General features: G+C 70.9%; 53 protein-coding genes (1 of these 53 only partly in view). 22 read left to right on the plus strand and 31 right to left on the minus strand.

The features are described 5' to 3' along the window. Positions 1 to 324: 324 nt before the first annotated feature. Positions 325 to 1,245: a VOC family protein gene (locus tag AB0N06_RS06600; protein ID WP_366133588.1), complete on the minus strand. Its 921-nt coding sequence runs from the start codon at positions 1,243 to 1,245 to the stop codon at positions 325 to 327. A gap of 299 nt (positions 1,246 to 1,544) precedes the next feature. Here AB0N06_RS06600 and AB0N06_RS06605 point away from each other — a divergent pair, with 299 nt between their 5' ends. Beyond that, entirely contained in the window at positions 1,545 to 2,192 is a 648-nt protein-coding gene (locus AB0N06_RS06605; RefSeq protein WP_366133589.1) for a TetR family transcriptional regulator, read from the plus strand. Between the two features lie 148 nt (positions 2,193 to 2,340). On the opposite strand, the gene AB0N06_RS06610 is transcribed toward AB0N06_RS06605, so the two are convergent. Both AB0N06_RS06610 and AB0N06_RS06615 read right to left on the minus strand, forming a co-directional pair. Further along, positions 2,341 to 2,841 carry a nitroreductase family deazaflavin-dependent oxidoreductase gene (locus AB0N06_RS06610; RefSeq protein ID WP_366133590.1) on the minus strand — a complete coding sequence of 167 codons (501 nt, stop codon included), beginning with the start codon at positions 2,839 to 2,841 and terminating at the stop codon, positions 2,341 to 2,343. Further along, on the minus strand, positions 2,841 to 4,049 hold the full coding sequence (locus AB0N06_RS06615) for an acyl-CoA dehydrogenase family protein (protein ID WP_366133591.1): 1,209 nt from the start codon (positions 4,047 to 4,049) through the stop codon (positions 2,841 to 2,843). Before AB0N06_RS06615 ends, AB0N06_RS06610 begins: the two co-directional genes overlap by 1 nt. A 162-nt stretch (positions 4,050 to 4,211) precedes the next feature. On the opposite strand from AB0N06_RS06615, the gene AB0N06_RS06620 reads away from it, so the two are divergent. The 6 genes from AB0N06_RS06620 to AB0N06_RS06645 all read left to right on the plus strand — a co-directional run bounded on the left by AB0N06_RS06620 (position 4,212) and on the right by AB0N06_RS06645 (position 8,826). After that, entirely contained in the window at positions 4,212 to 5,393 is a 1,182-nt protein-coding gene (locus AB0N06_RS06620) for an acetyl-CoA acetyltransferase (protein WP_366133592.1), read from the plus strand. A 56-nt stretch (positions 5,394 to 5,449) separates the two neighbouring features. Further along, the gene (locus tag AB0N06_RS06625) at positions 5,450 to 6,127 is read left to right on the plus strand and encodes a pyridoxal 5'-phosphate synthase (protein ID WP_366133593.1); all 678 of its coding nucleotides are present in this window, start codon (positions 5,450 to 5,452) and stop codon (positions 6,125 to 6,127) included. A gap of 66 nt (positions 6,128 to 6,193) precedes the next feature. Next, positions 6,194 to 7,105 (plus strand): zinc metalloprotease HtpX, encoded by a 912-nt coding sequence (gene htpX / locus AB0N06_RS06630; protein WP_366133594.1) that lies wholly within the window; start codon positions 6,194 to 6,196, stop codon positions 7,103 to 7,105. Between the two features lie 10 nt (positions 7,106 to 7,115). Further along, complete coding sequence (locus tag AB0N06_RS06635) at positions 7,116 to 7,700, plus strand: hypothetical protein (RefSeq protein WP_366133595.1); 585 nt, start codon at positions 7,116 to 7,118, stop codon at positions 7,698 to 7,700. A gap of 105 nt (positions 7,701 to 7,805) precedes the next feature. Next, a complete protein-coding gene (locus tag AB0N06_RS06640) occupies positions 7,806 to 8,213 on the plus strand; it encodes a hypothetical protein (protein WP_366133597.1) in 408 nt (135 codons plus the stop codon). 22 nt (positions 8,214 to 8,235) lie between these two features. Beyond that, a complete protein-coding gene (locus AB0N06_RS06645) occupies positions 8,236 to 8,826 on the plus strand; it encodes a DUF1707 domain-containing protein (protein ID WP_366133598.1) in 591 nt (196 codons plus the stop codon). Here the strand turns inward: AB0N06_RS06645 and AB0N06_RS06650 are convergent. Together AB0N06_RS06650 and AB0N06_RS06655 are read right to left on the minus strand one after the other, a co-directional pair. Then, positions 8,823 to 9,254, minus strand: coding sequence for a Zn-ribbon domain-containing OB-fold protein (locus AB0N06_RS06650; RefSeq protein WP_366133599.1), 432 nt, complete (start codon positions 9,252 to 9,254; stop codon positions 8,823 to 8,825). The two genes, AB0N06_RS06645 and AB0N06_RS06650, sit on opposite strands and share 4 nt — an antisense overlap. Next, positions 9,251 to 9,703, minus strand: coding sequence for a DoxX family membrane protein (locus AB0N06_RS06655; RefSeq protein ID WP_366133600.1), 453 nt, complete (start codon positions 9,701 to 9,703; stop codon positions 9,251 to 9,253). The genes AB0N06_RS06650 and AB0N06_RS06655 overlap by 4 nt, the downstream gene beginning before the upstream one ends. A 657-nt stretch (positions 9,704 to 10,360) precedes the next feature. Between AB0N06_RS06655 and AB0N06_RS06660 the strand changes: the two genes are divergently transcribed. Both AB0N06_RS06660 and AB0N06_RS06665 read left to right on the plus strand, forming a co-directional pair. After that, positions 10,361 to 12,589: an acetate--CoA ligase family protein gene (locus tag AB0N06_RS06660; RefSeq protein ID WP_366133601.1), complete on the plus strand. Its 2,229-nt coding sequence runs from the start codon at positions 10,361 to 10,363 to the stop codon at positions 12,587 to 12,589. A gap of 31 nt (positions 12,590 to 12,620) precedes the next feature. After that, positions 12,621 to 13,451 (plus strand): enoyl-CoA hydratase-related protein, encoded by an 831-nt coding sequence (locus tag AB0N06_RS06665; protein WP_366133602.1) that lies wholly within the window; start codon positions 12,621 to 12,623, stop codon positions 13,449 to 13,451. A gap of 135 nt (positions 13,452 to 13,586) precedes the next feature. On the opposite strand, the gene AB0N06_RS06670 is transcribed toward AB0N06_RS06665, so the two are convergent. Then, positions 13,587 to 14,459, minus strand: a complete 873-nt coding sequence (locus AB0N06_RS06670) for a hypothetical protein (RefSeq protein WP_366133603.1) — start codon at positions 14,457 to 14,459, stop codon at positions 13,587 to 13,589. A 9-nt stretch (positions 14,460 to 14,468) separates the two neighbouring features. Continuing rightward, positions 14,469 to 15,464, minus strand: a complete 996-nt coding sequence (locus tag AB0N06_RS06675) for a helix-turn-helix domain-containing protein (protein ID WP_366133604.1) — start codon at positions 15,462 to 15,464, stop codon at positions 14,469 to 14,471. A gap of 486 nt (positions 15,465 to 15,950) precedes the next feature. On the opposite strand from AB0N06_RS06675, the gene AB0N06_RS06680 reads away from it, so the two are divergent. Then, the gene (locus AB0N06_RS06680; protein WP_366133703.1) at positions 15,951 to 16,565 is read left to right on the plus strand and encodes a flavin reductase family protein; all 615 of its coding nucleotides are present in this window, start codon (positions 15,951 to 15,953) and stop codon (positions 16,563 to 16,565) included. 68 nt (positions 16,566 to 16,633) lie between these two features. Here AB0N06_RS06680 and AB0N06_RS06685 read toward each other — a convergent pair whose 3' ends face one another. After that, entirely contained in the window at positions 16,634 to 17,974 is a 1,341-nt protein-coding gene (locus tag AB0N06_RS06685) for an MFS transporter (RefSeq protein WP_366133605.1), read from the minus strand. A gap of 179 nt (positions 17,975 to 18,153) precedes the next feature. Beyond that, a complete protein-coding gene (locus AB0N06_RS06690) occupies positions 18,154 to 19,371 on the minus strand; it encodes an MFS transporter (RefSeq protein WP_366133704.1) in 1,218 nt (405 codons plus the stop codon). A 165-nt stretch (positions 19,372 to 19,536) separates the two neighbouring features. Between AB0N06_RS06690 and AB0N06_RS06695 the strand changes: the two genes are divergently transcribed. Further along, entirely contained in the window at positions 19,537 to 20,526 is a 990-nt protein-coding gene (locus tag AB0N06_RS06695; RefSeq protein ID WP_366133606.1) for a helix-turn-helix domain-containing protein, read from the plus strand. Positions 20,527 to 20,587: 61 nt separating this feature from the next. Here the strand turns inward: AB0N06_RS06695 and AB0N06_RS06700 are convergent, their stop codons facing one another. The 3 genes from AB0N06_RS06700 to AB0N06_RS06710 all read right to left on the minus strand — a co-directional run bounded on the left by AB0N06_RS06700 (position 20,588) and on the right by AB0N06_RS06710 (position 23,811). Then, positions 20,588 to 21,637 carry a Zn-dependent alcohol dehydrogenase gene (locus AB0N06_RS06700; RefSeq protein ID WP_366133607.1) on the minus strand — a complete coding sequence of 350 codons (1,050 nt, stop codon included), beginning with the start codon at positions 21,635 to 21,637 and terminating at the stop codon, positions 20,588 to 20,590. Next, complete coding sequence (locus tag AB0N06_RS06705) at positions 21,634 to 22,785, minus strand: acyl-CoA dehydrogenase family protein (RefSeq protein ID WP_366133608.1); 1,152 nt, start codon at positions 22,783 to 22,785, stop codon at positions 21,634 to 21,636. Before AB0N06_RS06705 ends, AB0N06_RS06700 begins: the two co-directional genes overlap by 4 nt. A gap of 111 nt (positions 22,786 to 22,896) precedes the next feature. Continuing rightward, complete coding sequence (locus AB0N06_RS06710; RefSeq protein WP_366133609.1) at positions 22,897 to 23,811, minus strand: SDR family oxidoreductase; 915 nt, start codon at positions 23,809 to 23,811, stop codon at positions 22,897 to 22,899. Between the two features lie 101 nt (positions 23,812 to 23,912). On the opposite strand from AB0N06_RS06710, the gene AB0N06_RS06715 reads away from it, so the two are divergent. After that, on the plus strand, positions 23,913 to 24,839 hold the full coding sequence (locus AB0N06_RS06715) for a cyclase family protein (protein WP_366133610.1): 927 nt from the start codon (positions 23,913 to 23,915) through the stop codon (positions 24,837 to 24,839). Between the two features lie 38 nt (positions 24,840 to 24,877). On the opposite strand, the gene AB0N06_RS06720 is transcribed toward AB0N06_RS06715, so the two are convergent. The 4 genes from AB0N06_RS06720 to AB0N06_RS06735 all read right to left on the minus strand — a co-directional run bounded on the left by AB0N06_RS06720 (position 24,878) and on the right by AB0N06_RS06735 (position 29,160). Continuing rightward, positions 24,878 to 25,384 (minus strand): ATP-binding protein, encoded by a 507-nt coding sequence (locus AB0N06_RS06720; protein ID WP_366133611.1) that lies wholly within the window; start codon positions 25,382 to 25,384, stop codon positions 24,878 to 24,880. Positions 25,385 to 25,818: 434 nt separating this feature from the next. Beyond that, a complete protein-coding gene (locus AB0N06_RS06725; protein ID WP_366133612.1) occupies positions 25,819 to 26,793 on the minus strand; it encodes an acyl-CoA dehydrogenase family protein in 975 nt (324 codons plus the stop codon). Between the two features lie 7 nt (positions 26,794 to 26,800). Further along, on the minus strand, positions 26,801 to 27,955 hold the full coding sequence (locus AB0N06_RS06730) for an acyl-CoA dehydrogenase (RefSeq protein ID WP_366133613.1): 1,155 nt from the start codon (positions 27,953 to 27,955) through the stop codon (positions 26,801 to 26,803). After that, positions 27,955 to 29,160, minus strand: coding sequence for an amidohydrolase family protein (locus AB0N06_RS06735; RefSeq protein ID WP_366133614.1), 1,206 nt, complete (start codon positions 29,158 to 29,160; stop codon positions 27,955 to 27,957). Before AB0N06_RS06735 ends, AB0N06_RS06730 begins: the two co-directional genes overlap by 1 nt. 156 nt (positions 29,161 to 29,316) lie before the next feature. On the opposite strand from AB0N06_RS06735, the gene AB0N06_RS06740 reads away from it, so the two are divergent. Next, positions 29,317 to 30,855 carry an AMP-binding protein gene (locus AB0N06_RS06740; RefSeq protein WP_366133615.1) on the plus strand — a complete coding sequence of 513 codons (1,539 nt, stop codon included), beginning with the start codon at positions 29,317 to 29,319 and terminating at the stop codon, positions 30,853 to 30,855. Between the two features lie 154 nt (positions 30,856 to 31,009). On the opposite strand, the gene AB0N06_RS06745 is transcribed toward AB0N06_RS06740, so the two are convergent. Both AB0N06_RS06745 and AB0N06_RS06750 read right to left on the minus strand, forming a co-directional pair. Further along, positions 31,010 to 31,531 (minus strand): EF-hand domain-containing protein, encoded by a 522-nt coding sequence (locus AB0N06_RS06745; RefSeq protein WP_366133616.1) that lies wholly within the window; start codon positions 31,529 to 31,531, stop codon positions 31,010 to 31,012. Between the two features lie 92 nt (positions 31,532 to 31,623). After that, on the minus strand, positions 31,624 to 31,998 hold the full coding sequence (locus AB0N06_RS06750) for an STAS domain-containing protein (protein WP_358856783.1): 375 nt from the start codon (positions 31,996 to 31,998) through the stop codon (positions 31,624 to 31,626). Between the two features lie 280 nt (positions 31,999 to 32,278). Between AB0N06_RS06750 and AB0N06_RS06755 the strand changes: the two genes are divergently transcribed. Together AB0N06_RS06755 and AB0N06_RS06760 are read left to right on the plus strand one after the other, a co-directional pair. After that, complete coding sequence (locus AB0N06_RS06755) at positions 32,279 to 32,887, plus strand: sigma-70 family RNA polymerase sigma factor (RefSeq protein WP_366133617.1); 609 nt, start codon at positions 32,279 to 32,281, stop codon at positions 32,885 to 32,887. A gap of 35 nt (positions 32,888 to 32,922) precedes the next feature. After that, the gene (locus AB0N06_RS06760; RefSeq protein WP_366133705.1) at positions 32,923 to 34,209 is read left to right on the plus strand and encodes a zf-HC2 domain-containing protein; all 1,287 of its coding nucleotides are present in this window, start codon (positions 32,923 to 32,925) and stop codon (positions 34,207 to 34,209) included. An 87-nt stretch (positions 34,210 to 34,296) separates the two neighbouring features. Here AB0N06_RS06760 and purU read toward each other — a convergent pair whose 3' ends face one another. After that, positions 34,297 to 35,175 carry a formyltetrahydrofolate deformylase gene (purU, locus tag AB0N06_RS06765; RefSeq protein WP_366133618.1) on the minus strand — a complete coding sequence of 293 codons (879 nt, stop codon included), beginning with the start codon at positions 35,173 to 35,175 and terminating at the stop codon, positions 34,297 to 34,299. A 28-nt stretch (positions 35,176 to 35,203) separates the two neighbouring features. Next, positions 35,204 to 35,650 carry a hypothetical protein gene (locus AB0N06_RS06770; RefSeq protein WP_366133706.1) on the minus strand — a complete coding sequence of 149 codons (447 nt, stop codon included), beginning with the start codon at positions 35,648 to 35,650 and terminating at the stop codon, positions 35,204 to 35,206. A gap of 174 nt (positions 35,651 to 35,824) precedes the next feature. Here AB0N06_RS06770 and AB0N06_RS06775 point away from each other — a divergent pair, with 174 nt between their 5' ends. Beyond that, positions 35,825 to 37,108 carry an ABC transporter substrate-binding protein gene (locus AB0N06_RS06775; RefSeq protein ID WP_366133707.1) on the plus strand — a complete coding sequence of 428 codons (1,284 nt, stop codon included), beginning with the start codon at positions 35,825 to 35,827 and terminating at the stop codon, positions 37,106 to 37,108. Positions 37,109 to 37,400: 292 nt separating this feature from the next. Here AB0N06_RS06775 and AB0N06_RS06780 read toward each other — a convergent pair whose 3' ends face one another. Both AB0N06_RS06780 and AB0N06_RS06785 read right to left on the minus strand, forming a co-directional pair. Beyond that, a complete protein-coding gene (locus AB0N06_RS06780; protein ID WP_366133619.1) occupies positions 37,401 to 38,774 on the minus strand; it encodes a hypothetical protein in 1,374 nt (457 codons plus the stop codon). A gap of 170 nt (positions 38,775 to 38,944) precedes the next feature. After that, positions 38,945 to 40,327 carry a transcriptional regulator gene (locus AB0N06_RS06785; protein WP_366133620.1) on the minus strand — a complete coding sequence of 461 codons (1,383 nt, stop codon included), beginning with the start codon at positions 40,325 to 40,327 and terminating at the stop codon, positions 38,945 to 38,947. Positions 40,328 to 40,638: 311 nt separating this feature from the next. On the opposite strand from AB0N06_RS06785, the gene AB0N06_RS06790 reads away from it, so the two are divergent. From AB0N06_RS06790 to AB0N06_RS06800, 3 genes are all read left to right on the plus strand, one after another. Continuing rightward, the gene (locus AB0N06_RS06790) at positions 40,639 to 41,325 is read left to right on the plus strand and encodes a bifunctional DNA primase/polymerase (protein ID WP_366133621.1); all 687 of its coding nucleotides are present in this window, start codon (positions 40,639 to 40,641) and stop codon (positions 41,323 to 41,325) included. 76 nt (positions 41,326 to 41,401) lie between these two features. Next, on the plus strand, positions 41,402 to 42,193 hold the full coding sequence (locus tag AB0N06_RS06795; protein ID WP_366133708.1) for an ABC transporter ATP-binding protein: 792 nt from the start codon (positions 41,402 to 41,404) through the stop codon (positions 42,191 to 42,193). After that, positions 42,190 to 43,836, plus strand: a complete 1,647-nt coding sequence (locus AB0N06_RS06800) for a transporter (RefSeq protein WP_366133622.1) — start codon at positions 42,190 to 42,192, stop codon at positions 43,834 to 43,836. The genes AB0N06_RS06795 and AB0N06_RS06800 overlap by 4 nt, the downstream gene beginning before the upstream one ends. A gap of 24 nt (positions 43,837 to 43,860) precedes the next feature. Here the strand turns inward: AB0N06_RS06800 and AB0N06_RS06805 are convergent, their stop codons facing one another. Continuing rightward, positions 43,861 to 44,754, minus strand: a complete 894-nt coding sequence (locus tag AB0N06_RS06805) for an alpha/beta hydrolase (RefSeq protein WP_366133623.1) — start codon at positions 44,752 to 44,754, stop codon at positions 43,861 to 43,863. Positions 44,755 to 45,420: 666 nt separating this feature from the next. Beyond that, positions 45,421 to 46,113, minus strand: coding sequence for a metal-dependent transcriptional regulator (locus tag AB0N06_RS06810; RefSeq protein WP_366133624.1), 693 nt, complete (start codon positions 46,111 to 46,113; stop codon positions 45,421 to 45,423). 202 nt (positions 46,114 to 46,315) lie between these two features. Between AB0N06_RS06810 and AB0N06_RS06815 the strand changes: the two genes are divergently transcribed. Continuing rightward, on the plus strand, positions 46,316 to 47,071 hold the full coding sequence (locus tag AB0N06_RS06815; protein ID WP_366133625.1) for an SIS domain-containing protein: 756 nt from the start codon (positions 46,316 to 46,318) through the stop codon (positions 47,069 to 47,071). 71 nt (positions 47,072 to 47,142) lie between these two features. On the opposite strand, the gene AB0N06_RS06820 is transcribed toward AB0N06_RS06815, so the two are convergent. Further along, positions 47,143 to 48,489 carry a PAS domain-containing protein gene (locus AB0N06_RS06820; RefSeq protein ID WP_366133626.1) on the minus strand — a complete coding sequence of 449 codons (1,347 nt, stop codon included), beginning with the start codon at positions 48,487 to 48,489 and terminating at the stop codon, positions 47,143 to 47,145. 365 nt (positions 48,490 to 48,854) lie between these two features. Further along, on the minus strand, positions 48,855 to 49,481 hold the full coding sequence (pdxH, locus tag AB0N06_RS06825) for a pyridoxamine 5'-phosphate oxidase (protein WP_366133709.1): 627 nt from the start codon (positions 49,479 to 49,481) through the stop codon (positions 48,855 to 48,857). A gap of 223 nt (positions 49,482 to 49,704) precedes the next feature. Here pdxH and AB0N06_RS06830 point away from each other — a divergent pair, with 223 nt between their 5' ends. Further along, a complete protein-coding gene (locus tag AB0N06_RS06830) occupies positions 49,705 to 50,814 on the plus strand; it encodes a citrate synthase 2 (RefSeq protein ID WP_366133710.1) in 1,110 nt (369 codons plus the stop codon). Between the two features lie 36 nt (positions 50,815 to 50,850). Here AB0N06_RS06830 and AB0N06_RS06835 read toward each other — a convergent pair whose 3' ends face one another. From AB0N06_RS06835 to AB0N06_RS06845, 3 genes are all read right to left on the minus strand, one after another. Next, the gene (locus tag AB0N06_RS06835; RefSeq protein ID WP_366133627.1) at positions 50,851 to 51,435 is read right to left on the minus strand and encodes a hypothetical protein; all 585 of its coding nucleotides are present in this window, start codon (positions 51,433 to 51,435) and stop codon (positions 50,851 to 50,853) included. 13 nt (positions 51,436 to 51,448) lie between these two features. Then, positions 51,449 to 52,033 carry a TetR/AcrR family transcriptional regulator gene (locus AB0N06_RS06840; protein WP_366133628.1) on the minus strand — a complete coding sequence of 195 codons (585 nt, stop codon included), beginning with the start codon at positions 52,031 to 52,033 and terminating at the stop codon, positions 51,449 to 51,451. An 84-nt stretch (positions 52,034 to 52,117) separates the two neighbouring features. Beyond that, a complete protein-coding gene (locus tag AB0N06_RS06845) occupies positions 52,118 to 52,276 on the minus strand; it encodes an Arc family DNA-binding protein (RefSeq protein WP_366133629.1) in 159 nt (52 codons plus the stop codon). A 32-nt stretch (positions 52,277 to 52,308) separates the two neighbouring features. Between AB0N06_RS06845 and AB0N06_RS06850 the strand changes: the two genes are divergently transcribed. Further along, positions 52,309 to 53,508, plus strand: a complete 1,200-nt coding sequence (locus tag AB0N06_RS06850) for a transposase (protein ID WP_366133711.1) — start codon at positions 52,309 to 52,311, stop codon at positions 53,506 to 53,508. 34 nt (positions 53,509 to 53,542) lie between these two features. Here the strand turns inward: AB0N06_RS06850 and AB0N06_RS06855 are convergent, their stop codons facing one another. Next, positions 53,543 to 54,280 (minus strand): enoyl-CoA hydratase family protein, encoded by a 738-nt coding sequence (locus AB0N06_RS06855; RefSeq protein WP_366133630.1) that lies wholly within the window; start codon positions 54,278 to 54,280, stop codon positions 53,543 to 53,545. 79 nt (positions 54,281 to 54,359) lie between these two features. After that, on the minus strand, positions 54,360 to 55,455 hold the 3' portion of the coding sequence (locus AB0N06_RS06860) for an acyl-CoA dehydrogenase family protein (protein ID WP_366133631.1). 101 nt of this gene lie beyond the right edge of the window; the window shows 1,096 of its 1,197 coding nt (coding positions 102–1,197); its start codon lies off the right edge, out of view — the gene reads right to left on this strand; its stop codon occupies positions 54,360 to 54,362.

Consider the following 55,455-nt stretch of genomic DNA (forward strand, 5'->3'; position numbering starts at 1 on the left):
GCTCCGTACGTACGGTCTTGATCGCCACCCGTCGGCCGGACGCCGAGCGGGCGAGATAGACCAGCCCCATGCCGCCGGCCCCGAGCCGTCCCAGCACCTCGAACGGACCGATCCGCCTCGGGTCGTGCTGCGTCAGCTGCTCCACCACTTGCCTGCCACCTCCCCGTACGGACCTCAGGAACAGAAGTCCGCGAAAAACCCCGCCCTGTGCAGCGTCTCACCACTGGGCACCACCCGGCGGTGCGCTCCCTGATTGTTCCTGGCTGAGGCGATGGTTGCGAACCCGGGGGCGGATCGGGGTGTCACATGTCACTCTGTCCTCTTTCAGGACACCGGGGGCTGAAGTACGGCGAACTCGGCACCCTGATCGTCGTGCAGGACCGCCATCCGCCCGTACGGGATGTCGAAGGGCGGCGCGGAGACCCGGCCGCCGAGCCCGACCGCCGTCTCGGCGGCGGCGTCGCAGTCCGCGACGGCGAAGTAGATGAGGAAATAGCTGGGCATCTCGGCCGGGAACGCGTCGGTGATCACGCTGCGTCCGCCGATCGCGGTGTCGGGTCCGGGTTCGGTGCCTTCGGGGGACCACATGCGGAAGTCGACGCCGGACTCGGAGGCGCCCGCACCGCCGGACCCGGACTCGGCGGATCCGGAATCGGCGGCGCCCCCGTCGCCGGTGTCCCCATCACCGGCGTCCCCCGCGCCGGTGTCCCCGTCGCCGGTGCCCGGCTCGCCGTGATCGGTGCCGGACTCGCCGAGATCGGTTCCGAGGAAGCCGAAGACCTTCTCGTAGAAGGCGTCGACGCGGTCCTTCTGCCGGGTGTAGACCTCGGTCCAGCAGAAGGATCCGGGCTCGTTCCGCTTCTCGAACCCGCTGCGGTCACCGGCCTGCCAGAGCCCGAAGACCGCACCGCCCGGGTCGGCGGCCTGCGCGAGCACGCCCGAGCGGCCGACCCGGACGGGCTCGGTGATGACCTGGCCGCCCTCCTGCCGGATCAGGGCGACGGTCGCGACGATGTCGTCGGTGGCGAAGTAGACGCCCCAGGCGGTCGGCATCCGGCCGTCCTGCTTGGCGGCGAGTGCGGCGACGAGCTTGCCCTCACTGAGAGCCTCGGCGTACGCGCCCCCGGCGGCGTCCCCGGCCCGGAAGGTCCACCCGAAGAGCCCGCCGTAGAAACGCTTGCCCGCTTCGAGATCGGGGAGCTGCGCGTCCACCCAGCACGGCGCGGAGCGCGGGAATGGGGCCATGGGTCCGGATCCTTCCATCGACGTGACGCTCGTCACACCCAAAGTAGCCGCGCGCCGCGTGTACCGCGCAGCGAATGCCCCTTATCGAACGAAGATTCGATATCGGAGTTCCTTGGCCGCCGCGTCACGGAAAGTTATCCACCGATGTTGTCCACAGGCTGTTGATAACACTGTTCAGGCTGTGGATCGCATCCGCCGAAATCCGGCCACTTCTCCCACGCCACCCCACCGCACCTGCGGAACTCCCCATTTGCAGTCGGCCGAATCGCGCTCCGATCACCCCTCGGTAAGCTGACGGCATGACAGGACAAGTGCGCACCGTCGACGGCCGCGTGGCCGGTCGACGCGGACAGGCGACGCGGCAGAAGCTGCTCGACTGCCTCAGCGAGATGCTCAGCTCCTCGCCTTACCGGGACGTCAAAGTCATCGACGTCGCCCGCAGGGCGGGGACTTCACCCGCAACCTTCTACCAGTACTTCCCCGACGTCGAGGGAGCCGTCCTCGAGATCGCCGAAGAAATGGCCAAGGAGGGCGCCGCGTTGACCGAATTGGTCGCCGGCCGCTCCTGGGTCGGCAAGGCGGGCTGGCAGACCTCCGAAGAGCTCGTCGAGGGGTTCCTCGACTTCTGGCGACGCCATGACGCGATCCTGCGCGTGGTCGACCTGGGGGCAGCCGAGGGCGACAAGCGGTTCTACAAGATCCGCATGAAGATCCTGAACTCGGTCACCAACTCCCTCACCGATTCGGTGAAGGAGCTCCAGGCCAAGGGCAAGGTCGACAAGGACGTCAGTCCGGCCGCGATGGCGGGCTCGCTCGTCGCGATGCTGGCGGCGGTCGCCTCGCACCAGAAGGGTTTCCAGACCTGGGGCGTCAAGCAGGCGGAACTCAAGCCGAACCTCGCACTGTTGGTGCATCTGGGCATCACCGGCAAGAAACCGACGAGATAGCGCCGGACGCACCTTTCTTTCCGGCTTCTTGCCTCGCTTCTTCCTGCACTGGGCTTCGCACGGCAATCCCGGGCTGCCCACGTCCTGTCTCACCGATGGCGGACCACCCGATGTGGTCCGCCATCGGCGTATCCGGGCGGCCTCCGGGTCACGGACTGTCGCGCCGCTCCAGCCGGAAGAGCCGGATCTCCCGCTCCACCCGCGCCTGATATGTGGCGTACGGGGGCCAGAACGTCAGCGCCGCCCGCCACACCTCCGCCCGCTCCGCGCCCTCCAGCAGCCGGGCACGCACGGCGATGTCGTGCCCCTTCCAGTTGATGACGGCGTCGTCCGGATGGGCCAACAGGTTGGCGGTCCACGCAGGATGACCCGGACGGCCGAAGTTGCTGCCGATCAGAATCCAACTGTCGCATCCGTCGTCCTCGGAGCGGCGCTCCGGCATGCAGGCCAGTGGAGTGGTGCGCGGCTGTCCGCTCTTCGCCCCGCGCGCCGTCAGGATCATCCCCGGTAGCATCCGGGCGCTGAGCAGCACCTTGCCGCGGGTGAGCCGGTGGACGGTGCGGTCCATGGCGGGCACGAGGTGCGGGGCGATCCTGGCGAAGGTACGGGTCGAGGACACCCTCTGGATCAGCCGGACTCCGGGCGCCATCAGACGGCCACCTCCTCGCGCGGTTTCCGGTCGCCGGGCGTGAACAGACCGGCCTGTTCGGCGGCGTGGTCGCGCAGCCGGTGGACCGGGCCGAAGAGCAACTCGTCGGCGGCGGCCCGTTTGAAGTAGAGATGCGCCTCGTGTTCCCAGGTGAAGCCGATGCCGCCGTGCAGCTGGACGGCCTCGGCGGTGGTGATCCGCAGCGCTTCCAGCGCCTGGGCGAGCGCGAGCCCTCCGGCCGCCGGGTCCCAGGCCGCGTAGTACGCCGCGGACCTGGCCGCCTGCACCCGTACGTACAGGTCGGCGAGCCGGTGCTGCACCGCCTGGAAGGAGCCGATGGCGCGGCCGAACTGCTCGCGCGCCTTGACGTATTCGATGGTCCGGTCGAGTGCGCTCGCCGCGGCTCCGACCGCCTCCGCCGCCAGTACGGCAGCGGTCGTGCGCCCGACGGCGGCGAGTGCTCCGGCCGGCCCCGACACATCCACCGTGTCGTCCGCGCCGAGCAGTTCGGCAGTGGTCTCACGGAGTTCGACACGGGCCACCGGCCGGGTCTCGTCGAGCGAGGTCTGCCGGGTGCGGGCGAGCCCGGTCGCCGTGTCGGAGCGGACGAGGAAGAGAAGAGTCCGGCTGCGCGGGAAGCCACCCGTGTGGGCGGCGACCAGCAGAAGTCCGGCGCTGTGCCCGTCGAGGACCTGGGCGGCTTCCCCGTACAGCCGCCACCCCTCCGGGCCGGGCGTGGCCTGTACGCCGCCGGACCGGCCGCCGCCCGCCCAGGCGCCGCCGCTGGTGTCGCCGATCAGGCCGAGGGCGGTGGCCGGTGAGCCACCGGGGACGGCGAGGGTCGCGGTCAGCTCGCCCGCGGCGATGCGCGGCAGCAGGGCGGTGCGCTGGGCGTCGGTGCCGACGGCGGCGATCAGCGGTGCGGCGAGCGCAGCGGTGGCGAGCAGCGGGGACGGCAGCAGGGCACGGCCGGCCTCCTCGCAGGCGACGGCGAGTTCGGCGGGGCCGCAGCCGGCTCCTCCGTACTCCTCCGCGAGCGTGAGGCCAGGCAGTCCGAGGTCCTGGGCGAGCTGCCGCCACAGGGTCTCGTCGTATCCGTGCGCGGTCCGTACGGCGCTCCTGACCTCGGCGGGTCCGCAGCGTTTGGCCAGCAGTTCGCGCAGGGTGCGGCGGATCTCGTCCTGCTCCGCGGTGAAGGCGGCGTCCATCGTCGGGCTCCTTCCCCTCAGAGGCCGTCGGCCCCTGATCTGACGGGCCGTCATGCTAGGGGCGATGGCGCCAGAAACCCAGACTCGCGCACACCTCCGCTCCCGGACCCGGTCCGCCCGCATACCGGTCCGTGCCGCCATATCTGATGTACCGTCAGATTCATGCCTTCCTCACCCTCCTCTCCCCCACGCAAGGTCGCTGTCGTCGGCATATCCCTCGCGGACTGCGGACGCGTCGACGGCCCGACTCCGTACACCCTCAACGCCCAGGCCGCCCGCCGGGCACTCGCCGACTCGGGCCTGGACCGCTCGGTCGTCGACGGTTTCGCCTCCGCCGGACTCGGCACGCTCGCCCCCGTCGAGGTCGCCGAGTATCTGGGGCTGAAACCCACCTGGGTGGACTCCACCGCGGTCGGCGGTGCGACCTGGGAGGTGATGGCCGCCCACGCCGCCGACGCGATCGCGGCAGGCCGCGCGAACGCCGTGCTCCTGGTGTACGGATCGACGGCCCGCGCCGACATCAGAGCGGGGCGCCGCACGTCGAACCTGTCGTTCGGTTCACGCGGCCCGCTCCAGTTCGAGGTGGCGTACGGGCACTCGCTGATCGCCAAGTACGCCATGGCTGCCCGCCGCCATATGCACGCGTACGGGACGACGCTGGAGCAGCTCGCCGAGGTGGCAGTCCAGGCGCGAGCGAACGCGGCGGCCAACCCGGACGCGATGTTCCGGGACCCGATCACGGTGGACGACGTGCTGTCCGGCCCGATGATCGCGGACCCGTTCACCAAGCTGCACTGCTGCATCCGCAGCGACGGCGGGTGCGCGGTGCTGCTGGCCGCGGAGGAGTACGTGCCGGATACAGCGAAGGCTCCGGTGTGGATCCTCGGCACGGGTGAGCACGTCTCCCACTCCACGATGGCGGAGTGGGACGACTTCACGGTCTCCCCGGCGGCCGTGTCGGGCCGCCTGGCGTTCGAACGCGCCGGGGTACGGCCGGCGGACATCGACCTGGCCGAGATCTATGACGCGTTCACCTATATGACGCTGGTGACGCTGGAGGACCTCGGCTTCTGCGCGAAGGGCGAGGGCGGCGCCTTCCTCGAGAAGGGCCGCACGGGCCTGACCGGTGAACTCCCGGTCAACACCGACGGCGGCGGCCTCTCCGCCTGCCACCCCGGCATGCGCGGGCTGTTCCTGCTGGTGGAGGCGGTACGGCAACTGCGCGGGGAGGCGGGAGACCGTCAGGTCCGGAAGGCGGACGGACGGCTGCCGGAGCTGGCGGTGGCCTCGGGGACGGGCGGCTGGTTCTGCTCGTCGGGGACGGTGGTGCTGGGGCGGGGGTGAGGGGGGTGCGAGGGGGAGGCAACGGGGCACTCCGGGTCCTGATGTCCAATGGCCGCATGACGGATGCATCGACCTCTGCCCAGCGCACCTTCCGGGACCTCCTGCACGCCCAGCGCGTCTGGGACGTGGACCTCCCCGCCTTCGACCCGGCCGCCGCGCCCCGCACCCCGCTCCCCCTCTTCCACGCCTGGTTCGCCGAGGCGGTGGCCGCCGGGCAGACCGAGCCGCACACCATGACGCTGGCCACGGTCGACGCCGAGGGCCACCCCGACGTACGGACGCTGATGCTGCACGACGCGGACGACCGAGGCTGGCACTTCGCCACCCACGCCACCAGCGCAAAGGGCCGCCAGCTCGCCGCGCGTCCGCATGCGGCGCTCGGTTTCTACTGGCCCGCGCAGGGCCGACAGGTACGGGTACGGGGTCCGGTCACCGCCTGCACCCCGGCCGAGAGCCGGGCCGATCTGCACGTCCGCTCGACCGGGGCGCTGGCCTCGGCACTGGTGGGGCGGCAGAGCGAGGTGCTCGGCTCGTACGAGGAGCTGAACCGCGCCTCGGACGCCGCATGGGAGCGGGCGCTGGCAGAGCCACAGGCGGACGTGGCGAGCTGGACGCGGTACGTGGTCGAGCCGCACGAGGTCGAGTTCTTCCAGGGCGATGTGCGGCGACGGCACGTCCGGCTCCGCTACCGCCGGGACGGCGGCAGCTGGACCCGGGAACTGCTCTGGCCGTGAGCCGGAAAACCGATTTCGACCAGAAAGGGGCACTATGGAAAGCAGGTGAGTTGCTGGAGGCATTCCATGACACAAGCCCGTTCCCGTTACGCCGCCGACCGCGGTCTGACCACGCGCATGGTCACCACGATGTTCCTGATCGGACTGCTGTACGTGGTCCTGGTGGGCGTGCTCCTCGCGGTGCTGCGGGGCGCCTGGCCGATCATCCTGATCCTCGTGGGTGGCCTGTTCATCGCGCAGTTCTGGTTCAGCGACCGCATCGCCGCCTTCAGCATGGGCGCCCGCGAGGTCACCCCCGAGGAAGCACCCGAGCTGCACGGCACCATCGACCGGATCTGCGCCCTGGCCGACATGCCGAAACCCCGGGTGGCCATCGCCCAGAGCGACGTACCGAACGCCTTCGCCACCGGCCGCGGCGAGAAGACCGCCCTCGTCTGCGCCACCACCGGACTCCTGCGCAGACTGCAACCCGAGGAGCTGGAGGGCGTCCTCGCCCACGAGATGTCCCATGTCGCGCACCGGGACGTCGCCGTCATGACGATCGCCTCGTTCCTCGGCGTCATGGCCGGCGTGATCACTCGCGTCGCCCTCTGGGGCGGCTTCTCCCGCAGCAGCCGCACCAGCGACCCCGTCGGCATCGCGATCCTGCTGGTCCCGCTGATCAGCGCCGTCGTGTACTGCCTGAGCTTCCTGCTCACCCGGCTGCTCTCGCGCTACCGCGAACTCTCCGCCGACCGCGCCGCCGCCCTCCTCACCGGCCGCCCCTCCGCGCTCGCCTCGGCGCTCACCAAGGTCAGCGGGCAGATGGCCCGGATCCCGACGGAGGACCTGCGGAAGGCGGAGCCGTACAACGCCTTCTACTTCGTCCCGGCGTTCTCCTCCGAGGAAAGCCTCAGCCGGCTGCTCTCCTCCCACCCGACCCTCGAACAGCGCCTCGACCAGCTGGCCCGCATCTCCGCCGAACTCGCCCGCCCGTAAGGAGTCCGCAGTGGGTCTGCTCGACACGATCCTGGGACGCAGCAAACCGGTGCGCCCCGACCTCGACCAGCTCTTCGCCGTACCGTCCGCCGCGCTCACGCTCCAGGCGGGCGCGGGCTTCATCCCCACCGGTCTGGGCTCGGTCTGCTTCGCCGGCGTGGAGGGCGGCACCTTCGCCCGTATCCAGCAGGACGTACAGGAACTGCTCGACTCGGACACGGACCGGGGCGGGATCCCGGTGGAGTACAGCCACGATTCGTACGGCTATACCTGGCTGCTCGCCCGCCAGTCCCCCGACGACGTGGCCGCCCTGGTCAACGACCTGCACGCGGTCAACACCCTGCTCCAGGACGGCGGCTTCGGCCCGCAACTGCTCTGTTCACTGATCGGCTTCCGGAACGCCGAAGGGCGCTCGCTGGCCCTGGTCTACCTCTACAAACGCGGCACGTTCTATCCGTTCGCCCCGGTGCCGGGCGGCGCCGAGAGACGCGACAGCCCCCTGGAGCTGCAGGTCAGGGCGACACTGGGCGACGACTTGCGGGTCGAGCAGGATCTCTCCCGGTGGTTCCCGGTCTGGGGCGCGCCCGGCCTGTGACAATCCGGCGGTGTGCGCCCGCTCCGGCTCTCACACTCACGACATTGCCGAATGTGGACCGTGTCTCTCTGGTCACGCTACGCAGTCGGCGGGATCCTCGTATCCATGACGAGCAAGAAACTCCCCGAATGGGTACCGCCCGCGGGGCTCCAACTTCACCTGACCGGGGTCCACTTCGACGCCATCCGGGTACGCGGCGTACGCGGCGAGGCCGTCCTGCACCACCTCGCCACGCTCACGGACGGCGAACCGGGTCCGGTGGTCCGGGAGGTCGCGGGCGGGCGGTGGACGTACTTCCTGATCCCGCCCGGGGTGAGCAAGGAGTACGACTGGCCGCCCGGGGCGACTTGTCTCGGCCCGTCGGCGCGGGATCTGTACGTGGGGATCCCCGCGGCGCACGGCAACACATATCCGCTGAGCTGGCGGTGCGGGGCGCCGGAGGAGGGGCAGTTCGTGGACGCGGAGCTGCTGCACGGGGTGGTGGTCGCGCAATTGGTACGGGAGAACTGGTGATCCGTTCCGTATCATCAGGTTCATGACTCCTGAGCGCCCCAATTCCGTCAGTCGGCTTCGTGCCTCCGACGCCGATCGCGAAGCGGTGGTGGAGCAGCTCCAGGAGGCGGCGGCCGAAGGCCGCATCGATCTCGACGAGTTGGATACGCGCCTGGGCCAGGCGCTCGCCGCCAAGACCTTCGCCGAGCTGGAACCCCTCACTGCCGATCTGGCGCCCGCGCCGCAGAACGCGACGGAGCCACTGGTCATCGAGGGCGGCATCCACGGCCTGGCACGGACCGGACGGTGGAAGGTGCCCGCACGCATCGACGCGAAGGGGGGCATGGGCGGCGCCAAGCTCGACTTCACGCAGACCGAGACCCGACTGCGCGAGATCGAGCTGGAGGTCAACGGCCAGATGGGCGGGGTCGTCGTCGTCGTACCCAGGGGGTGGGCGGCCCATATCGACGACGTCCGTCCCGGCATGGGCGGCTTCAAGGACCGGACCCGGGGCGAGAGGCTCCCGGGCACACCGCTGCTCCGCCTCAGCGGCACGGGCGGCATGGGCGGAGTGGTCGTCCGCCACCCCAACATCTGGGAACGGTGGAAGCTGCGCCGCGGCAAGCGGCGCTAAGACCGACCGGCACCGGCTTCCGGCCGGAAGACCGGGACCGCCTCGCACCCCTCCTCCTGCCGGAAGGCGACGCGCAATTCCATGCCGATCGCGAGGGCCGACTCCTCGCAGTCGACGATCTCCGTCATCATGCGCGGCCCCTCGGCGAGGTCGACGACGGCCGCCGTGTACGGGACGCGGGAACCGAACGGCGGCAGGTCGTTGCGGTGGACGACGGACCAGGTGTAGAGCGTGGCGCGACCGCTCGCCCGCTCCCAGTCGACGTCCTCGCTCCAGCACGTGGGGCAGAACTCGCGCGGATAGTGGTGGGCGGCGCCGCAGGCACGGCACCGTCGCAGCAGCAAGCGCCCCTCGGCGGCGGCGTCCCAGTAGGGGCGGGTGAAGTCGTCCGGCTCGGGCAGGTCGAAGCGGGGGGTGGCGGCGGTCATCCGAAAAGTCCGATCGCGTGGTCGAGGGACCAGACCTGCCAGGACATGGCGAAGAGGGCGACCAGCGAGATCAGCGCCATCATCGCGTTCTGCCCCTGCTCGGCCCAGTCGTGAATCATCAGCACCAGATAGAGGAGATTGAGGAGCAGCCCGCCGACGAGCGCGACCGGGGTCAGGAAGCCGACGATCAGCCCGAGACCGAGGGCGAGTTCCGCGTACACGACGAGGTAGGCCATCGCCTTGGGGCGGGGCGCGACGACCTTCTCGAAGCCGCTCCTGACCGCCGGCCACGTGTGCTTGCCCGCGACGTCCGCCGCCCAGGCGATGCCCGTACCGCGTTCGAACCAGCCCTTCTTGTCCTTGTGCCGCCAGCTCTCCAGCCACCACAGCCCGAGCCCTGTTCGAAGGACGGCGAGCCACTCGGCTCCGCCGAGCCAGATCGTCCGCATCAGGATCCCTCCCGCTCACCGAATCTGACGGTACGTCAGTTCACCTGATTCGGCACTGGCGCGCAAGAGGTGCGCCCTGGACGCGAAGAAGATCGCCAAGCGGCCGGCGAAGCGGACCGGCTGACCCCGGGGCCGTGATCCGGGACCTCGCGTCCCGGAGGCCGGCATGCCCGGCGCTCCCCCGCCTCCTTGTCGCGGATACCGCCGAGGGATCCTGCCCTGCCCCCGGGCGATGGCGAACAGCCGGCTTCCGTCCGGCGCCCAGCTCAGCCCCTGAGCGGCGATGATGTCGCCGCCGGGCGTGGACGCGACGTAGGTGTAGGTGCGGAACGGCTGCGTCGCACCGGGCTTGAAGACGACGAGTCGGGCCGCGCGACACCCGCACATCGTCGGGTGAAGACGACGTGAAGGGCGCGGCCACACGCGCAGCGTATGTCATGACTGCGGCAAGTGGGGAGGGTTTTCGGGCCGGAGCCGGGGATCACCGGCGCTGGAGGCCTGTCCAGGCCGGGCGGCGCCGGCCCGGCAGGCCTGTCCAGCCTTTGCCTGCACACCCATTCCTGACGGAGCGTCAGTTCAGTAACCTGACAGAGTGTCAGCTTATGGCTGACCGGGTACAGGCACCCCGACGGACTTCTGGCAGGAGTGGGCGGAACGATGCTTGGATCGACTCACGGCACCCTCACCACACACTTCCGCGCCCGGGTGGTGGCCTGCGGCGAAGAGCCGCACGCCGCCGTCCACAGCATGGCGGTCGCCGCCGCGGAAGGCGATCTCGATGTCAGCGGCCGCCCGCTGCACGCTCCCGTGCCGGATCTGGACCGGTTCTTCCGGCCCGAGTCCGTGGCAGTCGTCGGGGCGTCCGACGCCGAGGGCCGGCCCAACACCGGCATCACCCGGCAGCTCGTCGCCTGGGCCGAGCGGGTCGGGGCGCGGCTGCATCCGGTCCATCCCACGCGGGAGTCCGTGTTCGGCCGGCCCTGCTCCCGTTCCGTCGCGGACCTGCCGGAGCAGGTCGATCTGGCGGTGCTGCTGGTCGGCGACCCGCTTCCGGTGATCGAGGAACTCGGGCAGGCCAAGGTGAAGTTCGCGGTCGCCTTCGCCTCCGGGTTCGCCGAGACCGGCGAGGAGGGCGCCGCCGCCCAGGCGCGGCTGGCGGCCGCGGTGGAACGGTCCGGGCTGCGGCTGCTCGGGCCGAACACCAACCTCAACGCCTTCGAGAGGTTCCGGGACGACCTCGACGGGCCGGCGATCGCCCTGATCACCCAGTCCGGCCACCAAGGCCGACCCGTGTACACCCTCCAGGAGCTGGGCGTGCGGCTCTCGCACTGGGCGCCCACGGGCAACGAGGCCGATCTGGAGACCGCCGACTTCATCTCGTACTTCTCGCAGCGTCCCGAGGTCGGGGCCATCGCCTGTTACGTCGAGGGGCTCAAGGACGGCCGCTCCTTTCTGCTCGCCGCCGACCGGGCGGCGCGGGCCAGGGTGCCGGTTGTGGCGGTCAAGGTGGGGCGTACGGAGACGGGGGCCAGGATGGCCGCGTCACACACCGGAAAGCTGACCGGCGCCGACCAGGTGGTGGACGCGGCGATGCGGCAGTTCGGCGTGATCCGGGTGGACGGGCTCGACGAACTCCAGGACACCGCGGCCCTGCTGGCCCGCGCGCGGAAACCGCAGGCCGACGGGGTCGTCGTGTATTCGATCTCGGGCGGCACGGGCGCGCACTTCTCGGACCTGGCGACCGGGGCGGGGCTGAGGCTCCCCACCCTGTCCGAGGAGAAGCAGCGCGAGCTGCACGAGTGGATTCCCGGCTATCTGAACGTGGCGAACCCCGTCGACAACGGCGGGCACCCGGTCGGCGACTGGCGCGGCCGGAAGATCATCGACGCGATCCTCGCCGACCCGGACGTCGGGGTGCTCATCTGTCCGATCACCGGCCCGTTCCCCCCGATGAGCGACAAACTCGCGCAGGACCTGGTGGACGCGGCGGAGACCACGGACAAGCTCGTGTGCGTGGTGTGGGGCTCGCCGGTCGGCACGGAGGACGCGTACCGCACGACGCTGCTCGGCTCGTCGCGCGTCGCCACCTTCCGCACCTTCGGCAACTGCATCACCGCCGTGAAGGCCTACCTGGACCACCACCGGTTCGCCGCCTCCTACCACTCGCCCTTCGACGAGGCGCCGCGCACCCCGTCGCCCTCGTTCCGCAAGGCGCAGGCCCTGATGCGCCCGGGCCACCAGCTGAGCGAGCACGCGGCGAAGCAGCTGCTGCGGGCGTACGGCATCCGTGTCCCGCGCGAGCAACTGGTCACCAGTGCGGCCGCGTCCGTCCGGGCCGCGGGTCTGGTCGGCTACCCGGTCGTGATGAAGGCGTCGGGCGCGCATCTCGCCCACAAGACGGAGCTCGGCCTGGTCAAGGTCGGGCTCACCTCCGCGAGCCAGGTCCGCGACGCATACCGCGAACTGACCGACATCGCCCGCTACGAGGGCATCGAGCTGGACGGCATCCTGGTCTGCCAGATGATCGAGCGGGGCGTCGAAATGATGGTCGGCGTCACGCACGACGCCCTGTTCGGACCGACGGTCACGGTCGGGCTCGGCGGCGTGCTCGTGGAGGTGCTGCACGACGCTGCGGTGCGGGTGCCGCCGTTCGGCGAGGACCAGGTGCGGGCGATGCTCGGCGAACTGCGCGGCCGGGCCCTGCTGGAGGGTGTACGCGGCGGACCGCCGGTGGACGTCGACGCGCTCATCGAGGTCGTGCTGCGGGTGCAGCGGATGGCGCTGGAACTGGGCGACGACCTCGCCGAGCTGGACATCAACCCGCTGACGGTGCTGGGGCGCGGGCAGGGCGCGGTGGCGCTGGACGCGCTGGCCGTCTGCCGCTGACCGCCCACGCCACCGACCCAGGAGCTGCCTCATGCCGTCCTCCCCCGAAGACACCACCGGGTCCACCGACCCGCTCGACTCATGGGTACTCCACGCCACTGACAACGCCGTCTCGTGGATCACGCTGAACCGCCCCGAGGCGATGAACGCGGTCACCTGGGACCAGCGGGAACGCGTCATCGCGCTCCTCGCCGAAGCCTCCGCGGACCCGACGGTCCGGGCCGTCGTTCTCACCGCCACCGGCCGCGGTTTCTGCGCGGGCGCCGACCTGCGCGGCGCCCCATCGACGGGCGACCGGGTGCCCGGCGATGTGGCCCGTACGATCCGGCTCGGCGCGCAGCGCCTGATCGCCGCCGTCCTGGACTGCGAGAAACCGGTCATCGCGGCCGTCAACGGCACGGCGGCCGGCATCGGCGCCCACCTCGCCTTCGCCTGCGACCTCGTGCTGGCCGCCGAGTCGGCGAAGTTCATCGAGGTCTTCGTACGCCGCGGCCTCGTACCCGACGGCGGCGGCGCGTATCTGCTGCCGCGCCTGATCGGCCCGCAGCGCGCCAAGGAGCTGATGTTCTTCGGCGACGCGCTCCCGGCGAGGGAGGTGGAGCGTCTGGGCCTGGTCAACCGGGTGGTCCCGGACGAGGAGTTGACGGCGACGGCCCGCGTGTGGGCCCAGCGGCTGGCGGACGGGCCGACCCGTGCGATCGCCCTCACCAAGCAGCTGGTGAACGCCTCCCTGGATTCCGACCGGGCGACGGCGTTCACGGCCGAAGCGATGGCCCAGGAGATCAATATGACGACGCAGGACGCCAACGAGGGCGTGGCGAGCTTCGTGGAGCGACGCGCTCCGAAGTACCGCGGGATGTGAGGGCTCCGGAGGCGCTCACGTCATCCAGGGAGTGGGGCTGTCCAGGGTCCGCACCCCCACAAGGATCTTCCAGCACTGTGCGGCCGGAACTCGCCGGTTGGCATGGGCCATCGGCGGGTCTCGGCCGCAGTCTGCCTACTTCTCGGCGAAGACGTCCTCGACGGACGTGGCAGTGGGGGCGCGCAGGAGCCACCGGCTCAGGGTGTCGACATCGACGCAGCCCGTGATGCGCTCGCGCGCCTCCTCGGGCACGTCGACGCCGGCCTGAGCGAGGAGGAGCAGGATGCCCCGCGCGATGCCTTCTGCACGGCCCTCGTCCCGGATCTCTTCCGAGAGAGGTGACTTGTAAAAGGAAAGGTCCACGGCCACCAGGTTCCTCCACTGTTGTGCGGCCGGGCGGTTGCCCAGGCCCTGTGCGGTGAGTTCGACGATGGGGTCGGCAATGGTTTCCGGTACGTCCCGCAGAGCGGTCGACAGCGTTTTCAGTATGACACCGATGTCCGGATCGCCTGCGTGTGTGATCGCCGCCAGCGTGGCCAGTGCCAGGTCCTTGCGAGCCTCGGCCACATCCTTGATCACCGGCATGTTGTGCGGGCCCGCGACCAGGGCTTGCAGGGTGAGCACGGGCGACTGTGGGTGGCCGACGAGGAACGGGCGTGCGGCCCATTCGGCGGTGGCTCGGTCCTGGCAGACGACCAGCAGCATGGGCGGCAGCTTGTACTTCGCCTGTAAGTAGGACAGGTAGTACATCCAGCTCGCCGGTTTATCCGGGTCCTTCTTGCCCTGGGCCTCGATCGCGAGGAGGTACGACTGGTCGTCCTCCATGTCGATGCGCAGCAGGGTGTCGACACGGCGTTCGAGGGGCCTGTTCTCAGTGAGATCGGTGGGCATGACGGTCGCTGAGGCGGGTGGGCCAATCTCGACCCCCAATACCTCGGAGACGCGGGAGAACAGTCCCGGGTACTCCTGAAAGATGCGGTGCATCGCCTCGTGGGACGAGCTGACCATGTGGATTTCCTAGAGTTGTTGAGCGGTCGGATGGGAGTTGTCGGTCCGGCAGCCGGAGCACTCTCCTGGCTCCGCCGCGCGGAATGCCCGGTCGCAGCCGTCGCAGTTCTGCAGCGGGAGCAGCCGGGGCGGGGAATCGGCCGGGGCCCGGAACGGGGGTGGCGGCGGAAGCCGGGCGGTGAGCCGGTGGGCGAGGAAACCAGCGGGGCGGCACACCCCTTCGGGCGGGAGGTCGCTGGTCAGGGCGTGCTGAACAGCGGCGGGGCCGACCTCGCGCTCCAGCCATGCGGCAACCCCCGGGGCCAGGACGTCCACGTCCTGCGCGGAGAGCAGCAGCCGCGGGTCCTGACGGTGCAGCCCGGCAAGCAGGTCGGCGGCTGTCCGGAGGAGAGACGGGGCGGGAAAGGCCGGCTGCGGTACGAGGAGGGGCGTGGACCGGCTGTGTGGGGCGCGCTCGCGGCGTGCTGCGGGGACAGGCTCGCGGCGTGGTGCGAGCACAGTGCGGGCCGGATACCTGAGCGGACGTATGACGTCTGCTTCGGACTCCGGACGGGGTCGGGTGGACGCGGGCGGAGGGTCCGTACGCCGCGTGCGCGGCGGACAGTCGCGCCCCAGTGAGGCCTCCGTACGCCGACGGTCGGCAGGCTGGTTGCAGGAGACGGTGCGGGTGACGATCCGGCCGTTAGGGAGGCGCGTGCGGGTGCGTCGCAGGTAGCCGTGGGCTTCGAGTTCGCGTAACGCGGCGGCGATCCGGGCCTCGCTCTCCGGAAAGCGGGCGGCGAGGTCCTTGATGCCGATCCCGGCTCCGGCGGGCAGCGACTGGATGTGTGCGGCGAGCCCGATCGCGGTGAGGGAGAGCTCACGGTGCTGGGTGAGGTGGTTGCCCACGACCGTGAAACGGGTGGTGTGCCGGGAGTTGTCGTGCACGACACCGGACGGCGGCGTGGCGTCTCCGTGTACGCGGGACGGGGCGCGCGAGGGCGCGCTAATCTGCTGGGTATCCATCGGGAAGCGGCTTTTCCTCGGTGGTCAGGCCCTCGATCGGGATGCCAGTCCCGGCCGGGGGCCGTTGCATGTCTGGGGTTGTTCGTCGCGGCGAGCATATGCCAGCCAACCGGCACGAATAGCAGCGAAGTTGGCCAACCTCACCCATGTGGGTGACGGGAGGCAGGTGGGGTTGGGGAGGGTCATTTCCCACGTTCTTCAAAGCTTTTGATGTCGCGCGAAGCCGCGTCACGGACCACCGGATCGCGGGTATCCGCGACCCGGTGGCGGCGGTCACGGTACGAGGTCGAGTTCGGCCCAGACGGCCTTACAGGGGAAGGGTCCAGGACTATTCACCGTCGCGCCTCACGCATGGACGGACTTCGCCACGTACGCCGCCGGAAGCTGACCCTCAAGCCTTCACCGCCCGACGGGCGGGTTCGGGCCCCGCCCTTCCTATCTGACGTATCGTCAGTTTCAATGGGAAGCGTGATGGGACACGCAGGCATGGCCGCCACCGCCGTCCGGTACCTCAGGTCCGTCGGCGCCGACACCACCGCAGCGCCGACACCGGTCGATCCACTGCCGCGCCCGGATCTGCGGGCCGTCGCCGACAACGAGCGACTTCCCATCGACGCGTCCGAATTCCGCCGCGTACTAGGTCACTTCGCGAGCGGGGTCACCGTCGTCACCGCGCACGACCCGGACGACACCGATGGACCGGCGGGCTTCGCCTGCCAGTCGTTCGCCTCGCTCTCCCTGGACCCGCCGCTGGTCACGTTCATGGTCGCCCGTACGTCGACGACCTGGCCCCGCATCGCCCGCGCCGGGGCCTTCTGCGTCAACATCCTGGGCGCGGACCAGGGCGCGCTGTGCCGGAGCTTCGCGGTCAGCGGTGCCGACAAGTTCGCGGGGGTGCCGTACGAGGCGGCTCCCGCGACAGGCTCACCGCTGCTGGACTCCGTACCGGCCTGGATCGACTGCCGCATCCAGGCCGTCCACACGGGGGGCGACCATCTGATCGTCGTCGGCCGGGTGGAGGCGCTGGGGGCGGCGGACGGAAGTGATCCGCTGCTGTTCCACCGGGGGGCCTTCGGACGGTTCGGGCCGCTCACCGGATGAGCGTGCGCCGGGGCCTGAGACCGGTCGGGCACCGTGCGCCCTTCGGTGCCCGACCGCGTCCGGCACCGTCAGCCGACTCCGCCGGCGGCGCCTGAAGGCTCAGGCTCCCGGACCCGCCGGATCACCAGCGCCATCAGCGCCGCCGTCGCGCACAGCGCCCCCGACGTGTACCAGACCATGTCGTACGAGCCGAACACGTCGCGTGCCACACCGCCGAGGAACGCCACCAGCGCCGCGCCGACCTGGTGGGAGGCGAGGACCCAGCCGAAGACGATCGCGCTGTCCTCGCCGTACTGCTCGCGGCAGAGCGCGAGCGTCGGCGGGACGGTGGCCACCCAGTCCAGGCCGTAGAACACGATGAAGAAGACCATCGGCGGGTGTACGGCCGGTGCCATCAGCATCGGCAGGAAGAGCAGCGAGACGCCGCGCAAGGCGTAGTAGACGGCGAGGAGTCGGCGGGCGTCGAAGCGGTCGGTGAGCCAGCCGGAGAAGACCGTGCCGATGATGTCGAAGACGCCGATGACGGCGAGCAGCGAGGCGGCCGCGGTGATGGGCATGCCGTGGTCGTGGGCCGACGGCACGAAGTGCGTGCGGATCAGGCCGTTGGTCGAGGCGCCGCAGATCGCGAACGTGCCCGCGAGCAGCCAGAACGGTCCGGTGCGGGCGGCGTCGACCAGGACGCGTACGGTACGGGCCGCCGCGCCCCGGGTCGGTGCCGGCTTCTCGACGTACGCACCGCCGTAGGGGGCCAGGCCCGCATCGGCCGGGTGGTCACGCATCAGGAGCCAGACGAACGGGACGACGACGAGCGCGGCCAGCGCGACGGTGACCGATGCCGGGCGCCAGCCGTGCTCGTCGACGATCCATGCGCACAGCGGCAGGAAGATCAGCTGGCCGGAGGCGCCGGCCGCGGTGAGGATGCCGGTGACCAGGCCGCGTCTGGCGACGAACCAGCGGTTGGTGACCGTGGCCGAGAAGGCCAGCGCCATCGAGCCGGTGCCGAGGCCGACGAGCAGCCCCCAATAGATCATCAGCTGCCAGGAGGCCGTCATCCAGACACTGGCGAACGCCCCCGCCGCGACCGTGGACAGGGCCACGACGACGACCCGGCGGATGCCGAACCGGTCCATCAGCGCGGCGGCGAACGGCGCGGTCAGTCCGTACAGCGCCATGTCGATCGAGACGGCCAGCCCGATCTCCCCGCGCGACCAGCCGAACTCCGTGTGCAGCGGGTCGATGAGGAGGCCGGGCAGGGAGTTGAACGCGGCGCCGCCGATGATCGTCACGAACGTGACGACGGCGACGATCCAGGCGCGGTGGATGCGAAGGCGGGAGCGCCCGCGGGACGGTGTGCGGGCGTCCGGGCGGTCCTCGTCCCGGACGGCTGCGCTATCGGTTGTCTGGGTCACGTCACCCAGCATCCGGCCCCGGGGAGTGCTCTCACGAGTGGCCGGAAGGACATGGTTCGCAGGGATCGGGCCATGGAGGGAGGCGTACGATCATCCGTCGGCCGGGGCGTACGCGCACCCGGCCGGATGAGGCGGACGAACCGATCGAACCGGAGGAGCTCCCATTTTGTGAGCTCCTCTTACCCGATCCGCTCCAGGCGGCGGATCGGGCGGGCCACCAGCAGCACGCCCACCACCAGTGCGTTGATCACCGCTCCGGCCAGCAGCACCTCGGAGGCGCCCACCGCGTCCGCGACCGGTCCCGCCAGCGCCCGGCCCGCGGCCAGCATCAGCAGGGAGCCCGCCACGTCGTAGGCGTGCAGCCGGTTCAGGGCCTCCGGCGGGACGTGTGTCTGGACCGTCGTCGACCACATCACCAGCCAGAACGCGAACACCCCACCCTCCACGAACTGCCCGACCGCCAGCGCCGACACCGGCAGCCCGAGCCCCAGCACCACCAGGTTCACGCACACCCCGGTCAGCGCGATCGCGCCCGCCGCGAGCGGGCGGCGCGGTCTCAGCCGCAGGGCCAGCAGTCCGCCGACCACGCTGCCCGCGCCGTTGACCGCCATCATCACGCCGTACGTCCCCGAGCCGTGCGCCTCGGTGACCTCGACCGCGGTCAGCGGGAGCATCGGGCCGATCACGGTGAATCCGTACACCGTCCAGATCGCGATCACTCCCCACAGCCAGCTGCGGGCCTTGAACTCCCGCCATCCGTCGACCAGTTCGGAGACAAACGTGCCGCGCTGCACCGTGTCGGACGGCATCGGGGCGAGCCGCATCAGGAAGAGGCAGCCCCCGGAGACCGCGAACGTCGCCGCGTTCGCCGCGTACACCGCCCCGGCGCTTGCGAGTCCGACCAGAAGTCCCGCGAAGGCCGGGCCCGCCATCGTCATCAGCGCCTCGGAGACCCGGAGCACCGCGTTGCCGCGCTGCACGTCCAGCGACACCCGGGGTACGGTCGACGCGACGCCCGGCTGGAAGAGCGCGGCACCGACGCCGGCCACCGCGCTCAGTGCGTACACCGCCCACAGCGGCGGGTTGCCGGTCGCGAAGGAGATGGCGAGCACGGATGCCCCGACCAGCCGCAGCGCATCGGCGATGATCATCATTCGACGCGGGGTGAAACGATCCGCCAGCACGCCACCGAAGAGCACGAAGAGCGCCAGCGGGCCCATCCAGGCAGCCAGCGCGAAGCCGACGGATGCGTGCGGGCGACCCGCTCCCAGCAGACCCGCGGTGAGGGCCACCGGGATCATGCCGTCGCCGAAGAGTGCGGCGGTCCGGGCGATGAAGAAGAGCCGGAAGTTGCGGTTCCACAGCTCGCTTCCCGGTCGTTCGCCGTCCCGGCGCATGTCCAGGGACGGCAGGGCGGGCGATGAATCCAAGGGGGGCGACTGCGAGGGTGCGTTCGCGCGGACCGTGCCGGGAATGCACTCGTGCTCTGCTGACTTTTCCTTCACGTCGGTGAGATGTATCAGCTCATGGTCTATACCACTAGGGGGGAAGGGAGCCTTGCGGTGAAACACAGAGTCGTCGTCCTCGCCCTCGACGGGCTGCTCCCGTTCGAACTGGGCATCCCTCAAAGGATCTTCGGCCTGGCACGCAGTTCCGAGCCGCATGACAAGGGCCGGAAACTGTACGAAGTCGTTACCTGTTCCGTCCGCCCACCGGGACCGGTCACCACCGACGCGGACTTCACGATCACGGTCGAGCGCGGCCCCGAAGCACTGGCCACCGCCGACACGGTCGTCATCCCCGCCTCGTACGAACTCGGCCCCCTCCACGAAGAGGGTCGGCTGACGGACGAGCTCGCCGCGGCGTTCGCGTACATCAGGCCGGGCACCCGGCTCGTCTCGATCTGCACCGGCAGTTACGTCCTCGCCGCCGCCGGATTCCTCGACGGGCGCCCCGCCACCACGCACTGGTCCCACGCCGACCACTTCCAGCGGCTGTTCCCGCAGATACAGGTCGACCCCGACGTCCTGTTCATCGACGACGGGGACGTCCTCACATCCGCCGGGGTCGCCGCCGGCATCGACCTGTGTCTGCACATCGTGCGCCGCGACCACGGCACGGCCGTCGCCAACGACGTCGCCCGCCGCACGGTCGTGCCACCGCACCGCGACGGCGGGCAGGCCCAGTACATCCAGCGCCCCGTCCCCGAGGCACAGTTCGCGACCACGACCGGTGCGCGGGCCTGGGCGCTCGGGCGTCTTGACCGGCCGATCCTGTTGCGCGACATGGCGGAGCAGGAGTCGATGAGCGTACGGACGTTCACGCGCCGGTTCCGTGAGGAGGTCGGGATCAGCCCCGGACAGTGGCTGACCCAGCAGCGGGTGGAGCGGGCGCGGGGGCTGCTGGAGTCCACGGACCTGTCGATCGACCAGGTGGCGCGCGAGGCGGGGTTCGGCACGGCGACGTCACTGCGACAGCACATCCAGGCGGCGCTGGGGGTGTCGCCGACGGTGTACCGGCGGACGTTCCGGGCGACGGCCGGGGGCCGGTGAGGGCGGGAAAGCGCCGGCCCCAGCGCCTTTCGGAACCGAAGGGCGGGCCCCCCAATGCCCCCTAGAAGATCAACACCCCGCGCGCCACCCTTCCGTGGTGCGCGTCGTCCGCCGCCTTCGCGAAGTCCTCCACCGGGTACGTCTCCGTGACCAGTTCGTCGAGCATGAGGCGGCCGGACCGGTACAGCTCCGCGTAGAGCGCGATGTCGCGCTGCGGGCGCGAGGAGCCGTACCGGCAGCCGAGGATCGACTTGTCCAGGTACATCGACGAGACCAGGAACGACGCCTCCGCCGTCGCCCCCGGGACGCCCAGCAGGATCGCCTGGCCGTGCCGGTCCAGCAGGTCGATCGCCTGCCGGATCAGTTCCGTACGGCCCACGCACTCGAAGGCGTGGTCGGCGCCGGTGGGCAGGATCTCGCGTACGCCCTCCGTCGACGTCAGGAAGTGCGTCGCACCGAACTGCCGTGCCACCGCCTCCTTCTTCGGGTTGGTGTCCACCGCGACGATCGTCAGCGCGCCGGCGATCCGGGCGCCCTGGATCACATTGAGCCCGATGCCACCGGTGCCGATCACGACGACCGTGTCGCCCCGGTCGACCTTCGCCCGGTTGAGTACGGCTCCGACGCCCGTCACCACGCCGCAGCCCATCAGGGCCGCGGAGGCCGGCGGGATGTCCGCCGGGATCTTCACCGCCTGCACGGCCTTGACCAGGGTCCGTTCGGCGAACGCGGAGTTGGACGCGAACTGGTACAGCGGTGTGCCGCCCCGGGAGAACGGCTGCCCCGGCATCCCGATCGCCTTGCGGCACATCGTCGGCCGGCCCCGGTCGCACTGAGCGCACGCGCCACAACTGGCCAGGGTGGAGAGCGCGACGTGGTCGCCGGGCACGACATGGACGACGCCCGCGCCGACCGCCTCCACCACGCCCGCGCCCTCGTGCCCGAGAACCACCGGCAGGGGGAACGGGATGGTTCCGTCGACGACCGACAGATCGCTGTGGCACAGGCCTGCGGCGGCCACCGCGACCAGCACCTCGCCCGGGCCCGGGTCGCGTATCTCCAGGTCGTCGACGACCTCGGTCCGCTTGCCGTCGAAGACGACGCCTCTCATCTCGGCTCCCTCGGTAGGCCGAGCACCCGCTCGGCGATGATGTTCCGCTGGATCTCGTCCGAGCCGCCGTAGATGGTGTCGGACCGGGTGAACAGGAACAGGCGCTGTGCTTCGTCGAGTTCGTACGGGTTGGTGGGCGACCAGTCGTCCGGACCCACGGCTCCGGCGGCGCCCCTGATCTCCACGGCGAGTTCGCCGAGACGTCGGTGCCAGCCGCCCCAGAGCAGCTTGGCGACGCTGGGGGCGCCCGCGTCGCGCGAATTGCCCAGGGTGCGCAGGGCGTTCCAGCGCATGGTCTTCAGCTCCGCCCACTGACGCACGAGCCGCTCGCGCAGTACGGGGTCGGTGATCGCGCCGCTGTCGACGGCGGCGCGGATGACGCGGTCCAGTTCGGCGGCGAAGCCGATCTGCTGGACGAGGGTGGAGACACCGCGCTCCAGGGCGAGGAGGCCCATGGCGACGGTCCAGCCGTTGCCCTCGCCGCCGACGAGCTCCTCGGCGAGCGCGCCGTCGAAGAAGACCTCGTTGAACTCGCTCGTGCCGGACATCTGGCGGATCGGCCGCACCTCGATACGGCCCGGCTGGTCCATCGGCACGAGCAGGAACGAAAGTCCGTGGTGGCGCTGTGAGCCGGGGGTGGTGCGGGCGAGGACGAAGCACCAGTCGGCGTCCCGTGCGAGCGAGGTCCAGATCTTCTGGCCGCTGACGGTGTGGCGGCCGGTGCCGTCGGGTTCGGCGGTGGTGCGTATGCCGGCGAGGTCGGAGCCCGCGCCGGGTTCGCTGTAGCCCTGGCACCAGAGCTCTTCGCCGCGGGCGATGGCGGGGAGGAAACGATGCTGCTGTGCGTCGGTGCCGTACGCGAGGAGGGTGGGGGCGAGGAGGTTCTCGCCGATGTGGCCGACGCGGGCGGGGGCGTTGACGCGGGCGTACTCCTCGGCCCAGACAACCTGCTGGGTGAGGGTGGCGTGCCGGTTTCCGTAGTCGGCCGCCCCGCTGTCCCAGCCGAGGCCGATCCAGCCGCCGCGGCCCAGCTCGCGCTCCCAGGCGCGGCCGCCCTCGGCGGCGCAGGGCTGTGTGAGGTGCGCCTGCAGCCAGGACCGGACCTCCTGGCGGAAGGCGTCGTCCGTTGCCTCGAACGCGAAGTCCACGTCCACTCCTCGGGGTCGGGCGGAAATCCAGCCGCTCCGGCGATTAAGACCGACCGGCAATTGGGGGGCGGCGTCACGGGGCGGAGCCCCGGTGGGAGGTCACGCGTTGGGTCACGCGTTGGGCCGCGCCTTCGCCGCCGCGGCGGCCGCCATCGCCTCCAGCTGCGCCAGCATCGGCATCGGGTCCACCCCCACCGTCCCCGGCAGGAAGTCGGCGATTCTCTCCGGGGTCCAGGCCCCCTCCGCGTATCCCGCCCGCAGCTCCCTCGGCTGGGCCCAGACAGCGATCTTGGGGCCCGCGATCGTGTACACCTGGCCGGTGATCTTCTCTTCGCGGGCCCGCTCGCTGAGCAGGTAGACGACGAGTGCGGCAACGTCCTCCGGCTCGCCGATCTCCTTCAGCTCCATCGGGACGTTCGCGGACATCCGGGTCCGGGCCACCGGGGCGACCGCGTTCGCCGTGACGCCGTACTTGTGCAGGCCGAGCGCCGCGCTGCGGACCAGCGAGATGATGCCGCCCTTCGCGGCGCTGTAGTTCGCCTGGGCGACGCTGCCCTGGTGGTTGCCGCTGGTGAAGCCGATCAGCGTGCCGCCCCCCTCCTGCTTCCGCATCACCGCCGAGGCCGCGCGGAAGACGGTGAAGGTGCCCTTGAGATGGGTGGCGACAACCGGGTCCCACTCCTCCTCGGTCATGTTGAACAGCATCCGCTCGCGGAGGATCCCGGCCACACACACGACCCCGTCGATCCGCCCGAACCGCGCCAGCGCCGTGTCCACGACGCGCCGGCCACCCTCCATCGTGGAGATGTCGTCGGCGACCGCGACCGCCTCGCCGCCCGCGGCCTCGATCTCCTTGACGACGGACTCGGCTATCGCACTGGTCGGCTCGGCGCCCTCGACGGAGACGCCGTAGTCGTTGACGACGACCCTGGCTCCCTGGGCCGCCGCCGCGATCGCGACGGCCCGTCCGATGCCGCGGCCGGCACCGGTCACGGCCACCACCTTGCCTGCCAAGAAGTTCCCCATGCCCGGCCCCTTCCCGCGGTTTCTGACGGACCGTTAGATTTTATGGGCAGTCGGCTCCGTCAGCACAAGACCCGGCGCCCCACCGATTCGAGGAGGACCTCATGTCCCTGCCCGCCGAGTTCCACGAGATCGCCAAGCGCGTGAACAACTGGGGGCGCTGGGGCGCGGACGACGAGATCGGGACGCTCAACCTGATCACCGACGCGGTGGTACGGGACGCGGCGGCCACCGTCCGCACGGGACAGCGGATCCCTCTCGCGCTCCCGCTCCAGCAGGACGGTGTGCAGAGCGGACTGATTCCGGGGCGGGTCAACCCACTGCACGCCATGGTCCAGATCAACCAGGAGCTCTTCGGCCCCGGCACGGTCGCGACCAGCGACGACATCGTGACGCTCGGCCTGCAGGCGGCCACCCACTGGGACGCGCTCACGCACGCCTCGCACTCGGGAAGGATCTACAACGGCCGTCCCGCCGCCACCGTCACCGCGCACGGCGGCGCCGAGTTCAGCGGAATCGACAAGCCCCCGCACCTCGTCTCGCGCGGCGTCCTGCTGGACGTGGCACGCGCCCACGGCGTCGACCGGTTGCCCGGCGACCACGCCGTCACCCCGGAAGACCTCGACGCGGCGGAGGAGTTCGCCGGGATCCGGGTCCGGGCCGGGGACATCGTGCTCGTACGCACCGGGCAGGTCCAGGTGTATCTGGCCGGCGACAAGCACGCGTACGCCTATCCGTCACCCGGCCTGTCGATCCGGACGCCCGAGTGGTTCCGTGCCCGTGATGTCGCCGCGGTCGCCAATGACACGCTGACCTTCGAGATCTTCCCGGCGGAGATCGAGGACCTGTGGCTGGGCGTGCACGCGCTCGATCTGGTCGAGATGGGCATGCTGCAGGGCCAGAACTGGAACCTGGAGACGCTGTCCACAGCCTGTGCGGAGGAGAAGCGCTATGGCTTCCTGCTCTCCGCGATGCCGGAACCGTTCGTCGGCGCCACCGGCACGCCGGTCGCCCCGGTCGCCGTTCTCTGACCGGCCACGGCCAGGAACGTTCCAGCGCATTCCGGCTTCTACGCGTGATGTGTGACGGCGCGCGACGGTTCGTACGGGCCGGTGCTCTGGGCGCCGATGCCCGGACCGTGCGCACCCGCCCGCATCTGCACCACCGGCGCGCCCCGGTCCACCTCGCACCAGATCCGCTTTCCGGCGCCCTCCGGCTGCCAGCCCCAGCGGTCGGCGAGGCCGTCGACCAGCTCCAGGCCGCGGCCGCCGGTGTCCTCACCCTGCGCGTGCCGCTGCTGCGGCGGGCGGCAGCTGGTGTCGGCCACCTCGACCCGTACGGTCCCGGCCGCCCCGGCCGCTCCCGTCGCGCCGAACAGCATGCGCAGCACGGCCGGACAGCCGGTGTGGACGACCGCGTTGGTGACCAGCTCCGAGATCAGCAGGATGAGCGTCTCGGCCAGCGGCTCGTCGTCTCTTATCCCGGAGCCGACCAGGCTCGACCGCGCCCATCTACGGGCCCGCCCGACCTCCGCGGGATCCGGACCGACCTCCAGCTGAACCTGAAGCACCTGCACCGCTCACACCATCCGAACCGGCGGACACATCGCCTCGCGCCTCCTCAGGGTCACGGAACGTGATTCCCTTGCGAGACAGCATGGTTGACGTACAGTCACCGCAACAAGCGCTTCGGGCATATTCCAGCGCGAAGGAGTACGCGTGGTGCATACTGTGCGACGCACGTCGCGGGGAGTCGAACAGCACCGCACCGAAGCCGCGCGGAACACTCCCCGGGCAGGCCCGGAACTTCTGCGTGGAACGCGAGCAGGGCACCTCGTCCGGGCCGGAGTCGCCGCACGGGCAACACCCGGACCGCCCGGTTCCAGAACCACTCGCATCCCACGGAGCGTACCCGAGCAGAGGGCAACTGCGGCCCGTGACGAGTCACGCAAAGGACACAAGCCGGTATCGGCGCTTATCGACTGCACCGGGTAACTCCGCAGCGTGAACCTCAGGAGTCTCCCCCGTCACATGCGTGCACTCCACACAGGTCTGCCGCCAAGTCCTCCTCGGCCTCTGCCGCCGTCAGCCACTGACCGGCCCGCAGCCACGCCCGCTTGAGATGCAGATGAACGTCCGCCTCCCAGGTGAAGCCCATGCCGCCGTGCACCTGGAGGCAGTCCCGTGCGTTGCGGACGGCCGCCTCGTCGGCGAGCAGCTTGGCGCCCGCGATCTCGGCCGGGTCCGCGGTCACCGCTGCCGCGTACACCGCCGCACGGGCCACCTCGGCGCGCACCAGCATCTGGGCGCACAGGTGCTTGACCGCCTGGAAGGCGCCGATCGGCGATCCGAACTGCTCGCGCTCACGGGCGTGCCGGACGGCCATCTCGGTGGTCCGGGCGGCGCTGCCGAGCTGCTCGGCAGCGGTCAGCAGGGCACCTTCGAGCCGGAACGGCGCCGCACCGGGCATCGGGGACCCGTCCCCGATGCCCGCCGTCACGCGGTGCAGGGGCGTGAGCGGGTCGAGTGACCGTACGGGACGCGCCGTCCGTACGAACTCCCGCACGTCATCCCCCTCCAGGACCCGCGGCACCCCTCCCCCCAGGGCGATCAGCGCGTCCGCCGCTTCCAGATGAGCCACCGGCCGCCCCTCGTCCAGCACCGCGATCACCGCCCCGCCGTCCGCCGCCCCCTTCACCGCCCCCGCGGCGAGATGCGTGGCCACCAGCGGTCCGGGCAGCAGCACCCGCCCCGCCTCCTCGAACAGGAGCACGGACTCGGGCAGCCCGAGCCCCACGCCGCCGTCCGCCTCGGGCAGCCGCAGCGCGAAGAACCCGGCCGCGCCCAGCTCCCCCCATACCCCGCGGTCGACGGCCACGCCCGTGTCGAGCGCTGCCCGCATCCGGTCCCTGCCGAAGCGGCCGGCGAGCAGCTCCCGTATCCCTGCCCGCAGGACCCGCTGGTCGTCCGAAAGCTGGAAGTCCACAATCCGCTCAGCGCCCCTTCGGCAGGCCGAGGATCCGCTCGGCGACGATGTTCCGCTGGATCTGCGAGGTGCCCGCGGCGATCGTGTACGAGAGCGAGGTCAGCCGGTCCAGGACCCATTCCCGGTCCAGATCGGCCCCGTCCGCGCCGAGTACCTCCGCGGCCGCGTCGTACAGCTCCTGGCGGGCCTGCGAGTAGCGCAGCTTGAAGACCGAGCCGCCGGTGCCGGGTACGCCGCCGCTGCGCTGGGCCTCGCCGACGTTCCACTGGGTGAGCCGCCACAGCGCCCGGAATTCGGCGTTCAGTCTGCCGAGCGTCCTGCGCAGCACCGGGTCGTCCCAGCGGCCGCTGCGCCGCGCCTCGGCGGCCAGGGCGTTGAGGGTGCGGCGGCAGGCGACGACCTCGCCGACGAACGCCGTACCGCGTTCGAAGGAGAGGGTGACCATGGTGACCCGCCAGCCGTCGTTCTCGGCGCCGACCCGGTGGGAGACCGGCACCCGCACCTCGTCGAGGAACATCTCGGCGAACTCGGTGGATCCGGCGAGTGTGCGCAGCGGGCGGACGGTGACGCCGGGGGCGTCCATCCGCATCGCGAGCCAGCTGATCCCGCGGTGCTTCGGCGCCGCCGGATCCGTCCGCACGAGCAGCTCGCACCAGTCGGCGACCTCCGCGTGCGAGGTCCAGATCTTCTGGCCGGTGACGACGTAGTGGTCGCCGTCCCGGACCGCCCGGGTCCGCAGCGAGGCCAGGTCGGAGCCCGCCTCCGGCTCGCTGAACCCCTGGCACCAGATCTCGTCGCCGCGCAGCACCGGCGGCAGCCAGCGGGCGCGCTGCCCGGCCGTGCCCTCGGCCGCGATCGTGGGACCCGCGTGCAGCAGCCCGACGAAGTTCGCGCCGACGTACGGCGCCCCGGCCCGCTCCGTCTCCTCCAGGAAGATCAGGTGCTGGGTGGGGGTGGCGCCCCGCCCGCCCGCGTCGACGGGCCAGTGCAGCCCCGCGTACCCGGCGTCGTACAGCATGCGCTGCCAGGCGGTGTCGTAGGCCCGCCGGCCCGGCCAGTCGTCGGGGCCGGGCTTCGCCGGCAGCCCGGGCAGCACCGCGGCGAGCCACTCCCGCAGCCGCGCCCGGAACTCCTGCTCCTCGTCCGTGTCCGCGAGATCCACTACCGGCCCCGGTCCCGGTCGAGATCCAGGTCCAGCATCCTGATCGCGTTTCCGCGCATCAGTTTGTAGACGGTCTCGTCGTCCAGCCCCTTGACGTGGTCGAGCGCGACCTCCTTCGTGTGCGGGAAGGTCGAGTCGACGTGCGGATAGTCGGTCTCGAAGGTGGCGTTGTCCCGCCCGACCACGTCGAGCGACGCGACCCCGTGCTTGTCGCGGAAGAAGCAGCAGAACATCTGCCGGTAGTAGTACGTCGACGGCGGCTCCGGGATCAGATCGCGCACCCCGCCCCAGGCCCGGTGCTCCTCCCACACGTCGTCGGCGCGCTCCAGCGCGTACGGGATCCAGCCCATCTGGCCCTCGCTGTACGCCAGCTTCAGCTGCGGGAACTTCACCAGCACTCCGCTGAACAGGAAGTCCATCATCGAGGCCATCGCGTTGTTGAAGGAGAGCGAGGCCTGTACGGCGGGCGGGGCGTCCGGCGAGGCGGCGGGCATCTGCGAACTGGACCCGATGTGCATGTTGACGACCGTGCCGGTCTCCTGGCAGACGGCGAAGAACGGATCCCAGTAGCCGCTGTGGATCGACGGCAGACCGAGATGGGTGGGGATCTCGGAGAATGTCACGGCCCGCACCCCGCGGGCGGCGTTCCGCCTGATCTCGGCGACCGCCAGGCCGATGTCCCAGAGCGGGATGATGCAGAGCGGAATCAGCCGGCCGTCGCTGTCGCCGCACCACTCCTCCACCATCCAGTCGTTGTAGGCGCGCACACAGGCGAGCGCGACCTCCTTGTCCTTGGCCTCGGCGAAGGTCTGGCCGCAGAAGCGCGGGAAGGTGGGGAAACAGAGCGACGCCTCGACATGGTTGAGGTCCATGTCCTTGAGGCGTTCGACGGGGTCCCAGCAGCCGCGCCGCATCTCGGCCCGGGTGATGCCCTCCAGCGACATCTCGTCGCGGTCGAAGCCGACGGCGGCGATGTTCCGCTTGTACGGGAACTTGAGGTCCTCGTAGATCCACCAGTCGGTCGGCGGCCCGTTCGGATCCATGGTGATGACGTACTTGCCACCTGTGTACGCCAGCTCACCGATACCGGCGGTGAGCGGCTGCGGGCCGCGGTCGCGGTACTTGGCGGGCAGCCAGGTCGAGAAGAGGTGCGGCGGCTCGATCACATGGTCGTCGACGCTGACGATCCGAGGCAGTTCCGTCATGGTGTCCCCTTCGGCGCACAAGGCATGTATCTGATGCTCCGTCAGATTTGGCTCGGCTCTCAGGCTAGCCCCGCACCCCTGGACCGACAAGGCGCAGCGCTCTACGCTCTCCGCACCATCTGACTACCCGTCAGCTACGAGGGAGCGGGGAACGCAGTGAACGAGACCGCACACGCCCTGGGCGCATCGGCCACCTTCTGGGACCTCATCGAGCGCCGCGCCGCGCTGACCCCGGACCGCCCCGTCCTCATCCAGGACGACCGCACCCTCACCTTCGGCGAGCTGCGCGACCGCTGCGAGCGGGTCGCGGCCGGCCTGTACGGGCTGGGGGTGCGCCCCGGCAGTGTCGTCGCCTGGCAGCTGCCGACCCGCCTGGAGACGGCGCTGCTCTCCTTCGCCCTCACCCGGCTCGGGGCCGTGCAGTCGCCCGTCATCCCGTTCTACCGGGACCGCGAGGTGGGGTTCGCGCTGCGCGAGTCGAAGGCCGCCTTCTTCGCCGTGCCCGGCACCTGGCGCGGCTTCGACCACACCGCGATGGCGCACCGGATCGCCGCGGACCTCGAGCAGCCGCCGCAGGTCCTCGAGGCGTACGAGGAGCTGCCGGACGGCGACCCCGCCGTGCTCCCGCCCCCTCCCACGGACGGCACGGCGGTGCGCTGGATCTACTGGACGTCGGGGACCACCTCCGACCCGAAGGGCGTCCTGCACACCGACCGCAGCCTGATCGCGGGCGGCTCGTGCCTGGCTCACGCACTGCAACTGTCGGCCGACGACATCGGCTCCATGGCGTTCCCGTTCGCCCATATCGCCGGGCCCGACTACACCGTGATGCTTCTGCTGTACGGATTCCCCGCGGTCCTGTTCGAGCACTTCGCGATGCCCGGAGCGCTGGACGGCTACCGGCGCCACAGGGTGACGGTCGCGGGCGGCTCGACCGCCTTCTACTCCATGTTCCTGACCGAACAGCGCAAGGACCCGACGCGCAAGGTGGTCCCCACGCTGCGGCTGCTGGCGGGCGGCGGCGCGCCGAAACCGCCGGAGATCTACCACGCGGTCGTCCGGGAGATGGGCATCCAGCTCACCCACGGCTACGGCATGACCGAGGTTCCCATGATCACGATGGGCGCCCCCGACGACACGGTGGAGCACCTCGCCGAGACGGAGGGGCGGCCGCCCGAGGGCATGGAGATACGGATCACCGACGAGGACGGCAAGCCACTGCCGTACGGGACGGACGGCGAGGTACGGCTCCGCGGGGAAGCCGTCTGCCAGGGCTATCTGAACGCGGCCCGGGACGCCTTCGACGCGGACGGCTTCCTCGTCACCGGCGATGTCGGCCATCTCCGGGAGAGCGGCCATCTGGTCCTCACCGGGCGGCTCAAGGACATCATCATCCGCAAGGGCGAGAACATCTCCGCCAAGGAGATCGAGGACCTGCTCCACCGCCACCCCGGGGTCGCCGACGCGGCCGTGATCGGGCTGCCGGACGAGGAGCGCGGGGAACGTGTCTGCGCGGTCGTCGAGCAGCCGGCCGGGGCGGGGGCGCTGACGCTGGCGGAGCTGTCCGGGTATCTGCGCACGGAGGGGCTCGCGGTGCACAAGCTGCCGGAGCAGCTGGAGGTGGTGGACGCGCTGCCGCGCAACGAGACGTTGCGGAAGGTGCTCAAGTACAGGCTGCGGGAGCAGTTCTCCTGACCGAAAACGGGTCGCCGCCGCTCACCGACGCCTACCAGGGTCCGAGGCATGGACCGTGTTTTCGGCCGCCTCGCCGACGCGGTCGCGGCCCTGTGAGGCTGGGGCCTGTGCGGTCTCGGCGAGGAGACCGCACCCGGCCCGGTCGGCGGCGCGCTTACGAGTCCGGCTCGATCACCGTGAAATAGACGGCGAACGCGGCAACCGCCTCGTCCTCGGCGATCTTGCCGTCGTGGTCCGTGTCCAGGCTCCGCGCGGCCAGTCCCGCCGACTCCTCGCTCGCGCCCAGGACCTTCAGCGCCCGCTCCACGGCGGGCACCGAGGCCGCGCCGTCGTCGTCGTTGTCCGCCACGGCAATCGCCGCGCCCAGGAACGGGCGGGCGATCTCCGCGAAGCGCTCGGGGTTGTCGCGCAGCCGTTTCACGGCCCCGCCCACGAACTCCTCACGGGTGACACGCTGGTCCCCGTCGACATCGGCGATGCCCGCCATGCCCTGCCAGAACGCCTCGGCCCCGGTGTAGAGCGCCTGCCCCTTGTCGCAGCGGGCCGTCGTACCGAATTCGGCAAGCAGACGGGCCGCGGCTGCGTTGAAATCCGCGCGATCGATGTATCCGTTGCCGTCCTGGTCGAAGGCGGCGAAGCGGAAGGCGATCTTGCGCTCATATTCTGCGCTGTCCATGCGGGGAGCGTACGTCGCCTGCGGGCATCACGTGTCACTTACGCCCACCCCCCATGTGCCGGCCGGTCTTCACGCCGGGTGGCGGGATGGTTTCAGGCCGAAAGCGGCTGGGCTCCGTCGTCGACGGCCGCGTCCCAGTCGGGGTAGACATCGAACAGACGGCGCACGCCGAGGGCGGCGAGCACCCGGTTGACGTGAGAGCCCTCCTCCGCACCGCGGGCCGGCAGGATCAGCCGCAGCCTCCCACCGCAGGAGCGCATCAGACGGCGGGCCGCGATCAGCACGCCGACGCCGCTCGAATCGCAGAACAGCACCTCGGAGAGGTCGAGCACCACGTCGTGACGTCCGACGGCGACCGCGTCATGGACGGACTGGCGGACCGCGGGCGACGTCAGCAGGTCCAGTTCGCCGCGTATGTGCAGCACGGTCCATACACCCTGCTCGGTCTCGGCCACTTTCAGAGTCACTCGACTGGGCCTCTCGTTCCGGGGAGTCCGACAATCCGGAAGAATCCGTTCCTCCTCGCGGCTGCCCCCGCCGCACACCCATGAAACACCGGCCCACAGAAGGAGACACAGACGGGTTTCAGGCAGAAATGATCACTTCAGGTCCGATTCCAACATCCCGGGACGTCGCATTCCCAACCGTCCAGGGCGTCCGCACGGGCGCACTTGCCGCAAAGACACCTGCGGGGCGAGTGCCGCCGACTACATTCGATGTGACGAGGGGGAAAGGGCTGGGGGTCCTATGGCGAAAGACGCACCGCCCCGCTGGGACCGCAAGATGCAGCAACGGCTGGCACGCGGCGAGGCGGCGGCCCTCAGCGAGCTTTACGACCGTTTCGCCCCACTCGTCCACAGCCAGGCCCACCGGATGCTCGACGACGAGTCGGCCGCCGACCTGGTGACCCGCGAGGTCTTCGGGTACGTGTGGGAGAACCCCGACGCGTACGACCCCAAGCAGGGTTCGATGCGGTCCTGGGTGGCCCGGCTCACCCACCGCCAGTCCGTGCGGCGCCTGCGTGCCGCGGAACCGTCCCCGTTCGCGCGGGGCGAGGACGGCGAACACGGCAGGGGTGAGAACACCGCGGCCCGGCAGGAGCTGGAGGAGCGGGTGCTGCGCGCCACGGCCGCAGCCCGCGCCGACTACATCGTCGCCTCCATGCCCGCACCGCTGCGGGCCGCACTGGAGCTCGCGTACATCCAGCGCAGGGACTACCGACAGACCGCGGCCGACCTCGGGGTGACCGCGGACGAGGCCCGCCGCCGGCTGCGGCTCGGGCTGCAGCTGCTCGCCACCGCCGGCGCCCGCCCGCTCGAGGGGTTCGAGCCGCCCGGATACGGACGGATGCTGTGACCGGCGACGACGACGCGAACATGCGCGACGACGAAATGCGGGGCGCGCGGCGCATACCGGGACCGCGGGCGGCGGCGGACGACTTCGACCTCGACGCCCTACCGATGGCTCCCGGCCCCCCGGCACGTGAACCGGCAGCACGCGAACCGGAACCGGAATCTCCGACGGCGCCACCGCAACCGGCTGCCCCGGTGCTTCCCCACGGCGTGCTCAAGGCCCTTCTCGGCGCCTGGGCGCTGGCCGCCTGTTCCGCCGAGGAGACCGAGGCGGTCGAGGCCCACCTCACCGGGTGCACCGCCTGCGCGGACGAAGCCCTGCGGCTGCGCGACGCGGTCGGTCTGCTGCACACCGACCGCAGCCTGGACCTCGACCCGCTGCTGCGCTCCCGGGTGCTCGAAGGCTGTCTGAGCCGTCGCCCGGCCACGATCCCGGTACCGGGCTGGGCCGTTCCGTACGACGCGGAGACCGCCCGCCTCGACGCGCTCCTCCGTGACTTCGGCAGCTCGGAATGGCATGCGCCGGTGCGACTGAGGTGGTTCGAGGGTGAGCGACAGGTCAACCGCAAGACGACGGTCGCCGGCGTGATCGGCCATCTGATGACCGTCGACGGGCTGGTCAGCACCGCCCTCGGCCTGGACGATCCGGCCGCCGGCGGACGTGGCGGGAGCGATACCGCCGCGGGCTCCGAGCTCCCGCTCTCCCCCGCCCCGCGCACCGAGACGTACTGGTCGGCGGCCCGACGACCGCCCACCCGGGCCGTCCGCGAGCCCTGGCGCGACCAGAGCCACGCCCTCATCCGTACGGTGTCGTTCGCCGGCCGCGGGGTCGCCGAGCGGTCCGTCTCGTACGGGGACTTCGCCCTCCCGCTGCAGGACGCCCTGCTGGACCGGGCCTTCGAGTGCTGGGTGCACGGCGGTGACATCGCGGACGCGGTGGACTATCCGTACGAGGCCCCGTCCGCCGCCCATCTCCACCGGATGATCGACCTGGCGGCCCGGCTCCTGCCGGCCGCCCTTGCCGGACGCCGCCGGGCCGGGCTCGCGGCGCCCGCCCGGCATCTGGTGACGGCCGGTTCGCCGGGCCGTTCGCTCCATCTGGAGATCGAGGGCTCGGGCGGCGGCAACTGGTACATCGCCCTGGACTCCCCGGCCGCGCTCGGCTCGCCCGACCAGGCGGTCGCGCAGGTGGCGCTGGACAGCACGGAGTTCTGCCGGCTGATCGCGGGCCATGTGTCGCCCGTCGACGCGGCGGCCGGGCAGGAAGGCGACCGCGAGGCGATCGGCGACGTGCTGTTCGCGGCGGCGTCGCTCAGCCGGCTCTAATACCCTCCCGGCAAGCTTTGCCCGTCGCGGCAAACATTGCCGGTCACGGCACAGGGCGTGTTTCGCACTACGCGGAGATCACCCGCGCTACGCGAAGATCACCGTGCGGCGCCCGTTGAGCAAAATGCGTCGCTCCGCGTGCCACTTCACCGCGCGCGCCAGCGCCTGGCACTCCACATCGCGCCCGATCGCGACCAGCTCGTCCGGCGTGACGCCGTGGCCGACCCGCTCGACCTCCTGCTCGATGATGGGTCCCTCGTCGAGGTCGGCGGTCACGTAGTGCGCCGTCGCACCGATCAGCTTCACACCGCGGGCATGCGCCTGGTGGTACGGCTTCGCGCCCTTGAAGCTCGGCAGGAAGGAGTGGTGGATGTTGATGATCCGGCCACTGAGCTGCTTGCACAGATCGTCGGAGAGGACCTGCATGTAGCGGGCGAGGACGACCAACTCGACGCTCTCCTCGCGGACCAGCTGCAGCAGCTGTGCCTCCGCCTCCGCCTTGGTCTCCTTGGTCACCGGGATGTGCCGGAAGGGCACGTCGTACGAGGCGGCGAGCTCGGCGAAGTCCCTGTGGTTGGAGACGACCGCCGCGATGTCGATCGGCAGCGCGCCGATGCTGGAGCGGAACAGCAGGTCGTTGAGGCAGTGGCCGAACTTGCTGACCATCAGCACGACCCGCATCCGCTCCGAGGACCGGTGGATCTGCCAGTCCATCCGGAACGAGTCCCCGACGGCGGCGAAACTGGCCCGCAGCTTCTCCACAGTCACCGGGGCGTCCGCCGAGAAGTGGACCCGCATGAAGAACAGACCCGTGTCATGGTCGCCGAACTGCTGGCTGTCCTCGATATTGCAGCCGGTCATGAAGAGATAACTCGACACGGCGTGCACGATGCCTTGTTTGTCCGGGCACGAGAGAGTGAGGACGTACTGCTCGGGGGTGGTCTCAGCAGGCTGCGGCGCGCTCATGTCCGTAGCGTGCCACACCGTCCCTGATTCAGGCGCTCCTGGTCATGATGCGGAGCACATCCAGGGAGCGCGGCGGGGTGTCGGGGTCCTCGCCGTCGTTCGTGGCTAGCAGCACGTGCGCCTCACGGGCGGCCCGTACGCCTTCCGGCCAGCCGTGGTGCTCCAGGTAGGCGGAGACGGGGGCGTCGGCACCGACCTGGTGCATGATGCGCAGCACCCGCAGCACGGCGACGTCGACGAGGGCCGCCTCGCTGGAGTCGCGGAAGACCGTGCCGACGTATTTCTCGGCGGACCAGTTGTCCAGCCAGGTGTCCTCGACCAGGCGGTACACGGCGTCGGTGACATCGCCGTACCCCTCCCGGCCGGCCAGCCAGCACTCGTGGTGGAAGACGGGGTCGGAGAGCATGTGCAGCGCCGAGCGCACGTTGCTGCGCCAGCGCCACCAAGGAACGTCATTGAGCGGCATGCCGCCCATGGTGGAGGAGCGACGGCCGCGACGGGAAGTGTTCTCCGAACCTTGCTGCACGGTTGTCGATCGTACGTTCCCTCCTTCCGGGCTCGCACCGGCCCCTGCAATTCACCTGGACGTCACCGAGCGTTGAACAGAGCACACATTGGCGTTACCCAAGGCGCGGAAATGTCCATGTCCATGACCGGATGGCAACGCCTCACTTCCTCCCGCCCCTACGCATTCCTCACATGTACGGCGGCGGCCGGGGCATTGCTGATCACCGGCTGCGGTGCGCTCCCTGGGGCCTCGGGGGACTCCAGGGAGCCCGTCACCGTCATGACCTGGGCCCCCAACGGCTCCAACGGTCCGGACACGGAGAACATGTCGGGCATGACGGCCATGGCCCGCGCCTATGCCCGCTGGGTGAACAACAACGGCGGGCTCGACGGGCACAAGCTGCGCGTCGTCACCTGTAACGAGCACAACACGTCGACCGGCGCGGGGGACTGCGCCCGGCGGGCGGTCACGGAGAAGGCGGTCGCGGTCGTCGGCTCGTACAGCCCGGAGGGCTACTCCTTCATGGGGCCGCTGGAGGCCGCCGGGATCCCTTACATCGGCGGCTACGGGGCCTCCGCCGAGGAGTTCACCAGCTACAACTCGTACCCCGTCAACGGCGGCCAGGCGGCGCTTCTGGCAGGCAACGCCAAGCAGCTCGCCGGCAGTTGTGAGCGGGTCTCCCTGGTGCGCCCCGACACGCAGGGCGGCGACGGCCAGGCGTGGCTCTTCAGCACCGGCCTGAAGGAGGAGAAGAAGCAGCCCGCGTCCACCGACATCCGGGCAGCGGAGGCGGCCACGTCCTACGACCAGGCAGCCGAGCAGGCGCTGGAAGGGGCGGGGCAGTCCAACGGGTGCGTGACAGCGGTGCTCGGGGAACGCACGGAGACGTTCTTCGACTCCTTCCGCCGTCTCGAACCGGCGGAAGGGTCCGTGCGGATCTCGTCGGTCCTCGGCAGCGTCGGCCAGCCCCTGATCAACAGCACCGGCGGGCGGAACAGCCCGTTCGAGGGGGCGTACGTCACCGGCTGGTACCCCGAGTCGGGGGATGCCCGCTGGGACGAGATGCGCTCGGTGATCCGGAAGCACGCATTCAAGGACAACCGGATCGACCCGGACGACACGGGTGTCCAGACGACGTGGATCGCGTACACAGTACTGAAGGAGATCGTGACGGCGATCAACGCCCCGGTCATCACCGGCAGCAACATCACGACCGCCCTCAACCGAGGCACCGAGGTCGACACCGGTGGTCTCACGCCGGTGCTGCGGTGGCGGTTCGAGGACGTGCTGGGCTCGTCGGCGTATCCGCGGATCGTGAACCGGAAGGTGACGTTCCAAGTGGTGCGGAAGGGGCGGCTGGTGGCCGAGAGGAAGGGGTTCGTGGACGTCACGAACACGCTGTCGGAGGCCAGCGCGAAGGGCTGAGCACCCGCAAGCCCCTCTGTCGGTCGAGGAGCGGCGCATGGAGGTGCGGACGCTCGGGGGATGCGGACGCTCGGGGGGTGCGGACGCTCGGGGGATGCGGACGCTCGGGGGTGCGGACGCTCGGGGGATGCGGACGCATGGGGGATGCGGACGCTCGGGGGATGCGGACGCTCGGGGGATGCGGACGCTCGGGGGATGCGTGCGCACAGGGGGGCGTGCGCACGGGGGGGGCGTGCGCACCGAAGGGTGCGGGGGTGCTGTCCCGGTGCTGGGCAGCACCCCCGCACCGCCGTCAGAGCTCCGTCGGCGCCCGCCGCGTCAACCCGTACTTCGCCGCGATCGAGTTCCACAGCCCCGACGCCTGCGCCTTCGCCTCGCTCGCCTCGCCGCTCGCCCGGTCGCCCTGAGCCATCTCGGGCGTCGCGCGGGCCCGCCCGTGCTTGCAGACCTTCTTGCCGTTCTTGGCCTGCTCGGCCCATGCCGCGTAGTGGTCGTCGGCGGAGGCCGATGCCTGCCACGCCTTCGTGAGCGCCGAGGTCAGCTGCGCGTTGTTCGGCAGCTTGTCGACGGTCAGCCCCTGCAGCCGCGTCACCAGGTCGCGGCGCTGCTTGGCCGCGCCCTGCAAGTCGGTGACCGCCTGGTCCAGGTTGGTGCAGGACCTGGTCTTCTCCACGGCCCCGATGACCGCCGCACGGCTGTTGTTGCTGTCCGCGAGCAGCTTGTCGAGCGCCTCGGCCTGCTGCTTCGCCGGGTCGGCCGCCGCCTGCGTGGAGGGCTCCGCGGCGGGCGAACTCGCCGCGGCCACCGGCTGCTTGTTGTCCGCACCCTTGTCGTCACCGCCACTCATCAGCGCACCCGCGCCCAGCCCGACGACGGCGCAGCCGACGACGACCGCGGCGATCAGCGGGACGTGCGACGGCTTCTTGCGCTGCCCGGCCCGGCCCTGCGACGGCTCGCCATGCTGCGACCGGTAGGCCGACGCGGGCTGCTGGTGCGACTGGGCGGCACCTTGGTACGGCACCTGTCCCGGGTCGAACCGGGGCATCTGCTGCGTGGAGGCCGTCGGCTCCTCGGCGCGGAACAGGTTGTCGAACTCGGCGGGGGGCTGCCACTCACCGGGCGTCTCCGGACTGACGCCGTACGGGGCACCACCGGGCACCGGCGGAATGTACTGGGTCGCGTCGGCGTCGGAGGCCGATGCGGGCGGCTGCGCGTGGGCGATGAACTGGGTCGCCTCCGCGGCACTCTCGGCCGGCACCGGCGCGATGAACTGCGTGGCATCCGCGTCGCCGCCCATGCCCGCCCCCGTGCCCGTACCCGGTAGGGCCTCCGGAGGCAGCGGCTGGGCGTACGGCTGGGGCTGGGCGTACGGCTGGGGCTGGGGCTGGGCATACGGCTGAGGCTGCTCGGCCGGCAGAGCCGGGCCCTGCTGCCCGTACGCCTGCCCCTGGTCGTACTGCGCGTACTGGCCCTGCGGCGACACGTCCTGCTGCGGCGCCTGTGGTCCCCAGGGCTGACCCCATGGCTGCCCGCCCGCCGGAGCGGACTGGTCGGCCGGTCCGCCCGGTATCCAGGGCTCGCCGCCACCTGCGGGCAGCACGACACCTTCGTGCGCGGGCCGTACAGCAGGGAGCTGCTGCTCGTCACCCTGTCCGCTCTGCGTCACCGGGACTCCTACGTGTAAACCTACGGAATCGTCGGCTCACGCTATCGGGTGGCAGCCGCTCTCCGCCAAGCGCCCGATATCACTCATCGCCCCTTCACAGGGGCAGTAACACGCCGGGCCCTGACGACGCAGTTAACGGGCGCCCCGAAAAGTCCCCGATCAAACGCCGGTCAGGCCGCCTGGAGCTCCAGCCGCGCCCCGAACTCCCGGACCGCCGGCTCGTCGCCGTACGGGACCAGCCGCTGCTGCAGATCATCCAGGTACTCCGCGCCCCGGCTCGACCGCACCGTCCCCAGCAGCTCCATCGCCCGCGTCCCCGTATGACACGCCTGCTCCACCTCGCGCAGCTGCACCTGCGCCGTGGCGAGCAGCACCAGACCGATGCCCCGGCGCCGGGCCCGGGACTCCGGGAGAGCGGCCAGGGACTCCGTGGCCCGGCGCGCGGCCGCCTCCGCCTGGCCGAGATCGCGGTGACAGTGCGCCAGCTCGTCGGCGAGATAGGCGGAGTCGAAGTGGACAATCCATGACGGGTCGTCACCGGTGTCCGTCTCGGCGTGTTCCAGCGCCGTCAGGGCCCGGCCCGCCACCGCCTGGCAGGTCCGGACATCGCCGAGCAACGCGTGGCCGCGCGCCTCCGCCGCGTAGAACATCGCCTCCGCGCGTGGGGTGACCCGCCCGCGCGCCCCCTCCTGCGCGGCCCGTGCCAGCTGCGCGATCTCCCGCGGGTTGCCGAGCTGTGCGGCGAGATGGCTCATCGAAGCGGCCAGCACATAGCCGCCGTACGCCCGGTCGCCCGCCGCCTGGGCCAGCCGCAGAGCCTGGATGTAGTACCGCTGGGCGAGCCCCGGCTGCCCCGTGTCCACCGCCATGTACCCGGCGAGCTCGGTGAGTCGCGCGACCGCCGCGAACAGCTGCCGCCCAACGGTTTCGCGGTAAGCCCCCGAGAGCAGCCCGGAGACCACGCTGTTGAGGTAGTGCACCAGGACCGGCCGCACATGTCCGCTGCCGAACCGGTGGTCGAGGTCGACCAGCGCCGCTGTCATCGCCCGCACCGCCTCCACGTCCGACATCCCGACCCGCGCCCCCGCCGCACGGGCCACCTGCGGGTCGGCGCCGGTGATCAGCCAGTCCCTGCTGGGCTCGACCAGCGCCGAGGAACCGACCGCCGAACCGGACAGGGCGTCGCGGCGTCCGACATCGCTGCGCCACAGCTCGCATACCTGCTCGATCGCGCCGATCACGGTAGGCGCGAACTGCAGGCCGACGCCGGACGCCAGATTCTTGCCGTTGGCCATCCCGATCTCGTCGATCGTGACCGTACGGCCGAGCTTGCGGCCGAGCGCCTCGGCGATGGTTCCCGGTGCCCTGCCGCGCGGTTGCTGTCCGCGCAGCCAACGGGCCACGGAGGTCTTGTCGTAACGGAGGTCGAGGCCGCGCTCCGCGCCGACCATGTTGACTCGGCGGGCAAGGCCCGCATTGGAACATCCGGCTTCCTGGATGAGCGCCTGGAGCCGTTCGTTCGGCTGGCGTGCGACGAGAGGCCTGGCTGCCATGTTTCCCCCTGAGGCCGCAGTGATCAGTGAATGGATCACTGCCCGGCATATGCCCAAGAAATGCGCACATACATCGTGTTGGTGTTTTCCGTGGCGTTCGCGGCGTTCACGGCGCTTATCGTGTCGTTGTTCAGGTTCGGCGTGTATTCGGCATGGGGGGAACTGTTCCGGATTCCCCACATGTGGCTACCCGTCCCTCGACATGCCGCCTCATGCGCGCCCCCGCGCATGCATCCATGCGCCCCATGTGCGGGGCCGATGCGCCGTGACCGCGTTCGCCACGCCCGTAACCCCAGGTGGTCGGGGAAGTTGTGATGTTCGTGGAAGAGCCCATCGGAGTCACGGAAACCGCACAGGTCCCCCAACAACGAGCTGATCAACTGCTCGACGCCGCTGTGCGCTATGCGGAGGAGGGGCACTGGGAGGTGTTCCCCGGCACCTGGCTCCAGGTGGTGGAAGGGGCGGAACGGTGCTCGTGCGGAGAAGCCCGCTGCGCCGCCCCCGGAGCCCACCCCACCGGGCCCGACTGGGCGAGCCGGTCAACCTGCAGTGGCGCCGCGGCCCGCCGGATGTGGTCCCAGCAGCCCGGGGCGTCGGTGCTGCTGCCCGCCGGGCGCACCTTCGACGCGATCGACGTACCGGAGTCGGCCGGCTTCCTGGCGCTGGCCCGGATGGAGCGGATGAACCTGCCGCTTGGCCCCGTCACCTGCACCCCCGACCGCCGGATGCTCTTCTTCGTACTGCCCGGCGCGGCGGCCAGGGTGAACGAGCTCGTACGGAGGCTGGGCTGGAGCGCCAGCGCGATCGGTCTGCTCGGCCGCGGTGAGGGCCACTACGTGGCGGGCCCGCCGACCTGGATCGGCGGGCGTGGTGCGGTGCAGTGGGTGCGTCGGCCCACCCCCGCCAACCGCTGGCTGCCCGACGCCGAAGAGGTCATCAGCCCGCTCGCCTACGCCTGCGGACGAGCAGCAGCCGACGCGCGCGCCCGCCTTTCGTAGTCTGGGTCCCTCATACGGGGACATCGAAGGCAGGAGCACCATGTCGGACCAAAACACGGCGGAATCGCGCACGGCGATGGAGGCGGGCGCGGCACGAACGGCGCCGCCCGCCGTTCGCGTACAAGGCCTGTGGAAGCGGTTCGGGGAACAGGTCGCGGTCGCCGGGATCGATCTGGAGCTGCCCGCAGGCAAGTTCATCGGTCTGGTCGGACCCAACGGCGCGGGCAAGACGACCACGCTGTCGATGGTGACCGGGCTGCTCCGTCCCGACCACGGCACGGTCGAGGTCGGCGGGCACGACGTCTGGCGGGACCCGGTCGAGGTGAAAGCCAGGATCGGCGTCCTGCCGGAGGGCCTGCGGCTCTTCGAACGCCTCTCGGGGCGCGAACTCCTCGCGTACATCGGACGGTTGCGCGGGCTGCCGGGCGCCGAGGTCGACCAGCGGGCCAACCAGCTGTTGGACGTGCTCGACCTGGCGGGCTCCGGGAAGAAGCTGGTCGTCGACTACTCGACCGGCATGCGGAAGAAGATCGGGCTCGCCGCGGCGCTGCTGCACAACCCCGACGTACTGTTTCTGGACGAGCCGTTCGAGGGCGTCGACCCTGTCTCGGCGCAGACCATCCGCGGGGTCCTGGAGCGGTACACCCGCTCGGGGGCGACCGTCGTCTTCTCCAGCCATGTGATGGAGCTCGTCGAGTCGTTGTGCGACTGGGTGGCCGTCATGGCGGGCGGCACGATCCGGGCGCAGGGCACCCTCGCCGAGGTGCGCGGCGACGCGACGTCGCTGCAGAACGCGTTCCTCGAACTCGTCGGCGCGGGCGGCCGGAACAACGGTGACTCCCTCGACTGGCTGGGCGGCGCCCGATGAGCGTGCTCGACACACCCGTCACCTCCGCCGCCCGCCCCGCCGCCGGCGGCGAACGGCTCGTCCGCGTCTTCGTACGACTCAAGCTGACGCTGCTGCGCAACGGGTTGCGGCAGTCCTCCGGCAGACGGGTCGCGTACCTCGCGTCCGTCGTCCTCACCCTGCTGTTCGCCGCGGGCCAGATCGTCGCGCTGACCGCACTGCGCGGCCATGCCCACGCGGGTTCCCTGACGGTCCTGCTGACCGGGGTACTGGCGCTCGGCTGGGCGGTGATGCCGCTCTTCTTCCCCAGCGGCGACGAAACCCTCGACCCGAGCCGGCTCGTGATGCTGCCGCTGCGGCCGCGCCCGCTGGTCGGGGCGCTGCTGGTGGCATCGCTCGTCGGCATCGGACCGCTGTTCACACTCTGCCTGGCGACCGGTTCGGCGTTCGCCGTGGCGCAGGGGGCGGCGGCCGTGGTGTGCGCGGTGGTCGCCGTGCCGCTGACACTGGTGGTGTGCGTCGCCCTGGCGCGGGCCGTCGCCACGGCCAACACCCGGCTGCTGAGCTCCCGCAAGGGCCGCGATCTGGCGCTTCTCAGCGGACTCGTGGTCGCGGTCGGCATCCAGGTCGTCAACTTCGGTGCGCAGCGGCTGGGCCGGTCCGGTGGGCTGGCCGCGCTCGACCCGGCGGCGGAGGTGGTGCGCTGGCTGCCGCCCGCCTCGGCGATCGGCGCGGTGGACTCGGCGGCGCAGGGGTCGTACGGGCGGGCCGTGGCACAACTGCTGCTCTCCGTCGCGGCGCTGGGAGCGCTGGTGTGGCTCTGGCAGCGGAGTCTGGTGAAGCTGATGACCGCCCCGGACGGTTCCACCCTGGCCGCCGCCGAAGCGGCCCGGGAGAAGTCCGGCAGGGGCAGCTCCTGGCTCACCGCGCTGCTGCCCGAGGGGCGCACGGGGACGGTGATACAGCGCAGTCTGCGGTACGTGGCACGGGACCCGAAAACCAAGGCCGCCTGGGTAACGGCGCTCGCCATCGGGCTGATCGTGCCGTTGCTCAACGCGATGCAGGGCACCGGCTCGGTCTACTTCGCCTGCTTCGCCGCCGGGATGCTCGGCATCCAGATGTACAACCAGTTCGGGCAGGACACCTCCGCGTTCTGGATGGTGGCGCTGACGATCTCCTCCACCCGGGACGCCTACCTCGAACTGCGGGGGCGGGCGGCAGCGTTGCTGGTGATCACTCTCCCGTACACGGTGCTGGTGACCGTGGCGACGGCGGCGGTGCTCGGCGACTGGGAGAAGCTGCCGAGCGCCATAGGGCTGTCGCTCGCCCTGCTGGGCGCGATGCTGGCGACGGGGGCACTGGCATCGGCCAACTTCCCGTACTCGATCCCTCAGGACAGCGGGTTCAAGAACGTGGCACCGGGGCAGGCCGGGCTCGCCTGGATCTCGATCTTCGGCGGCATGGTCTCGGCGGCGCTGCTGTGCGCGCCGGTGATCGTGGCGACGATCTGGCTGCATCTCGTCGACGCGGAGGACTGGATGTGGGTGCTGCTGCCGGTCGGCAGCGCGTACGGGGCGCTCGTCGCCTGGGCGGGTCTGCGGCTGGCCGCACCGCGCACGGCGAACCGGCTGCCCGAGATCCTGGCGGCGGTCAGCAAGGGGTGACGCGAGCCGGGTCGGGCCGCTCCGTCACGGGGAGACGGGCTCGCGGTCGTTCCGCGGGTCCTCGGCGAACTCCTCCAGGAACGGCTCGACCGCGGCGCGCCAGCCCTCCGGCTGGTCGTAGTGGACGAGATGGCCGGCGTCCACCACCTCCGCGTACTGTCCGCGCGGCAGTACGCGGACCATTTCCTGGGCCTCCGCCCGGCCCAGCTCGCCGTCCAGGCCGCGGAGCACCAGCGCCGGGCACCGGACCTGCGCCAGCTCCTCCCAGTGCGCGTCGTACACCCATGTCGCGCGGGACTGGAGCATCTGGCGGCGGGAGAAGACGGGGCGCCAGCCGTCGGCGCGCTCGGCCATCACCTCGGCGAAGAAGTCGCCGCGGGCCGGGTTCGGCCGCTCCACCCAGGGGTCGTCCTCGCCGAACCACTTCCGCACGTCGGAGAGTGTCGCGAACGGCACCGGCCAGGACGTGAACCAGTCCTCCCACTCCCGCTGCGAGGCCGCGCCGAGCGCGGAGGCCCGCATGTCGCAGATGACCAGGGCCCGGACCAGATCGGGGCGCTTCGCGGCGAGCTGCCAGGCGGTGAGGGCGCCCATCGAATGGCCGACGACGGTGACGGGGGCCAGGCCGAGCTGCTCGATCGCCGCCTCGGCATCGGCGACGTACGCCTCACGGGTGTACGGGCCCTCGGCGGGTTTCTCGCTGCGGCCGTGCCCCCGCTGGTCGAGCCCGACCGCCCGGTGCCGCTCGGCGAGCCAGCGGGTGGTGGAGGCCCAGTGGGAGGCCCGGCCCATCAGTCCGTGAAGCAGTAAGACCCCGGGGGCGCGTTCGCCCTCTGTGCGCTCCTTGGGCGGATCCGCGAACTCCCAGGCCGCGAGGCGTACGCCGTCGGATCCGGTTACATCAATGCGCCGCACCATGTGTCCTGGCACCCCCTTCTGGTCCTCGACAACCGCTCGATCGCCGTGTGGTCGTGTCACGCCAGACTATCGAACCTGTATTCGAAAATCGGTATTCGGCGTGCAACACCCCTCGTTCGAGTGACCCCTGCCAAGGATTGACATCGGCCGCTGAGGGGAGATCTTCTCCGGGAGGCGGACCACTCGGGGATGAGGGTCCGTGGGGACCGACCTTGAGAGCTCGGGGCTCCAGGTCGGAACAGGGGAGGAGAGGCCCCGGCGCCATGCGGCGCCGGGGCCCTCCCATGTCCGGGGGGCGCGCGGGGCGGCCGGCGCCGGGGCATGCGGGGCCGGGGCCGCGACGTGCGGGGCCGCGGCCTTGAGGGCAGTCCTGCCCCTCTGGGCAGGGCTGACGGGCGGGGCGGTCCCGTTGCTCATGATCGTGGCAGCCGCCCTCTGCTGCACATGCCAGTACGACGGGCGCATCCGCTGCTCCCTCCCCGCCCGCATGGCCAGGCGGCCGGCACTCTCAGGTATGGCTCAGCCACAGCCTGGCACGCGATGCGCCCGTCCGCTGCCATTCGGGACGGAAAATCGGAAACCGGACGTTACGCTCCGGCGTCCCGCGTGCGGGCCGGCGTACGGTCCACCTGCGGTAAACGCGCGGTCCTCCCGGGACGCCTCCGGTCAGCGCTTGGCCACGAACACATGCGAGGCGACCTCGGCGTCCAGCTCCGCCGCCTCACCGCTGCTGCCGACCAGCACCCCGCCCGGCGACTGCGTCACGCTGACCACGGAACCGGGCTGCACACCCGCCCGCCGCAACGTATACATCAGCTGGGCGTCCGTCTGGATCGGCTCACCGATCCGGCGCACCACCACGGTCTTGCCGTCGGCTCCCGGGTCGAGCTCCGACAGGCTCACCATGTCGGCGTTCAGGAACGGGTCGGCCTCGGCCTTCTCGCCCAGCTCCTCCAGGCCCGGGATCGGATTCCCGTACGGGGACTCCGTCGGGTGCCGCAGCAGCTCCAGCACCCGCCGCTCCACCGCCTCGCTCATCACGTGCTCCCAGCGGCAGGCCTCGGCGTGCACCTGTTCCCACTCCAGGCCGATCACGTCGACGAGCAGGCACTCGGCGAGGCGATGCTTGCGCATCACCCGGGTCGCCAGCCGACGGCCCTCCCCGGTCAGCTCCAGATGGCGGTCGCCCGCGACCTGCACCAGACCGTCGCGCTCCATCCGCGCCACCGTCTGGCTGACCGTCGGACCGCTCTGGTCCAGCCGTTCCGCGATCCGGGCGCGCATGGGAACGACGCCTTCCTCTTCGAGTTCGAGGATGGTGCGGAGATACATCTCCGTTGTGTCGATCAGTCCGGACATTCGTGCCCCTCGATGCTGTGACATGAAAAACGTCGTGCGCTGGCCCTCAGACAATTCTGACCCATACCGCTGACAACCGTGCCGTGCCGACCGAACCCCGGACCGCCCGTGTACGTCCCGGACGGTATTGACAGGTCACTGGTCCAGACCGCAACGTGATCCGCGGCACGGACACCCCACCCCTGCGGAGAGGGCCTCCTCAATGAGCGACAGCAAGCTGGCCGGTCAGTTCTTCGATGCAGCGATCGGCCTGCTGGAGCGTGTACGCGACGAGGAGGCCGGCCCGATCGCGGCAACCGGGGCCGCGATCGCGGACACCGTCGAAGCCGGCGGCCGGCTCTTCGCGTTCGGCGCCGGCCACTCCTCCCTCGCCGCCCAGGACGTCGTCTACCGGGCCGGTGGACTGGCCCTGATGAACCTGCTCGCCGTGCCCGGCACACTCGGCGTCGACGTCATGCCGGCGACGCTCGGCTCGGCGCTGGAACGGGTCGAGGGGCTGGCCGGCGCCGTGCTCGACTCCAGCCCGGCGAGCGCCGGCGACCTGCTGGTGATCATCTCGCTCTCCGGGCGCAACGCGTTGCCCGTCGACATGGCGGTCAACGCGCGGGCACTCGGCCTGAAGGTCATCGGCGTCACGTCGGTCGCCTACGCGGACGGGACCCGGTCGCGGCACGTCTCGGGCGGGTTCCTGCGGGACCACTGCGACATCGTCGTCGACAGCAAGATCGCGATCGGCGACGCGGAGCTGACGGCGGAGGGCGTCGAGGCGCCGTTCGCGCCCGCGTCGACGGTGGTCACCAGTGCGGTGATGCAGGCCATCATGGCGACGGCCGCGGAGCGATTGGCCGAGCGGGGGATCGAGCCGCCGCTGCTGCGGTCGGGGAACGTCGATGGCGGGCACGAGTGGAACGGACGCGTGATGGCGGAGTACGCGGATCGGATCTTCTACCGGCACTGAGAGGAGGGCTGCGGCTTCCCCGGGTGGCCGGTTCCGTCCTCGAACGGCGGACGCGGGCCGGACCGGTGGCCCTACGGGGTTGCGGGCAGTACCTGGGACAGGTCCACCGCTGTGGCCACCCGGGCCGCCACGCTCTCCGCGTACGTCGCGTCCTGACGTTCGAAAGGGCTGCGGTTCGCCGCCCGGAGGAACGTCACCACGCCGAGCGTCCGGCCCCGGCTCCGCAGCACCGCGCACAGGGCATGGACCGAGTCGCCCGGCCACTGACGGTCCGCCGCCCAGGCCCCGGCCCGCGGCGCCGCACCGGCGCTCGCGCGAACCGAGCCCGTGCGGTCCACCGCCTCGAGCGCCGGGTGGCCCGGGGCGTAGCGGAGCGGAATGCCGCCTCCCGCCACGGGCCGGCACGGGCCGGGGGCGTCGGCGGGTGTCGCCGCCGCCCGGACCAGCCGCGCCCCCGCCACCAGGTCGATCAGGGCATGGTCGGCGAAGCCCGCGAGTGCGTAGTCCAGGTAGGACGTCGCCGCCTCCATCGGGTCCTCGCACTCGGCCGCCGACCGGCACGCCCGGTGCAGCTGGTTCGACCGGAACCGCACCCGGTCCGCCTCCTGCGCCGCCAGCCGCTCCGCCGTCACGTCCTGGAACAGCCAGCCGACCCCCAGCGGAACCAGCTCCTCCGCGAGCGGCGACGCCAGCTGCAGGAACCCGCTGCGCCAGCAGCGCCGCCGGTCCCCCGCGGCCGTCCGCAGCGTCACCCACAGGTCGGCGGGTGCGGGCGGCGGCCCCTCGGCCAGGACATGCTGCAGCGCGCCCTCCAGGTCCTCGACACCCTGCACCAGCAGCTCTCCGAGCGGGCGTCCCAGCATCGTCGTACGGCCACCGCCGAGCGCCCGCGCCGCATAGGCGTTGACGACCGTCGGCCGCAGGTCCACGTCGACGAGCACCACCCCCCAGGAGGCGTCCTCGAACAGCGCCTCGCTGAGGGCGATCGACCGCTCCAGGTCGATCTGGGCGTGCACCTCGCCGAACGCGCAGTAGACCCCGGCCGGCTTCCCGTCCGCGCCCCGCACCCCGGCCGACTGGGTCCGTACGAGCACCCGGCCGCCGTCCTTGCGCAGCAGTGCGAACTCGTGGACCTGGCGGCCCGGCGCGTCCATGGCCGCCATCAGCCGCCCGTGCACCTCACCCGCGTCCGCGTGGCGCACCGCCCACCCCGCGAACCCGGGCCGCCCCACCGCTTCCTCGGCGGTCCAGCCGAGAATCCGCTCGGCCTCACGGTTCCAGTGGGTGATCGCACCGCCCGCGTCGAACGCGCAGAGCGCCGCGTCCATGCCGTCGAGCAGCGCCGCGAGCAGCTCTGACCCGGGGATGGGATCGGGGCCGAGGGCGTCGGTGATCCCACTGCTCCTGGAAGCGCTCATCCCGGACCCCCTGCCGGACGTGTCCGCCGTTGCCACACGTCAGATCATTGAACTCGAACGTGACTCAGCACACATCGACTTCCGGGAAATCGGTGCTCCGAGGGATCTCAATAAATGGGTTGTGCGGTCCCGGAGAGGTTCCTAGTGTGGCCTTACACGTTGAAAGGAGGTGATCCGAAAAGTGCAGTCTTATCGGATTCGTGAGGTGGCTGCGGGCTGACAGCCCGTCGTCGCACTTCGTGCACCTCGGCAGGCTGTCTGCCGAAACCCAAGCAGTCACCGACCCGCGGGCTCGCCGGTAGATCCGGCCGGCTCCTCCGCAAGGAGGGACCAGAGCCCGCGGGTTTCTGCGTGTCCGGGGCCGGTCAGGGGCTGAGGCGTTCCACTCGCCAGCCCTCGCCCTCGCGTACGTACCGCAGCCGGTCGTGGAGACGGTTCTCGTGGCCCTGCCAGAACTCGATCGTCTCCGGCACGACACGGATGCCGCCCCACTCGGGGGGTGCGGGGATGTGTTCGCCCTCCGGGTAGCGGGCCGCCAGTTCCTCGTACCGGTCGATGAGTTCCTGGCGCGAGCCGATGACCGTCGACTGCTCGCTCGCCCAGGCGCCCAGCTGGGAGCCGTGCGGGCGGGTGCGGAAGTAGGCGACCGTCTCCTCGCGGGCGACACGGGCCGCAGTGCCCGTGATGATGACCTGGCGGGCCAGCGGGTGCCAGGGGAAGAGCAGGGAGACGTACGGGTTGGCGGCCAGCTCGCGGCCCTTGCGGGAGGCGTAGTTGGTGAAGAAGACGAAACCGCGGTCGTCGTACTTCTTCAGCAGCACCGTGCGGGAGGAGGGGCGGCCGTCGGGGGTGGCCGTGGAGACCACCATGGCGTTCGGTTCGTAGACCATTCCACCTGCGGCGATCTGCCGGAACCAGTGGGCGAACTGCTGCATGGGGTCGGCGTCGAGCGTGTCCTCGGTGAAGCCCTCGGAGCGGTACTGCTCGCGCATCGCGGCCGGATCGGTGGTGGAATCGGAAGGGGAATCTGCGGTGGGCACGGGGCCATCCTGCCGCAGGGGCCGAGTCTGCCCGGTATGGAGGGGTGTCAATCGCGCATGGATGAAGTGGGTGGCTGTGCCGGATGTCACGCTTCCCCGCATCGTGGGAACCCGCCAATACTTGGGGCAGGCCCCTGTGGCCTCCATACAGCCCGTCGATCGAGGGAGCCGCATGATGTCCGACTTCGTACCCGGACTCGAAGGAGTCATCGCGTTCGAGACGGAGATCGCCGAACCCGACAAGGAAGGCGGCTCGCTCCGTTACCGCGGGGTCGACATCGAGGATCTCGTCGGTCATGTGTCGTTCGGGAACGTGTGGGGTCTGCTCGTCGACGGGGCGTTCAACCCCGGGCTGCCGCCCGCCGAGCCGTTCCCGATCCCGGTCCACTCGGGTGACATCCGGGTCGATGTGCAGTCCGCGCTGGCCATGCTGGCGCCGGTCTGGGGGCTGAAGCCGCTCCTCGACATCGACGAGGAGACCGCCCGCAACGATCTGGCGCGGGCCGCCGTGATGGCGCTGTCCTACGTCGCCCAGTCGGCGCGCGGGCAGGGGCTGCCGATGGTCCCGCAGAGCGAGATCGACAAGGCGCAGTCCGTCGTCGAGCGGTTCATGATCCGCTGGCGCGGCGAGCCGGACCCGAAGCACGTCAAGGCCGTCGACGCGTACTGGACGTCGGCCGCCGAGCACGGCATGAACGCGTCCACGTTCACCGCCCGGGTCATCGCGTCGACCGGCGCCGATGTCGCGGCCGCGCTGTCCGGTGCGGTGGGCGCGATGTCGGGTCCGCTGCACGGCGGCGCCCCGTCCCGGGTCCTCGGCATGATCGAGGAGATCGAGCGGACCGGTGACGCCACCGCGTACGTGAGGAAGGCCCTGGACAAGGGTGAGCGGCTGATGGGCTTCGGACACCGGGTCTACCGGGCCGAGGACCCGCGGGCGCGCGTGCTGCGGCGTACGGCGAAGGAGCTGGGCGCGCCGCGGTTCGAGGTGGCGGAGGCGCTGGAGAAGGCCGCGCTGGAGGAGCTGCACGCGCGGCGCCCGGACCGGGTGCTGGCGACGAACGTGGAGTTCTGGGCGGCGATCATGCTGGACTTCGCGGAGGTTCCGGCGCACATGTTCACGTCGATGTTCACGTGTGCGCGTACGGCGGGATGGTCGGCGCACATCCTGGAGCAGAAGCGGACGGGGCGGCTGGTGCGGCCGTCGGCGAGGTATGTCGGTCCCGGGCCGCGCGACCCGCGGGAGATCGAGGGGTACGGGCAGATCACGGATCTGGCGAACTGACGGTCCCGGTACCGCGCAAGCCCGGCGGGATCCGAACTAGAGCTTGCCGCGGAGGGTGACGGTGCGGTGTCCGCCGAGGCGGCGCCGCACCTCCTGTTCGAAGCGGTAGGTCAGCTCCGCCCAGTTCCAGAAGGTGAGGCCGAGCTGCCCGCAGGCGTAGTAGTCGTCCTCCCAGCTCCAGCGGTCGATTCCGGAGGGCCGGCGGCAGGAGGGGCACTCCACGACGCCTTCGCCGCCGTTCACCCACGCGCCGAGCCGGCCCGCGAGCGGGGCCCAGGCGCTGCCGACGGGGCACCAGGTGTCGTCGACGAGGCGGATCTCGGTGGCACAGAGCGGGCAGGTGGCAGCTCCCGCGTCGCCCTGGCCGCTGTCGAAGACGGTGCGTCCGGTCGCGACGTAGAGGCCGTTGCTCCACAGCTCGACCGGCTCCGGGTCGTCGACGGCCTCGGCGTAGTTCGGACCAGGTGCGTTGCCGTAGCCGTCTCCGTCGAGGACACAGTCGGTGCGCTCGGCGCTGACGATTCCTTCGGTGATCAGCCAGTCGAGGAGCCCGGCGCCGAGTTGTGCGGCGTCCTGCTCGGTGGCGTCGAGGTCGACGATCGTCTGGAAGTAGTCACCCACAGGTCCCCCAAGGTCAGTCGAGTGCGTCGTCCACCAGTGCCGCCCACTGTGCCACGACCCTCTGACGCCGGGCGGTGTCATCGGTCAGCACGTTGGCCAGCCCGAGGCCGCGGGCCATGTCGAGGAGCCCCTGGACGGTTTCGCGTGCGCCGGGCTTCGTCTCGTCGGCGGCGAGGAGTTCGACGGCGATGCGGTGGGTCTCGCGGCCGACGCGGGCTTCGAGTTCGGTGACGCGGGGGCGGAGCTGGGCTTCGTTGGAGGCGGCGACCCAGAGTTGCAGGGCGGCGCGGAAGAGCGGACCGGTGTAGAGATCGACGAGGGCGGCGACGACAGCCGTACGGCCCTGGACGGGCAGGGCGCGCAGGGCGGCGGAGCGTTCCTCGGCGACGTATTCGACGGCGGCGGTGAACAGGTCCTCGCGGGTGGGGAAGTGGTGCTGGGCGGCGCCGCGGGAGACCCCGGCGTGTTCGGCGACGACGGAGACCGTGGAGCCTGCCCAGCCGTGTTCGGCGAGGCAGGCGACCGCGGCTTCGAGCAGCCGCTGGCGGGTGGCGCGGCTGCGGTCCTGCTTGGGGGTCCGGTCGGTGGGGGGCGTCACGGGGAACCTCCGGGGATGCCCCGGTCTTCGGGCCGGGAAGGATTCGGGCTCCTGTGGAGCAGGGCAGGGAAAGGCGATTCGCCGTCAGCGTGACTCGCCGTCAGCCGCGGTGGCGGCGCGATCGCTCTCCAAGCGGTACACGATTTCGGAGTTGAGGGACCTGCGGGCGGACTTGGCCTTGGCGACCAGCCACGCGTGGAGGTCGGCGGGAAGCCTGAGCGTGATGCGTACTTCGTGATCCATGTCCCGAATTCTAGTGGTACGGTGGTGGCATGATGACACCAGAGGCCGTTGAGGGAGCCGGACATGCCCGGTACGCCTACCGGCTTCGCGTGTCGTCGACCGCCCGTACGGCGCTGATGGCGGAGTGGGACCGGTGCCGGTGGATCTGGAACGAGTGCGTGGCCCGGTCGAAGAAGGCCCACACGGAGAACGACAAGTGCGGCCCCGCCGCGATGGACAAAATGCTGACCGAGGCCCGCGCCATCACACCGTGGTTGGCGGAGGGCTCCTCGGTGCCGCAACAACAGCTCGTCCGGGATTTCGGTAAGTCCCGCGCGAAGGCGCTGAAGGACATCAAGGACCGGCTGCCCATGGCACGCCGGGCCGGAATGCCGAAGTACAAGAAAAAGCGTGAGGCGCTGCCCACGCTGAACTACACGCGGCGCGGTTTCCGCCTCAAAGACGACCGTCTGTACCTCGCGGGCGGCATCGTCCTGACCGTGGTCTGGTCGCGGGACCTGCCCGCCGACCCATCCAGCGTGCGGGTGTACCGGGACAGTCTCGGGCACTGGTACGCCTCGTTCGTCGTCCTCGCCCAGGTGCGGCCGTTCCCGGAGACAGGCCGGGTGATCGGCGTGGACTGGGGCGTCAAGGAGACCGCGACCACCACATCGGACACGCACGACCTTCCGCACGCTCAGCACGGAAAAAACGCCGCGCAGCGCCTGGCCCGCTACCAGCGGATCACGGCCCGCCGCAGACCCGCGAAGGGGCAGGCCGGGTCGAAGGGCTACCGGGAGGCAAAGAAGCAGGTTGCCAAGCTGCACAAGAAGGTGGCCCGGCAGCGGCAGGACACTGCCCGCAAATGGGCGAAGAAGGTCGTGACCGACCACGACGCCATCGCGGTGGAGGACTTCCGGCCGAAATTCCTCGCCAGGACCACCATGGCCCGCAAGGCCGCCGACGCGGCAATCGGCGCCACCAAGACAGCCCTGATCGAAATGGGCCGCAAGCACGGACGGGATGTCCACCTCGTGCACCCCGCGCATACCACCATGGACTGCGCATCGTGCGGAGCGAGAACCAAGCACGCACTCCCTCTTTCGGAACGCATCTACACCTGCACCACATGCGGAGCCGTATCCCCCAGGGACAAGAACTCCGCCCACGTGATGCTCATCCGGGCTGGTCTGAACCCGGCTGGTGCTGAGGGCGTAGGACCTCCCGGAGCGCCGCTCCAGAAGGCGGCCTGAGCCAGGAATCCCCTCCCTCCAGGAAGGGGAGCAGTCAAAACACCCATGCGGGGTCCCGTCGTTCGAGGAAGGCCGTCATCCCCTCCCATGCCTCGGCGGAGGCGAAGAGTGCTGCCGAGCGGGCGATGAGGTCTTCGGCGTACTGGTCGAAACTCTCCCGCACAGTAGCTGTGACCAGCTCCTTCGATGCTGCCAGCCCCTGCGGTGAGGCCCGGCGCAGTCCGTCCAGTACGGGTACGAGTGCTTTGTCGACGTCCTCGGCGGCGATGGTGACGAGGGAGATGCGGGCCGCTTCGGTCGCGTCGAACAGTTCTCCGGTGAGGTAGTAGCGGGCGGCAGCCCTGGGGTCGGTGCGGGGCAGCAGTGCCATCGAGATCACGGCGGGGGCGAGGCCGAGCCGGGACTCGGTGAGGGCGAAGGTGGAGGCGGGTCCGGCGGCCGAGATGTCGCAGGCGCTGAGCAGTCCGAGGCCGCCCGCCCGGACGTGTCCCGTGACCCGGGCGACGACGGGCTTGGGCAATGCGACGATCTGCCGCATCAGGGCGACGAAGGCTGCCGGGTCGGGCGGTCCGGTGAGGTCGGCACCCGCGCAGAACGTGTTGCCGGTGTGGGTGAGGACGACTGCTCGTACGGTGTCGTCGGCCGCGCACGCCTTCAGGGCGGTGGAGAGCTCGCCGACCAGCTGCGCGGAGAGTGCGTTGCGGTTGGCCGGTGAGTTGAGGGTGAGGGTGGTGATGCCCCGGTCGTAGGTGGGATCAGCGAGCGGCGTCATGTGTCGGTCTCCTTCTCGCGGGACTTCTCGAACGACTTTCAGCCGGCAGCTGCGGCGTGGAGAGACAGAATGTCCTGCGTCAGTACGACTTGGGGAGCCCCAGGGACTGGTGGGAAACGTAGTTGAGGATCATTTCCCGGCTGACGGGTGCGATCCGGGCGACGCGGGCGGCGGTGATCAGGGACGCGAGCCCGTACTCGCGGGTGAGGCCGTTGCCGCCGAGGGTGTGCACGGCCTGGTCGACGGCCTTCACGCAGGCTTCGGCGGCGGCGTACTTCGCCATGTTGGCGGCTTCGCCCGCGCCGATGTCGTCGCCCTCGTCGTACAGCCTGGCGGCCTTCTGCATCATGAGCCGGGCCAGTTCGAGTTCGATGTGGGCCTGGGCGAGGGGGTGGGCGATGGCCTGGTGGGAGCCGATCGGGTCCTTCCACACCTGCCGGGTCTGCGCGTACTCGACGGCGCGGCCGAGCGCGTACCGCCCCATGCCGAGGGCGAACGCGGCGGTCATGATGCGTTCGGGGTTCAGTCCGGCGAAGAGCTGGAGCAGACCCGCGTCCTCTCCCCCGCTCTCGGCTTCGCCCGAGCGGGAGGTGCCCCCTCCGACGAGGGCGTCGGCGGGCAGCCGGACGTCGTCGAGCACAAGCTCGAACTGCTTCTCCGATGCCTGGAGTTCCATGTCGATCTGCGAGCGCCGGAAGCCGGGGGCGTCGCGCGGGACGATGAAGAGACAGGGCTTGAGCCTCCCCGTCCTGGCGTCCTCGGTGCGGCCGACGATGAGGGTGGCGTCGGCGATGTCGACGCCGGAGACGAAGACCTTTCGCCCGGTGAGCAGCCAGTCCTCGCCGTCGCGGCGGGCGGTGGTGGTGATGCGGTGGGAGTTGGATCCGGCGTCGGGTTCGGTGATGCCGAAGGCCATGGTGAGGGAGCCGTCCGCGAGGCCCGGGAGCCATCGCCGCTTCTGGGTGTCGGTGCCGAAGCGGGCGATGACGGTGCCGCAGATCGCCGGGGAGACCACCATCATCAGCAGCGGACTGCCCGCCGCACCCAATTCCTCAAGGACGATGGAGAGTTCGGCCATGCCGCTGCCGCCACCGCCGTACTCCTCCGGGAGGTTCACCCCGAGGTAGCCGAGCTTGGCCGCTTCGGTCCACAGTTCGCGGGGGTGGGCTCCGTCG

The sequence above is a fragment of the Streptomyces sp. NPDC051020 genome, assembly GCF_040683105.1.
In the GTDB taxonomy this organism is placed as follows: Bacteria; Actinomycetota; Actinomycetes; order Streptomycetales; family Streptomycetaceae; genus Streptomyces.

Excerpts from the sequence above, each read along its gene's own strand:
- AB0N06_RS06600 (WP_366133588.1), bottom strand. The coding sequence starts at position 1,245 with ATGGCCCCATTCCCGCGCTCCGCGCCGTGCTGGGTGGACGCGCAGCTC.
- AB0N06_RS06605 (WP_366133589.1), top strand. The coding sequence starts at position 1,545 with ATGACAGGACAAGTGCGCACCGTCGACGGCCGCGTGGCCGGTCGACGC.
- AB0N06_RS06610 (WP_366133590.1), bottom strand. The coding sequence starts at position 2,841 with ATGGCGCCCGGAGTCCGGCTGATCCAGAGGGTGTCCTCGACCCGTACC.
- AB0N06_RS06615 (WP_366133591.1), bottom strand. The coding sequence starts at position 4,049 with ATGGACGCCGCCTTCACCGCGGAGCAGGACGAGATCCGCCGCACCCTG.
- AB0N06_RS06620 (WP_366133592.1), top strand. The coding sequence starts at position 4,212 with ATGCCTTCCTCACCCTCCTCTCCCCCACGCAAGGTCGCTGTCGTCGGC.
- AB0N06_RS06625 (WP_366133593.1), top strand. The coding sequence starts at position 5,450 with ATGACGGATGCATCGACCTCTGCCCAGCGCACCTTCCGGGACCTCCTG.
- htpX (WP_366133594.1), top strand. The coding sequence starts at position 6,194 with ATGACACAAGCCCGTTCCCGTTACGCCGCCGACCGCGGTCTGACCACG.
- AB0N06_RS06640 (WP_366133597.1), top strand. The coding sequence starts at position 7,806 with ATGACGAGCAAGAAACTCCCCGAATGGGTACCGCCCGCGGGGCTCCAA.
- AB0N06_RS06645 (WP_366133598.1), top strand. The coding sequence starts at position 8,236 with ATGACTCCTGAGCGCCCCAATTCCGTCAGTCGGCTTCGTGCCTCCGAC.
- AB0N06_RS06650 (WP_366133599.1), bottom strand. The coding sequence starts at position 9,254 with ATGACCGCCGCCACCCCCCGCTTCGACCTGCCCGAGCCGGACGACTTC.
- AB0N06_RS06655 (WP_366133600.1), bottom strand. The coding sequence starts at position 9,703 with ATGCGGACGATCTGGCTCGGCGGAGCCGAGTGGCTCGCCGTCCTTCGA.
- AB0N06_RS06660 (WP_366133601.1), top strand. The coding sequence starts at position 10,361 with ATGCTTGGATCGACTCACGGCACCCTCACCACACACTTCCGCGCCCGG.
- AB0N06_RS06665 (WP_366133602.1), top strand. The coding sequence starts at position 12,621 with ATGCCGTCCTCCCCCGAAGACACCACCGGGTCCACCGACCCGCTCGAC.
- AB0N06_RS06670 (WP_366133603.1), bottom strand. The coding sequence starts at position 14,459 with ATGGTCAGCTCGTCCCACGAGGCGATGCACCGCATCTTTCAGGAGTAC.
- AB0N06_RS06675 (WP_366133604.1), bottom strand. The coding sequence starts at position 15,464 with ATGGATACCCAGCAGATTAGCGCGCCCTCGCGCGCCCCGTCCCGCGTA.
- AB0N06_RS06680 (WP_366133703.1), top strand. The coding sequence starts at position 15,951 with ATGGCCGCCACCGCCGTCCGGTACCTCAGGTCCGTCGGCGCCGACACC.
- AB0N06_RS06690 (WP_366133704.1), bottom strand. The coding sequence starts at position 19,371 with ATGCGCCGGGACGGCGAACGACCGGGAAGCGAGCTGTGGAACCGCAAC.
- AB0N06_RS06700 (WP_366133607.1), bottom strand. The coding sequence starts at position 21,637 with ATGAGAGGCGTCGTCTTCGACGGCAAGCGGACCGAGGTCGTCGACGAC.
- AB0N06_RS06710 (WP_366133609.1), bottom strand. The coding sequence starts at position 23,811 with ATGGGGAACTTCTTGGCAGGCAAGGTGGTGGCCGTGACCGGTGCCGGC.
- AB0N06_RS06715 (WP_366133610.1), top strand. The coding sequence starts at position 23,913 with ATGTCCCTGCCCGCCGAGTTCCACGAGATCGCCAAGCGCGTGAACAAC.
- AB0N06_RS06735 (WP_366133614.1), bottom strand. The coding sequence starts at position 29,160 with ATGACGGAACTGCCTCGGATCGTCAGCGTCGACGACCATGTGATCGAG.
- AB0N06_RS06745 (WP_366133616.1), bottom strand. The coding sequence starts at position 31,531 with ATGGACAGCGCAGAATATGAGCGCAAGATCGCCTTCCGCTTCGCCGCC.
- AB0N06_RS06755 (WP_366133617.1), top strand. The coding sequence starts at position 32,279 with ATGGCGAAAGACGCACCGCCCCGCTGGGACCGCAAGATGCAGCAACGG.
- AB0N06_RS06760 (WP_366133705.1), top strand. The coding sequence starts at position 32,923 with ATGCGGGGCGCGCGGCGCATACCGGGACCGCGGGCGGCGGCGGACGAC.
- purU (WP_366133618.1), bottom strand. The coding sequence starts at position 35,175 with ATGAGCGCGCCGCAGCCTGCTGAGACCACCCCCGAGCAGTACGTCCTC.
- AB0N06_RS06770 (WP_366133706.1), bottom strand. The coding sequence starts at position 35,650 with ATGGGCGGCATGCCGCTCAATGACGTTCCTTGGTGGCGCTGGCGCAGC.
- AB0N06_RS06775 (WP_366133707.1), top strand. The coding sequence starts at position 35,825 with ATGACCGGATGGCAACGCCTCACTTCCTCCCGCCCCTACGCATTCCTC.
- AB0N06_RS06785 (WP_366133620.1), bottom strand. The coding sequence starts at position 40,327 with ATGGCAGCCAGGCCTCTCGTCGCACGCCAGCCGAACGAACGGCTCCAG.
- AB0N06_RS06795 (WP_366133708.1), top strand. The coding sequence starts at position 41,402 with ATGGAGGCGGGCGCGGCACGAACGGCGCCGCCCGCCGTTCGCGTACAA.
- AB0N06_RS06800 (WP_366133622.1), top strand. The coding sequence starts at position 42,190 with ATGAGCGTGCTCGACACACCCGTCACCTCCGCCGCCCGCCCCGCCGCC.
- AB0N06_RS06805 (WP_366133623.1), bottom strand. The coding sequence starts at position 44,754 with ATGGTGCGGCGCATTGATGTAACCGGATCCGACGGCGTACGCCTCGCG.
- AB0N06_RS06810 (WP_366133624.1), bottom strand. The coding sequence starts at position 46,113 with ATGTCCGGACTGATCGACACAACGGAGATGTATCTCCGCACCATCCTC.
- AB0N06_RS06815 (WP_366133625.1), top strand. The coding sequence starts at position 46,316 with ATGAGCGACAGCAAGCTGGCCGGTCAGTTCTTCGATGCAGCGATCGGC.
- AB0N06_RS06820 (WP_366133626.1), bottom strand. The coding sequence starts at position 48,489 with ATGAGCGCTTCCAGGAGCAGTGGGATCACCGACGCCCTCGGCCCCGAT.
- pdxH (WP_366133709.1), bottom strand. The coding sequence starts at position 49,481 with ATGCGCGAGCAGTACCGCTCCGAGGGCTTCACCGAGGACACGCTCGAC.
- AB0N06_RS06830 (WP_366133710.1), top strand. The coding sequence starts at position 49,705 with ATGTCCGACTTCGTACCCGGACTCGAAGGAGTCATCGCGTTCGAGACG.
- AB0N06_RS06845 (WP_366133629.1), bottom strand. The coding sequence starts at position 52,276 with ATGGATCACGAAGTACGCATCACGCTCAGGCTTCCCGCCGACCTCCAC.
- AB0N06_RS06850 (WP_366133711.1), top strand. The coding sequence starts at position 52,309 with ATGACACCAGAGGCCGTTGAGGGAGCCGGACATGCCCGGTACGCCTAC.
- AB0N06_RS06855 (WP_366133630.1), bottom strand. The coding sequence starts at position 54,280 with ATGACGCCGCTCGCTGATCCCACCTACGACCGGGGCATCACCACCCTC.